The following is a 43,678-nucleotide window of genomic DNA, read 5'->3' on the forward strand; positions in this document are numbered from 1 at the left end:
CCGGGGTCGGGCCCCCCGGCCTCCCCCCCCGGGGGGCAGTCCCCGCCTCCTACCGGGGTTGGGCGGCCCGCTCTTCCTCAGGGCGCCCCATCCTCGTATCGACCGGGGGAGTCAGCTCGTCGCGTCTTCCCGCCGCACCGACAGCAGATCCTCCAACTGCTCCTCCCGGGCCGGCGCGGCCACGAACAGCAGCTCGTCGCCCGCCTCCAGGGAGTCGTCCCGAGTGGGGGTGAGGACCCGGGTGCCGCGGATGATGGTGACCAGGGAGGTGTCCTCCGGCCACTCCACATCGCCGACCTGGGTGCCGGCCAGGGCCGACTCGTCCGGCAGGGTCAGCTCGACGAGGTTGGCGTCGCCGTGGCTGAAGCGCAGCAGGCGGACCAGATCGCCGACGCTCACCGCCTCCTCGACCAGGGCCGACATCAGGCGCGGGGTGGAGACGGCGACGTCCACGCCCCAGGCCTCGTTGAACAGCCACTCGTTCTTGGGGTTGTTGACCCGGGCGACGACGCGCGGAACGCCGTACTCCGTCTTGGCCAGCAGTGAGACGACCAGGTTCACCTTGTCGTCGCCCGTTGCGGCGATGACGACGTTGCAGCGCTGGAGCGCCGCCTCGTCCAGGGACGTGATCTCGCAGGCGTCGGCGAGCAGCCACTCGGCCTGCGGGACGCGCTCGACCGAGATGGCGGTCGGCGCCTTGTCGATGAGCAGGACCTCGTGGCCGTTCTCCAGCAGTTCACCGGCGATCGACCGGCCGACCGCGCCGGCTCCGGCAATGGCGACCCGCATCAGTGACCGCCCTCCTTCTCAGGGCCCTCGGCGAACGCCGCCTCGACCTTCTCGACGTCGTCCGAGCGCATCATCACGTGCACCAGGTCCCCCTCCTGCAACACTGTCTGCGAGGTGGGCAGGATGGCCTCGCCGAGCCGGGTGAGGAACGCCACGCGGACGCCGGTCTCCTCCTGCAGCCTGCTGATCTTGTGGCCGACCCAGGCATTGGAGGCGTGCACCTCGGCGAGCTGGACTCCGCCGGTGGGGTCGCGCCACAGCGGCTCGGCGCCGGACGGCAGCAGCCGGCGCAGCATCTGGTCCGCCGTCCAGCGGACCGTGGCGACCGTCGGGATGCCGAGGCGCTGGTAGACCTCGGCGCGCCGGGGGTCGTAGATACGGGCCGCGACGTTCTCGACGCCGAACATCTCGCGGGCCACGCGGGCGGAGATGATGTTCGAGTTGTCACCGCTGGAGACGGCGGCGAAGGCGCCGGCCTCCTCGATGCCGGCCTCGCGCAGGGTGTCCTGGTCGTAGCCGACCCCGGTCACGCGGCGGCCGCCGAACGAGGATCCCAGGCGTCGGAAGGCGGTGGGGTCCTGGTCGATCACGGCGACCGTGTGCCCCTGTTGCTCCAGGGTCTGGGCGAGAGCGGAACCCACTCTGCCGCAGCCCATGATGACGATGTGCACGACCGTCCTTCCGATATCAAGTTGCTGACTTGCCTTGATTAGGGTCTCAGACCGGCCACCAAGCTACACACGCACAGTCCGTGGAGGGCACCCCCGTGCACGGTTTGCCCAGATCAGCGGCGGCTGATGCTCCACACGCTGAGAACGGTGAGGATTCCGAGGCCGACGAGTGCGGCGGTGGCGCCGATCAACTCCGCGGTGGCAGACATGGGACCTCCGATTGCAGGCGACGGGATGGCTCAGGGGATGGTTTCTGGCATAAGGGTTTTGTCATATAGGCATGGGGGTTGTCGTGTCGCCCGGACCCGTGGCCTGACGGCCCCGGTATTTCACTCGTGGGGCAGATGGCGGGAGGCAGGTGGGCGAAGCCCTGTTCGAAGCCTTACGATCCTCTGTTGTGTCCAAACTGACCGACGTGCCCAAACGGATCCTGATCGGGCGCGCACTGCGCAGCGACCGGCTGGGCGAAACGCTCCTGCCGAAGCGCGTCGCACTCCCCGTGTTCGCCTCCGACCCGCTGTCCTCCGTGGCGTACGCGCCCGGAGAGGTACTGCTGGTCCTCTCCATCGCGGGCGTGTCGGCCTACCACTTCAGCCCCTGGATCGCCGCCGCGGTCGTCGTGCTGATGTTCACGGTCGTCGCCTCCTACCGGCAGAACGTGCACGCCTATCCGAGCGGCGGCGGCGACTACGAGGTGGCGAACACCAATCTCGGCCCCAAGGCCGGCCTCACCGTCGCCAGCGCACTGCTCGTCGACTACGTCCTGACCGTCGCCGTCTCCATCTCCTCCGGCATCGAGAACCTCGGCTCCGCGATCCCCTTCGTCGTCGAGCACAAGGTGCTCTGCGCGGTGGCCGTGATCCTGCTGCTGACGCTGATGAACCTGCGCGGGGTCAGGGAGTCCGGCACGCTCTTCGCGATCCCGACGTACGTCTTCGTCACGGGCGTCTTCGTCATGATCATGTGGGGCGCGTTCCGCGGGCTGGTGCTCGACGACACCATGCGGGCACCGACCGCCGGGTACGAGATCAAGGCCGAACACGAGGGCCTCGCGGGCTTCGCCCTGCTCTTCCTGCTGCTGCGCGCCTTCTCCTCCGGCTGTGCCGCGCTCACCGGCGTGGAGGCGATCTCCAACGGCGTGCCGGCCTTCCGTAAGCCCAAGTCGAGGAACGCGGCCACCACGCTCGCGCTGATGGGCCTGCTCGCCGTCACCATGTTCTGCGGCATCATCGGCCTGGCGATGGCGTCCAACGTCCGGATGGCCGAGAACCCGGCCCACGACCTGCTCGACAAGGGCGTCCCGGTGGGCTCGGACTACGTCCAGAACCCCGTGATCTCGCAGGTCGCCGAGGCCGTCTTCGGCAAGGGCAGCATCCTGTTCATCGTGCTGGCCGCAGCCACCGCGCTGGTGCTCTTCCTCGCCGCGAACACCGCGTACAACGGCTTCCCGGTGCTCGGCTCGATCCTCGCCCAGGACCGCTACCTCCCGCGCCAGCTGCACACCCGCGGCGACCGCCTGGCGTTCTCGAACGGCATCGTGCTCCTGGCCGGCGCGGCCGCACTCCTGGTGTGGGTCTACGGAGCCGACTCCACGCGTCTGATCCAGCTGTACATCGTCGGCGTGTTCGTGTCCTTCACGCTCAGCCAGACCGGCATGGTCCGCCACTGGAACCGCCACCTGGCCACCGAGCAGGACCCCGCCAAGCGCCGCCACATGATCCGCTCCCGCGCGATCAACGCGTTCGGCGCCTTCTTCACCGGCCTCGTCCTGGTCGTCGTCCTGGTCACCAAGTTCTCCCACGGCGCCTGGGTCGCGCTGCTCGGCATGGTGATCTTCTACGTGACGATGACGGCGATCCGCCGCCACTACGACCACGTCTCCCAGGAACTCGCCGCCCCCGAGGGCCCGAGCGACGACAGCCTCCGACCCTCGCGGGTGCACTCCGTGGTGCTGATCTCCAAGATCCACCGCCCCGCCCTGCGCGCCCTCGCCTACGCCAAGCTGCTGCGCTCGGACACCCTGGAGGCGCTCAGCGTCAACGTGGACCCGGCCGAGACCAAGGGTCTGCGTGACGAATGGGAGCGGCGCGGCATCGACGTACCGCTGAAGGTGCTCGATTCGCCGTACCGGGAGGTCACCCGGCCGGTCATCGAGTACGTCAAGAGTCTGCGCAAGGAGTCCCCGCGCGATGTGGTCTCCGTGATCATCCCGGAGTACGTCGTCGGCCACTGGTACGAGCACCTGCTGCACAACCAGAGCGCGCTCCGGCTGAAGGGCCGGCTGCTGTTCACGCCGGGCGTCATGGTGACCTCGGTGCCCTACCAGCTGGCCTCCTCCGAGCTGGCCAAGAAGCGGGCCGGCAAACGGCAGGAGTGGAACGCGCCGGGTTCGGTGCGGCGTGGTCCGGCGCAGGTGCGGCCGAAGGAGCCCAGCGCCAAGGACTGACGTGTGCAGGAGCACGTAGACTGGTGGGCTGTTGTCCAGCCGTAGTCCTTCTCATCTCTGGAGTCACCCCGCCATGCAGGCAGAACCGAAGAAGTCGCAGGCGGGGTCCCTGGTCGGGCGGGAGTACGAGGTCGAGATCGGCCCCGTCGCCCACGGCGGCCACTGCATCGCCCGCACCGAGTCGGGCCAGGTCCTGTTCGTCCGGCACGCGCTGCCCGGCGAGCGGGTCGTGGCCCGGGTGACCGAGGGCGAGGAAGAAGCTCGGTTCCTGCGCGCGGATGCGGTCGAGGTGCTCTCGGCGTCCAAGGACCGCATCGAGGCGCCCTGCCCCTACGCCGGTCCCGGCCGCTGCGGCGGTTGCGACTGGCAGCACGCGAAGCCGGGTGCCCAGCGGCGCCTCAAGGGCGAGGTGATCGCCGAGCAGCTGCAGCGGCTCGCGGGCCTGACGCCCGAGGAGGCCGGCTGGGACGGCACGGTGATGCCGGCCGAGGGCGACAAACTGCCGGCCGGCCAGGTGCCGCAGTGGCGGACGCGGGTGCAGTACGCGGTGGACGCCGACGGCCGTGCGGGCCTGCGGCGGCACCGGTCGCACGAGGTGGAGCCCATCGACCACTGCATGATCGCTGCTGAGGGGGTCAGCGAGCTCGGCATCGAGAAGCGCGACTGGACCGGCATGGCCTCGGTCGAGGCGATCGCGGCGACGGGTTCACAGGACCGCCAGGTGATTCTGACGCCCCGGCCGGGCGCACGTCTGCCCATCGTGGAACTGGACAAGCCCGTGTCCGTGATGCGGGTGGAGGAGAAGGACGGCGGGGTGCACCGCGTCCACGGCCGGCCCTTCGTCCGCGAGCGCGCGGACGGGCGTACCTACCGGGTCGGGAGCGGCGGCTTCTGGCAGGTGCATCCCAAGGCCGCGGACACGCTGGTGACGGCCGTGATGCAGGGCCTTCTCCCCCGCAAGGGCGACATGGCGCTCGACCTCTACTGCGGCGTCGGCCTGTTCGCGGGCGCGCTCGCCGACCGGGTCGGCGACCAGGGTGCGGTCCTCGGCATCGAGTCCGGCAAGCGGGCCGTCGAGGACGCCCGGTACAACCTCGCCGACTTCGACCGGGTCCGCATCGAACAGGGCAAGGTCGACTCGGTCCTGCCGCGCACCGGAATCACCGAGGTCGACCTCATCGTCCTGGACCCGCCCCGAACCGGGGCCGGCCGGAAGACCGTCGAGCACTTGTCGTCGCTGGGCGCCCGTCGCATCGCGTACGTCGCGTGCGATCCGGCGGCACTGGCGCGGGATCTGGGGTACTTCCGGGACGGGGGGTATCGGGTGCGGACGTTGCGGGCGTTCGATCTGTTTCCGATGACGCATCATGTGGAGTGCGTGGCGATTCTGGAGCCTGCGGCAAAGGGCGTCTGACCTGCGGTTTTCTGTTTCAGGGTCGTTTTCTCGACCTGTTTCCCCATAGTGCAACAGGTCGGGCGGTCCGGGGCGCTGTGACCTGCGTTCTTGGAGCGAGGGCGGTAGTCGAAGGGCGTCGGGGTGACCGTCTTGCGAACGTTCTTGACGCTCAAATGACGCCGGCTTCGATGGCCCGCGTCCGAATGTGGGATGGAGATGGGGCAGCGCCGGATCGCGTCCGCTGGAGTGGTGTAACGACGGCCACTCGGTGATCTCGTGCAGCAAGGTGCCACCCATGGCTGGGCCGACTTGGGCACCTGGCTGAGCAGGTTGCGGGCGTAGTGGAGCCGTCAAGGAACAAGCTGTGGCTTTCGATCTTCAGGCTCGTTGCCATGGTATGGCCCCCTCGAACGAGCTGCATGACCAACTCTTGTGTCGTTTCCGTGTGTTGTTGCCACACCTGAACGAGCGACAGCGCCGCCTGGCGGTGGCGGCAGAGGCCCGGTTGCTGGGGCATGGCGGCGTACGGGCCGTAGCGCGGGCCGCCGGGATGAGCGAGACCACGGTGCGACGCGGTGTCGCGGAGCTGGAGGCCGGGGCTGATCCGCTGCCGGCTGGCCGGTCCCGGGTGGCGGGCGGCGGACGCAAGCGGGTCGAGGAGAAGGACCCCGGGCTCGTTGCCGCGCTGTTGGCGCTGGTCGAGCCGGACGAGCGGGGTGATCCGCAGTCGCCACTGCGGTGGACGACAAAGTCGCTGCGGCACCTCGCGGAGGAACTGAACCGTCAGGGGTATGCCGTCTCGGCGCCGACGGTGGGCCGACTGCTCAGACTGCAGGGGTTCAGCCTGCAGGTCAACGCGAAGACCCTGGAAGGCTCCCAGCACCCGGACCGGGATGCCCAGTTCCGCTACATCAACGAGCAGGTCAAGCAGCACCAGGCCAGCGGCGAGCCGGTGATCAGCGTGGACACCAAGAAGCGCGAGCAGATCGGGAACCTGCCGATGACCGGGCGGGAATGGCGGCCCAAGGGGGAACCGGTCGAGGTCGAGGATCACCATTTCTTCTTCAGCGGCCCCGATGTCGAGCACGCCGTGCCCTACGGGATCTACGATCTGGCCCGCAACACCGGCTGGGTGAATGTCGGCGTCGACCACGACACCTCGGTGTTCGCCGTGGAGTCGATCCGCCGCTGGTGGCGCACGCGCGGCAGTCTCGACTACCCGGACGCGACACGGCTGCTGATCACCGCGGATGCGGGCGGCTCCCACAGCTACCGCTACCGGGTATGGAAGAGCGAACTGGTCGCCCTGGCCGCCGAGACCGGCCTGGCCATCACCGTCTGTCACTTCCCTCCGAGCACAAGTAAATGGAACAAGATCGAGCACAGGCTGTTCTCACACATCACCCGCAACTGGCGCGGTCGCCCGCTGACCAGCCACGACGTCGTCATCAAGACGATCGCCGCCACGACCACCCGTGCCGGTTTGCGCGTGGAGGCCGCTTTGGACACTGGCGACTACCCCACCGGCATCGCGATCAGCAAGGAGCGGTTCGCCGCCCTGCCTCTTGAGCGGCACGCCGTCCACGGCAGCTGGAACTACACCCTCCACCCCGCGCCCGCCGCGGCCCCACCGCCAACCGGAGAGCAGCACGGTCCCGCCCAGCGGCGTCAGGCCATGCTCGCAAAGCTGGCCGACGAGCATCTGACCGGCCTGAACACCGGTGCGCTCACGGAGCTGACCACGGCCATCGCCCCTGCTCAGGTCGCCCGCACGCAGCAGCGATACAGCGAACAGCGCGGCGGACGAGCCCGCCGGGCCACCGGCAAGATCCGCCACAAGCCGCTCTTCGACGACCCGGCACGGCTCTTGCTCACCCTGCTCTACCAGCGGCAGGTCTGCTCCATGAACGTCCTGGCCGATCTCCTTGAGGTCACCGCCACCTGCATCGCCGGCCATATCCACGAAACCCGTGAAGTCCTCGAGGACCACGGCCACTACCCCGGCACCGCCGCGGTCCGCTTCAACACCGTCAGGGACCTACTCGCCTTCCTCGAGCACGCCAGCATCCCCGCCCGCACCACGATCATCGACAAGCTGTCGCACCCCGTACTGACCGGGATGAGCCGCACGGAACTGGACACGCTCGTGCGTCGCCTCGCCTCACGGCAGACCGCCCAGGCCGAACGACTCGCCCACCAGCGCCGCGGCGGTGAACGCCAACCCGGCGCCCGCGGTGGCGTCTTCCCACAGAAGATCGGCAACCGCGAACGTATCCTGCTCGCCCTCCTCTATCTCAGGAAGCTGTGCACCCTGGACGTCCTCGCGGACGCGCTCGGCGACGTCAGCCGCTCCCTGATCGGAAACGTCGTCCGTGAGATCCGTCCCCTGCTCGAACAGGACGGCTGGATTCCAGGCCAGGCAACCACCCGATATCGCACCGTAGACGACCTCTTGGCGGCCGCCGAGACACACGACGCGACACACCGACAAGTTGAATCTTGACGGCTCCAGTGGGTGCGGCAGCGCTGCCAGGAGGCACCGGGCAGGACGGCGCCGATCGCGTCCGCCAGGCCGAGGATCTCGCGGTGCCCGTCGGCGCTGACACCGCCCGCGATCAGGGCATGCACGTTGATGATCCGGCCGCCCTTGCGGACCTTCTGGGTCAGCGCGTCCACCCAGACGAACGCATACTGCCCAGTGTCCAGGGGCCGGTTGCGGAACGCGGCGACCTGCTCGTCCGGTCCGAGTCCGGCCATTCGCCCCGTTCTCGGCGAGCAGTTCGGGCGGGGTGCCGACGAGGGCGATGTTCGGCGGGTCATGGGAGACGGTCGTCTGTTCGCACAGGACCATGCCGTCCCAGGTGAAACGGGTTTCCTCAGGACGGTCTCACCGTTGTCCGCGAGACGCTGCTTGGCGATGCGGGCCTACAACCTGACGCCCTCCATGATGCGCGCGGCCGTCGACGACGATGTCCTGGCGCTTCCCCCGTGCCACTGCATCGACTTGCCCCAGATCGCGGTCAAGCCGCCGCAGTGGTTCACGCCTGACCAGCGGCGTGGGCATTATGGACGATGTCTTGACGTTGAAATGACGCTCGTGACGCTCATCGGACCTCAGAATTCGTGCACTACCACCCAGTAGTCGGATTCTTCGACCGAGGCGGCACACAGGTGACGGCCGTCAACCGAAACGGCCACGAACTCGGGTGAACCCGTCACTCCGGAGATACGTGACGGGAGGTTCTTGCCGACCGGGTCTTTTACGCGCACCCAGCCGACCGCGCTCCCGCCGGGTACGGGCGGGAGGATGAGAAACTCTCCGTTCTCCCCGTAGAGCGAAGCTTGTGAAGCATGGTGATGCCACACCTCGTCCAGTTCGTCGGCGGCGTGGGGGGTGGAGGCGGGGATTGCGGCGACCGGCTCCACCTCGAATCCGCTGACCGCATAGATGGCGGCGTTCACGGGTGGGCCGTCAGATGCCGCCTCCCCCGTCACCTCAAGTCCGCAGCGCCCGAGGGTGTCCAGCCACTCCGGTGCCTGCCGGTCCTTCATGATCCCTGACCTTTCATCGGTCCCCACAGCATTCAGCTGCCTTCATAGAACAGGTGATGGTCGCCACCCGGTTTGTTTATCTTGGCATATCTCTCCATGGACTCCGGATAGCCGAGGCTGCCGTCGGGGCGCTGCACTCTTGCATTGTCCCAGCCGAAGTTGACGAAGTTCCGGGTGTCATCGATCTTCGGTTTGCCGGCATGGAAGTGTGGACCTGCTGGATCGTGGGTGTGCTCGACGACCACACGCGAGCCATTATCTGTTTCGAATTGCCGGAAATTTCCCCAGTGTGCCGGGTCGGGTGAATAAATGTAACCCGGCGTGTGCTTCAGTTGCTTGTCCCCGGTGACTACCCACTCGGCAATGGGCTCTTCGCCGTAACGAACACCGGCGAGCTCGAACGCGGCTTTTTCCGCATCTGTGCGGTTCTCGAACGGGTTGCCTTTCTCACCACGCGGATACGGGCTGAGTCCGAGGGGGTCGGACCAGGTGTGAGGGTTGTGGACGTAGGTGGCGGGGTTGGGCGCGGGAGTGAGCCCGAGGGGGTCGGGGGTGAGGTATCGCGCGGTTTCAGGGTCGTAGTGGCGGAACAGGTTGTAGTGCAGGCCGGTTTCCGGGTCGTAGTACTGACCGGGGAAGCGGAGCGGGGTGTAGGCCGTGCTGGATCTGCTCCAGGCGGTGGTGCCCCAGAGGGTGGCGCGGGTGCGCCAGGCGATGTCGCCGTCCTGGCCGATCAACTCGGTAGGGGTTCCGACGAGGTCGGTGGCGATGGCGAAGAAGCGCCGGTCCACCTCGTCCTGACGGGTGTCCGCCGTGAGGATGCGCTCGGTCTGTGAGAGGGGAACGCCGGACCGATGGTCCCAGGTGAGGGCGACTGCGCTCGGGAGGTCCGGGTGGTGAACGGTCTGTTCGCAGAGGGTCATGCCGTCCCAGGCGAACCGGATCTCCTCCACCACGCTCTCGTCGTCTGTCAGACGCTGCTTGGCGACGCGGCGGCCCAGGGGGTCGTAGCGGTAGCGCCAACGGGTCCCGTCCGGGGTGATCACCGAGGTGAGTCGGTTCTCGGCGTCCCATTCATAGCGCCAGGTGTCGGGTTTGCGGGACAGGCGGGTCTTCTGCCGCAGGGTGATGCGGCCGAGGGCGTCGTGTTCGAAGCGGACGGCTCCGGCGCGGGTGATCGCTGTGCCGGCGTAAGTCCGCGGTCCGGTGGCTTCGTTGCCGGGGTGGGAAGCGGGCCAGGACGCCTCGGTCAGGTTGCCGCTCGCGTCGTAGGTGTACCGCTCGGTCCAACCCTGCGCGTGGACGGCGGTGACTTGGCCGACCGCGTCCAGGTCGAAGGTGCGGGTGCCCGACAGGAGATCGCTGACAGAGCTGAGGTGGCCGTCCGGGCGGTAGGAGTAGGTACGGCTGTTGAGAGTACGGCCGTCGGCGGTCAGGTGACTGGCGGAGAGCCGCCCGGCCTCGTCCCAGGCCGAGGTGACGGTGAGGGGTGCGGCGAAGCCTGCGAAGACACGAGCCGTTTCACGGCCCGCGACATCATGGGTGAAGACGACCGGGGACCCTCCGGTGGTCAGGCGCTCGGGACGGCCACTGGCGTCGTACGTGTAGGTGGTCACGTGGCCGGTGGGAGTGATACGGCGGGTGCGGTGGCCCACGGCGTTGTAGGCGTAACTCATGGCGCGGCCGTCGACGAGCTCGGACTTGACCCGTCCCCGGCGGTCGTACATGTAGAGGAGTTCGCTGTCCGGGCCGGACGCCTGCAGAAGACGTCCGGCCCGGTCGTAGCCGTAGGTGGTCACCTGGCCGTCGGCGTCCTTCCGGATCACCTGGCCGAGTTGGTCGCGCTCGAAGGAGATGACGTGTCCGAGTGAGTCGGTTCGGGAGGTGAGTTGCCCGGCGGCGTCGTAGCGGTAGGTGAGGGTGCGGCCGTCGAAGTCGGTCTCCGAGACCATGCGCCCGGCCGCGTCGTACTCGTAAGTCCAGCGTGCGCCCTGCGGATTGGTGACCTGGACGAGCCGCAGGGCGGCGTCGTACCCGAATTCGTACCGGCCTCCGTTCGGCTGGGTGCGGGCCGCCACCAGGTCGAAGTGCGTGTACTCGAAGCGGGACACCCCGCCGATCGGGTCGGTGTGGGTGAGGCGGTTGCCCTCGCCGTCGCAGGTCCACGACTCGGTGGCGCCGTTCGGGGCCTCCCGGCGGATCAGATTGCCGTCTGCGTCCCACTCGAGACAAGTGACGCCGCCTGTGGGGTCGGTGACGCGTCTTGCGTTTCCGAGGGCGTCGCGCTGAATCTGAGTGGTCCCGCCGGCCGGGTCGATGACCTGCACGGGCCGGCCCATGGCGTCGCAGCGGACTGTGGTGACGGCTCCCAGCGCGTCGGTGATCGACGTCAGGCATCCCCGAGCATCGTAGGCGTACCGGGTCGTATAGCCGGCCGGATCGGTGACCGCTACCCGGTTGCCGCGCTCGTCGAAGCTCTGGAGCCAGCGGCTGCCGTCCGGGCCGTGGAGGTCCGTGTACCTCCCGAACGGGCCGGGCTTCATGGCGAGTCGGCTGCTGTCCGGGCGGAGCACGGCGACCAGGCGGTTGTTCTCGTCGTAGGTGTAGGCGGTGGTGCGGCCGAGTGGGTCGGTGCGGGTGAGGAGGTTCCCGCGGGTGTCGTAGGCGAAGCTGTTGATGTGGCCGAGCGGATCCGTGGTGGCCAGGACGCGACAGCCGGGGCCGATGAGGTGGCGGGTGGTGCGGCCGTCGGCGGTGGTGAGGGTGGTGGTGCGGTGGCCGGTCGGGGGATCGGGTTCGGTGTAGGTGAGGGTGATCTGGATGTGGCCGGCTTCGCCGCCCTCGGCGATGACGCGGTCGCGGTCGTCGTAGACGTAGTCGTAGCGGCTTCCGTTGGAGTCGATCCAGGCGATGACGCGGTGGCGGTCGTCGTAGAGGAAGGTGGTGGTGGCGCCGGACGGCTTGGTGACCGTGGTGAGGTCGCGGTTCTGGTAGCCGTAACTCATCAGGAGCAGATCCGCCTCGCCCTCGCCCGCGCCGGCCAGGGACAGGCCGGTGATCAGGCCGTCGGCGACGGACAGGTTCACCTGGTGGCCGGCCGAGTGGACGAGGGCCAGCGGCAGGCCGTCGTCGGCGCGGTCGATGGTGATGGTGTGGCCGTTGCGTTCGGTGACGGATGTCAGCCAGGCGGTTCCGTCGCCGCCGGGTTCGCCGCCGGGCGGGGCGGTGAAGCGGAAGGTCAGCCCGGTGTCGGGGTCGGTGATCGTGTAGTCGCCGTCGGCGCCCCGGGCGAGAAGCGTGCGGGCCTTGCCCGATTCCGGTGTGGTCGGCGCGCCGGGGACCGGATGCGGGTACGGGACCAGAAGTCCCTCGGCCGTGACGTGGACGACGCCGATGGCGTCGATCTCCAGCCGCTCGTCGACCGTGGACGACCAGGACGGCCCCAGGAAGCGGCCGATGGCCAGGCCGGACTCGGTGCGGCGGGTGAACACCAGCGGCAGGATGCCGGGGATCGCCAGGTCGGTCTGGGGCAGGAACATCCGGCCGGTGGCGAGGTCCACCGGGTCCGTGCCGTCGGTGGTGCGCTCCCCGTCCACGCGGTTGTGGGTCCCGTCCGGGGCGTCGTCGATCAGCTTGCGCGCGCGTGCGGCGTCGGCGGCGTCCGCGGCGATGCGCACGCCCTTGACGGCGGCACCGCCTCCGCCGGTGGCCGCGGTCAGCGCGGCATCCGGCAACAGACGGCCGAAGCCCTCGTAGGGGTCCTTCATGAAGTCGCTGATCATCTGCTTGCCGGTGCCGACCGGGTCGTTGGCGGCGACCACCAGTCCGGCGGCGAGGCTGTTGAGGTTGGTGGCGTACTCGGCGGGGTGGGTGAGGTTGTACGGGTCCAAGGGGTTGATCCCGCGCACGAAGTTCACCAGCCCCGCGGTGCCCTTGATGATGCCGCCACCGACGTGGTCGCCCATGATCTGCAGTTCCTGGATCCCGTCGCCCGCCTGCTGCGCGTACGACGGCTTCTCGGGAGCCAGGTCCCGCCCGGCGCGGACCGCGCTGCGGGCGGTCTCCGCGGCCGTGTTCCGCTGCTTGCGGGCGTCGGCGAGGATGTCCTGCGCCTCCTGCATCAGCTTCTTGCCGGGGTCGTCGAACGTCGCGGCGGGGCGGGGCGGGAGCGTGGCGGGGTCGCGCTGGTCGGCGGGCTGGGCGTTGTAGCGGTCGACCGCCTTGTTGTAGTCGGCGACCTTTTTGCGGTGCGCGTCGGCGGCCCCCTCGGACGCCTTCACGCCCTCCTTCCACTTGTCGATCGCCGTCTGCGCCTGCCCCTGCGCCCACGTCACGGTTCCGGCGAACGCCTCCAGCGCGGCGGCTGCCTTCTCGCATGCGTCCGCACCGGTGAACCACTTGGGCGGCTGGGTGCTCACCGCCTTGCGTAGTGCCTCGGCCGCCTCGCCCTTCAACCGTGAGGAGTCCAGTCCCTTCAGACCGCCGCCGGCGTCGTCGAACGCCTTCTGGAAGCCGCGGAGCTTCTGGGCGGTGGAGCGCAGCTTGTCCGGGCTGCCGTAGATCAGTTTGGTCTTGTCCTCGGTCTGCCCGAGGTCCATCTCGTCGACCTCGGCGCCCATCCGGTTGGCGACCGAACGGGACTGCTCGCGCACCCAGTCCGCACCGGATTCCCAGCCGACATCGTCCAGCCGGTCGGCGGTCCACTTCCCGGCGTCCTCGACCCGGTTGCCGACCCACTCGACACCGTCCTCGGCCGCGTTCTCCACCAAGTCGGGCGTGATGTCACTGATGAAGTCGCCGATACCCACGCTCAGTTGCCCCCGTCTTCACCCTGCTGCGCCTGCCGGGCGCGTTCCTCCGGCGACGGGCCGAAGGTGTCGTCCAGCGCCCGGTTCCACTGGTCGTCGGAGATGCCGAGCGCGTCGTTGAGCATCTGCGCCTGCCGACCACCCTGCCCCTCGGTCAGGACCGTGCGGCCGGTGTCCTTCCAGGTCTGTGCCATCTCCTGACCGGCCCGGTCGAACGACTCCGCGCTCCAGTCCGGGTTCAGGTAGTCCGGCGTGAACACATCACCCCAGTCCTGCCGGGTGATCTCCTCCTCCGAGGCGTGCGGGTTGCCGCCCATCACGGAGTTCACGCCCACCTTCAGCGCGCCCTCGACGTACTGGTCGTGCTCCCACTGGGTGCCCGCCGCCAGTCCCAGACGGTTGGCGATCTCGCTGGCGTCGCTCACCAGGGCCCGTACGCCCCACTCCCAGCGCTCGCAGAAGTCCTCGAAGTCCACCGACAGACCGTGGTGCCCGGCCTCCATGCCCGTCATCGACAGCTCGGAGAAGCCCTTGCCCATCACCGAACCGGTCGCGCCGCCCAGGTCGCCCAGCCCGTCGATGGTGGCGCCCACACCTTGCGTGAACTTCGCCACCGACGCCTTGTCGAAATTCAGGTCCATGCCCTCACCGCCCACGGCCATCCCCCTTTTCGGGCACGTCGGTGTCGACGGCGACGCCGTCCGGAACGATCCCGGTGACCGGCGGGAAGAACATCGACCCGTCCTCGCTGGCGATGTCCACGGCGAGACCGGCGGGCTCGCCCAGGGAAGGCACGACCTCGTCCATGATGCGGGCGCCCAAGAGCGCCGCGTAGTCCATCGGCCGGTCACCCGGCCCGTGGCGCAGGGCGAACCGGGCCAGCGCCGTCTCGTCGGTGAAGCCGCAGATCCACCGCACCCCACCCGAACGGGCCGACCACAGGCCCCCATCAGGGGTTGGCACCAGCAGGATCGAGCGCCTCATCTCACCCACCAACGCCCGAGGGTCGCCGACCCCCGCCCTCCGCTCGGCAATCCGCTCGGCCAACGCCGTCCTGGGCTGCTCCACGGTCCCTCCCTCGTCCTCGGTCACTGATGGCACCGCAGAACAGACGCTCGGGAAGGTGTCGGTGGTTCTCCTGGGGGCTCACCAGGGCCCCGCATGTCGCCCTCAGTTTGAGACTGCCGTGGGCAGGGGCCGTCCTCACGGTGCAGGTTCGAGCGGTCGATGCCGCCGGGAGGTGGCGTTCGCGAACTCGTCATCGAGCCGGACCGCGGATCAACTCCTTCTCCAAGCACATGGAGTGCTGCCGAGCGGGTTCACTACGAGGAGGCTCGCCGTACCGATGGGCGGAGGAGAGCTTGGCGCACGTCCCGCCAGTCCGCGACGCGGCAGGTCCGAGCGCGGTGCAGCGCGAGATGCGCCGGAGCGCCAGACGCCGACCGACTTACGCCGTGCCGCCGGACGTCTGTGGCCCGACCGGCCCATAGCAGTCCGACCGGCCGAGTCAGTGGGGATCGCACGTGACGCTCCGGGTGCCCGGCGGCTCGTCCTATGGCTTCAAAAATCCACCTGACCTGCGGGTTCTCCCTCCTTCGTCGACCCTGACACGATTCCGATGACGCATCATGTGGAGTGCGTGGCGATTTTGGAGCCTGCTGCAAAGAGCATCTGACCTGCGGGTCTTCTGGATTGCCCGGGCGTGGCCGGGTGCGCTTGACCTGTTTTCCGAAGTCCACCGCGTGGAGCGTGTCGCAGCCTCCCGCCATGACGCTCGCTCGGTCGGCTGTCGAACTCAACTCGGACATCGCGCCGATGCCGAGGCCGAGCGAAGCTTCGAGGGGGGCCGAGCCGGCTTCCTGCGCACTCACCTGCGGTGTCCGAGCATCGTCACCCACCGTGCTCAGCACGTCCGGGCTGCGCCCTGGGCCGGCAAATTTTCTCACCCGCCGGTCACAGGCTTGACCTTGACACAGTGACAAGGTGTCTCCTGGGTGCAGGAGGTGGTTTCGATCAACCCGACAAAGGGAACCCCGCAGAACGCCCGCGTGGCCGATGCCCTGAGCGCCGAGGACTCATCGGTCCGGCTTCAGGCGGCTCTGGCGGTCGGCTCGAACCCTCACCCTGGTTTCCTGGAGACGCTCGTCGAGCGGTGCGCGGTCGAGCCGGACTTCTTCGTGCGGGACATGCTGTCCTGGGCGCTGACCCGCCTCTCGCCGGAGATCACCCTGCCCCGGATTCGCCAGGAACTCGCCTCTGAGCGCACTCAGGCCCGCAGTCAGGCATTGCACACACTCTCCAAAATCGGCGACAAGAGCGCGTGGGCCTGGATCACGCGCGACATGCTGCGCGATGCCGACGACGAGGTCGCCCGGACCGCGTGGCGCGTCGCGGTCGTCCTCGTGCCCGAGGACGAGAAGAAGGACATGGCCGACGAACTGGTCATGCAACTCGGCCGCGGTGACCGCAATGTGCAGCTGTGCCTGAGCCGGGCCCTCGTCGACCTCGGCGACGTGACCAAGCCCGCCCTGGAGAAGGCCGCGGCGAACCCTGATCCGGTGGTGGCCGCACACGCTCGTGCCACAGAGCTGCTTCGGCGGAACCCGGAGACCGGTTTCGACGCGGCCATCGATGAGGCGAAGCGAGTCGTCGCACTCGGCCCCGAACGAGCCGTTGCCTCCGCCGCGGAGACCGCGGAGTGCTGATCGGTGAAGTAGCCCGCCATTCGGGGGTGAGCCCCCGGATGCTACGGCACTACGACGCCCTTGGGCTGGTGCGACCGACCGGTCGCACCGTGGGCGGCTACCGCGAGTACTCCGCCGAGGACGTCCGCAGGATCTTCCACGTGGAGAGCCTGCGGTCCCTCGGGCTTTCGCTTAAACAGATCGGGCGCGCGCTGGAGGACCCGGCCTTCACGCCGTCCGCCCTGGTCAGCGACCTCATCCGGTGGGCGGAAGTCCGCTTGGAGCGAGAACAGGAACTGCTCGAGCGGCTCCGCGCGATCGATGCGTCGGCGCCCACCGGCTGGCAGGACGTCCTGCGCATCGTCGAGCTCATGCAGGGGCTCAACTCGACCAGCGCCGCGCGCAGGCAGCAGGCTGTCCTGGCCCGGCCGGAGGGCGGCTCGGTTCCCGCCGAGCTGCTGGCCGGGGCGGTCCTGGCCGAATCCGACCCCAACGTCGCGGGCGCCCTGCGCTGGGCGCTCGCCCGATCGGGCGGCGACGGCGTGGCGACTCTGGCCGCCGGCATGTACTCGGAGGACGTCGACATCCGGCGGCGCGCGGTGCTGGCGATCGCCGAGATGTCCGATGCCCCGGGGACGACCGCGGTGCTTGCGGATGCGCTGGGGGACTCGGACACGACGGTGCGCAGGCACGCCGCTCTGGTGTTGGGCAGGCGTGGCGTGACCGCGGCCGTGCCGACACTCGTCGGCATGGTGGTCGAGGGCTCCAACGACGTCGATGCGGCGGAGGTCCTGGGAACGCTGTCCCAGGACCCCGGGCGCGCGGACGGGATCATGACCGCACTGGTCGACGAACTCTCAGCGCCCACCGCGGACTCCGCGACGCGTATACGCCTGATCCAGGCCCTGGTCGAGCTGTCGGGGACCACCGCGCAGGAAGTCCTGTGCCAACTGGCCCACGACGACGACCGCGCTGTCGCCCTCGTTGCCTCGGCCTTCGTCGGAGTTCTCGACAAGCGGTCCCCCGAAGACCGAGGCGACGAGGTGTCCTGAAGGCGCGCGACCGAGGCGCCGCGGCACCCTGTCCCGACGGCATGTTGCCGCCGGGATCGGAAACGGCGACGACTTCCGCGCGGTCATCACCCACCCCGATAAGAGTGCCGGAGCGTCAAGAAGCTCCCCCTCAGCGCGGATGGCCGCATCCTGGCAGGAGAAGGCGACCAGGTGATCAAGTTGTGGGAGATGGACGCGAGCCGGAACGCCGAGCGAGTCGGGACCTCAGTGCCACCGGTTGTGGAGCCATCGGCCGTGGGCCGGCCATACTCGCTCACCGCTTCACACGCCCCCGGATCGCGAGCGCTGCGAGACCGAGCAGGATCGGCTCGGAGAACCGGGACGTCATCTCGATGTATCCACCGGTTGTGGTCAGGTCTTGGCCGCCGGAGCGGAACACCACCGAGTTGAGCGTGACGTTGAGCGACTTTTCGGAACGATTCATCGTGAACCGGTTGCCGGTGGAGTTCTTTGGGTCCTCCTTGTCGATCTCGAAGGAGACCTTGCCCCCGCCCGGCGGGACGACGCCCGTCGCCTCCACCTCGTCCCAGTTGTCGTACCGGTCGCGGGCGACCGGATCGAGGAGGACGTACCGGGCGAAGTTCCGCTCCCGGTACGGCAGCGCGTCGAAGTCGGTGATCAGGGCTCGGGCGAGCCGGTTGGAGCCGATCACGTCCTGGCGGTGGTTGGCGATGAAGGCCGGGGTCACCTCGCCGAGGAGAACGGCGGCCACAGCATGGTGGTGCCGTTCGAGCGCTGGCGGAACAACTTCGTCCAGACCGCCCCGGACGCGGTGCGCGACATGACGTACGGGCTGCTGCGCCCCATGCCGTTCGCCTGCCTGCGCGAGTCGCTGTCGGCCGCCGACGCCGCGACCCCCGGCCTGCCCATCACCTACCTGGTCAGCTCGCAGGACCTGACTCTGCCGCAGGGCGAGGAGTGGTGGGCGGAGAAGTACGCCGCCCGCCTCGGGGTCGAGCCGGTCGCCTTCGAGGCGTGCCACGCGGCGCATCTCACCGACCCGGTACTTGTCGCGGACCAGTTGCCGGCTGCCGCCAAGGCGTGAACGTCGCCCGCAACGGCTTCGTCCTGATCTGCTGTTCTGTCTCTGTTGAGGTGCGGCGATGTGCTCGTGCGCAGGAGGCATGCCAGCTGTGCGGAGCCTATGGCGGAGGCTGAACCGTCGCGCCGTTCGACCTGTTCACGCCCAGCTTGGTCCGGCTGCGCTCGTTGGCTTCGGCGAGGCGGGCGCGGAGCAGTTCGGCGGGGGTGAACGGCTGGATGCGGTGCGGGTCGGCGTCCCATTCCCGGCCGCCGGAGAGGGGGCGGAGCTGGAGGTACGGCCCCTCGTGGCCCATGACGATGCCGATGCGGTCGCGGGTGGGGTCGTAGACGGCGGTGCCGGGCGGGGGATGGGTGGACTCGGACTCGGGCGCTGGGGTGGTCATTCGGCGGCGCCCTTGGCGATGACGGTCGCGAGCGCGAGCGCGAGGGCGAGGGCGACGGGGGCGGCTGGAGGGGGATGAGGCGCCGCCGTTCCGGACCATCCTCTCGGAGGCCGCGTTGCTCACCCCGCTGCGGAACGCAGGCGAGTGGCGAGCGCAGTTGGAGCACCTGTTGGAGATGTCGGACCGCGACAACGTGACAGTTCATCTCCTGCCGAACAGCGCCGGACTGCACGCGTTGCTGGGCTTTGACGTGTGGTGCCTGCTTCTGCCGGACGGCCGGACCGTGGCCTACACCGAGAACGGCTACAGGGGCGAACTCATCGACGAAACCGCGCCGGTTGTGCGCCTCCAGAAGGCGTACGATTCAGTGCGCGACCTGGCACTGACCCCAGCCGAGTCGCGGAAGTACATCTTGCGCAAGTTGGAGGAAGTGCCGTGCGGATCGTCGACCTGAGCGCTGCTTCGTGGCGTAAGAGCAGCTACAGCAATCAGGACGGTGGCGCGTGCATTGAGGTCTCCGACGACTTCGACGCCGTCGTCCCCGTACGTGACAGCAAGCAGATGAACAGCCCTGTGATTGCGTTCGCGTCTGATGGATGGGCCGCGTTCGTGACGGCCCTGAAGAAGGGCGAACTCGGCGCCTGACTCGCCCCTGACCAGCGGGCTCACTGCTGCTCGGCCAGGTCCTTCTCCAGGGCGTGTGCCGTGGTGTCCAGGGCCGTCACCAGGGACTGGAGGGTGTGCGGGTCGTAGCGCACGCTGGGCATCGACACCGACAGGCCGGCCAGCGCGGTGCCGTCCCGGTCGCGCACCGGTACGCCGACGGCGACGAGACCGCGTTCGGAACGCTCCTTGTTGACGGCGAACCCGTTGCGGCGCAGACGCTTCAGCTCCGTCCGCAGCCGGGCGAGATCCGGGCGATCGGCCGGACGGTCGCGGTAACGCTCGGGGGCGTAGACCTCCTCCAGTTCGTCGTCGGTGAGGTCGGCGAGCAGGAGCAGCCCCGCCGTCGTGCGGTGGGCCGGGAACACCATGCCTTCGCGGGAGCCGACCCGCAGTGCCTGCCGGCATTCGACGCTGGCGATGAACCGGGCCGTGTCCCCGGTGCGCACGATCAGGTTCGTGGTCTCGTCCAGAAGATCGACGACCCGGTGCAGATGGGGCAGGGCCGCTGCGCGCAGGCGCGACACGAGGGACTGGGAGTGCGCGGCGAGTTCCAGCACCGGGCCCGCGCGGTAGACGCGGTCCTCGTCCTGCACGGCGAAGTCCCGGTAGACGAGCATCGCCAGGACCCGGTGGGCGGTCGACCTGGCGACGCCCAGCCGCTCGGCGATCTGCGACACGGTCGCGCCGCCCTCCATCTGCAGGATCGTCGCAGCCCGCAGCGCGTGGTCCACGCTGGCGATGGGGTAGGGCGGCGGTGTCTTGAGCGGTTTGTCCATGACGGCGATGCCCTCCTCTCTGGTTCTGCTCTCCAGAATCTATATGTTCTTCTGGCAGACGCGATGCACGCTGAGGTCTGTGACTCAGTCCTCCATCGCCCAAGACATCGCCACGGGTTCCCCGGTCCGGCTCCAGGCCGTCTCCGCGGAGAGGCAGCCCGAGGTCACCCCGGCGCTCGAAGAGCTGTACCGGGGCTTCGAGCAGGAGTTGCTCGTCCCGCTGTGGACCGAGATCGGCGATCTGATGCCGGCCCACCCGCGCTCGCGCGCCGTGCCGCACCTGTGGCGCTGGGAGCGGCTTCGGGAGCTGGCAGCCCAGGCCGGCGACCTGGTCCCCGTCGGCCGCGGCGGTGAGCGCCGGGCCATCGCGCTGGCCAACCCCTCCCTCGGCGGGCGGCCGTTCGCCACCCCGACGCTGTGGGCGGCGATCCAGTACCTCATGCCCGGCGAGGACGCCCCGGAGCACCGGCACACCCAGCACGCCTTCCGTTTCGTCGTCGAGGGCGAGGGTGTGTGGACGGTCGTCGGGCGCGACCGGGTGGCCATGCGGCGCGGCGACTTCCTCCCGCAGGCGGGCTGGAACTGGCACGCCCACCACAACGCCACCGCCGAGCCGATGGCCTGGATCGACGGTCTTGACATTCCCTTCCAGTACGCCACGGAGACGCAGTTCTTCGAGTTCGGGCGGGACGAGATCAGCGACGCTGAGCGGATCACCCCCGAGCGTTCGCGCGCCGAGCGGCTGTGGGGGTACCCCGGCCTGCGCCCGGTGTCCGCCGGCACCACCGGCCCCGGCTCGCCGCTGCTCGCCTACCGCTGGGAGCACACCGACCGCGCCCTGGCCGACCAGCTCGCTCTCGAGGCGGAGGGGTACGGCGGCACCGTGGAACCCGGTCACGCCGCCGTCCGGTTCACCGACCCGGCGACCGGCGCCGACGTGCTGCCGACCATCCGGGCCGAGATGCACCGGATCGTGCGCGGCACCGAGACCGCGCCGGTGCGCGAGACGGGCTCGTCCGTCTACCAGGTCTTCGACGGCTCCGGCACCGTCACCGTCGGCGAGACCACCTGGTCGGTCACCCGCGGCGACCTGTTCGTCGTCCCCTCCTGGCAGCCGTTCTCGATCCGCTCCGAGGCCGGCTCCACCGACTCCGACTCCGGTGCCCTGGACCTGTTCCGGTTCAGCGACTCGCCCGTCTTCGAAGCCCTGCGGCTCGACCGTACCCATGTGGAAGGAACCCCCCGATGAAGCTCGCGACCATCCGCCGCGACGGTGCCACCCGGGCTGTCAGGCTCGACGGTGAGGTCCTGGTCGACCTCGGTGTCCCCGACGTGGGCGCCCTGCTGCGCCAGGACGACTGGGCCGAGCGTGCCGCCGCGGCGTCCGGGCCGACGTACTCGGCGGCCGGCGCCGACTTCGCCCCCGTGGTGCCCGCCCCGTCGAAGGTGGTGTGCGTCGGCCTCAACTACCGCAACCACATCCAGGAGATGGGCCGGGACCTGCCCGAACACCCCACTCTGTTCGCCAAGTTCGCCGACGCCCTCATCGGTGCGGGCGACGACATCGTGCGCCCCGAGGAGACCGACCGCTTCGACTGGGAGGTCGAACTCGCCGTCGTCGTCGGCGCACCGGTGCGCCGGGCCCGGGGCGAGGAGGCCGAGCGGGCCATCGCGGGCTTCACCGTGCTGAACGACATCACCTGCCGGGACTGGCAGTTCCGCACCCGCGAGTGGCTGCAGGGCAAGGTGTGGGACTCCACCACCCCCGTCGGCCCGTACCTCGTCACCCCCGACGAGCTGCCGGGCGGGGTCCGCCCGTCGCTGGACGTGCGCCTGCTCGTCGACGGCGAGGTCATGCAGTCCGACTCCACCGGCGACCTGCTCTTCGACCCGGTCGACCTGGTCGAGTACGTCTCCACGATCGTCCGCCTGAACCCCGGTGACATCATCGCCACCGGCACCCCCGGCGGCGTCGGCCACGCCCGCAAACCCGAGCGCTACCTCCTCGGAGGCGAGACGGTCGTCACCGAGATCCAGGGCATCGGCCGCCTGGAGAACCGGGTCGTCAAGGAGCAGGCGTCCTGATGCGCCGGACCTTCGACGACGCCCGCCGCTGGGTCCGGCTCGGCACCGAGCTGATGCTCGAGGCCGCCGCCGGCCTCGACGACGACGGGTTCGCCGCGCCGAGTGCCCTGCCCGGCTGGAGCCGGGCCCACGTGGCGGCGCATGTCGCCGCCAACTCCGAGGCGCTGTCCAACCTGGTGCACTGGGCCGCCACCGGCGAACCCACACCGATGTACGCCTCGCCCGAGGAACGCGCCGCCGGCATCGAACGGGGCCGTGACCTGCCGGCCGCCGAGCTCACCGCGTGGCTGCGCGGCTCGGCGGACGCGCTGGAGACGGGGATGGCTGCGCTCGGCGAGGAGCAGTGGCGCGCGCAGGTCGTCACCGCGCAGGGCCGGACCGTGCCGGCCACCGAGGTGCCCTGGCTGCGCTCCCGCGAAGTGTGCGTGCACGCCGTCGACCTGGCGAACGGCGTGTCCTTCGCCGATCTGCCGGCCGACTTCCTCACCGCGCTGTGCGACGACGTCGTGGCCAAGCGCGCCGCGGCCCCCGGCCCGGCCATGGCCCTGCGGGCACCGGCCACCGGAGCCGCCTGGGACCTGCCGGGCGACGGCGAAGCCGCCCTGGTCACGGGCGAACTGCACGACATCGCGGCCTACCTGGCCGGACGGGACGCAGGCCCGCTCACCGCCGACGGCACGCCCGCCCCCACGCTGGGCGCCTGGCTCTGACCCCGGACCTGCCCGCGACCGAAAGAACAGATCATGAATCCTGAATCCAGCCCCGCCGGGCGGCCCGACGTCCTCGTGGTCGGCGGCGGCATCGGCGGCCTCAGTTCCGCCTACGCCCTGGCCCGCCAGGGACTGCGCGTGCGCGTCCTCGAACGGGCCAAGGAGTTCGGCGAGGTGGGCGCCGGCCTGCAGATCGCGCCCAACTGCACCCGCATCCTCGCCGAGTACGGCCTGCTCGAGGAGGCCAGGACTCTGGGCGTCGTCCCGGAGAACATGGTGATGCGTGACGCGCTCGACTCCCGGGAACTGACCCGGCTGGACCTGCGCGACCTCGAACGCCGCTACGGCTACCCGTACATGGTCATCCACCGCAGCGATCTGCACGGCATCTTCCTGCGGGCCTGCCGGCGGGCCGGCGTCGAGCTGCTGACCGACCGGACCGTCGTCGACTACGAGCACACGGACGGCGGCGCCCTGATCCGCCTCGAGGACGGCAGCACCGAGGAGGCGCCGCTGGTCGTCGCCGCCGACGGACTGCACTCCGTGGCCCGCCGCAAGCTGGTCGGCGACGACGTGGTCAGCTCCGACTACGTCGCCTACCGCGCGACCGTCCCGATCGAGCAGGTCCGGGACAACGGCATCGCGGAGAAGGACGTCACCGTCTACGTCGGCCCGCGCTGCCACTTCGTCCAGTACGCGTTGCGCGGCGGCGACATGTTCAACCAGGTCGCCGTGTTCGAGTCGCCCAAGGCCCTGGCCGGGCAAGACGACTGGGGCACGCCCGACGAGCTCGACGCGGCCTTCGAGCGGACCTGTGACACCGTCCGCAAGGGCATCCCGCTGATGTGGCGCGACCGCTGGTGGCAGATGCTCGACCGCGACCCGATCGAGACCTGGGTGCACGGCCGGATCGCCCTGCTCGGCGACGCCGCGCACCCACCGCTCCAGTACATGGCGCAGGGCGCGATCATGGCGATCGAGGACGGCTGGGTCCTCGCCCGGCACTACGCCCGGCTCGCCGAGGCCGCCCCGGCGGGCACCCGACCGGACTGGTACGCCGCGCTGACGGCGTACCAGGCGGTCCGGGTGGAGCACTGCCGCCGGGTGCAGACCACGGCCCGCGCCTGGGGCGAGCTGTGGCACCTCGACGGAGAGCCCCGGCACCGGCGCAACGCGATCATGCGGGCGCGGAACACCTACGACTACTCCTTCACCGACTGGGTGTACGGCCCGACCGCGCTGACGCCGGACGAGGAGCCGGAGATGTTCACCCCGATTCCGCTGTCCTCGGCGGTCGTCGAGGCCCCGGTCAGCTCTGCCGCTGGCTGATGTTGACCATCCAGGGGATGCCGAACCGGTCCGTGCACATGCCGAACTCGTCGCCCCACATCTGCTTCTCCATCGGCACGGACACCGAGCCGCCAGCCGACAGCTTCTCCCAGTAGCCGCGCAGCTCGGCGGCGTCGTCGCCACTGAGGGACACCGAGAAGTTGTTCCCCGGGGTGTGCTCGGTCCCGGGCGGGGCATCCGCGCCCATCAGGGTGAAGCCGCTCGGCGTCTCCAGCATCGCGTGCATGATCTTGTCGGAGTCCGGTGTGTCCGGCCGGCCGAAGTCGCCGTAGGTGTTGATGGCCAGGATGCCGCCGAACACCTCCTTGTAGAACTCCATGGCCTGGCGGGCGTCGCCGTCGAAGCTGAGATACGGGTTGAGGCGCGAAGCCATCGAAACCTCCCGGAAGGGCGGACAGTCACTGCTGCGCACCGTAGCGCCGGCCACTGACAACGGCCGTCAAAGCGCCCCCTCGGCGCAGTGCGGTGGCCGGGTACCGCCATGGCAGGCAGCATGTAACCCAGCCAGGCCATAACGGCATGAATCGGTCATATGTGCGGCCGGGAGAGGACTCCATTCCATGAGCGACGCGCAGCAGCGGAACCGACCGCACAAGCGCCCGCGGCACCGGGCCCCGAGGGCTCTCACCGCTTTCGCCGCCGCCGGTGCCTGTGCGGTCGCGCTCGCCGCCTGTGGCGGCGACGGCGACGATGACGGCGGTACCACGTTCACTCCGAGCCCGTCGCCGCCGGCCACCGAGTCGTTCACGGGCAGTCCGCCCGCGCCCCTCGCGTCGGCGGCCCAGTCCGCGATCGAGTCCGCGCGCGCCTCCGCATCGGCCGCGGCGTCGTCCGCCTACGCGCGGGCCTCGGAGTTCGAGGCGTCCGTGTCGGCGGAGATCGCGCGTGCCAACGCTGCGGCCGAGGCCGAGTTGAAGGACGTCAAGGGCCGGGGCAACGCGACGTCCGATGTCTCGCTCACCGGAAAGCCGCGATCCGAGACGGGTGGCCTGCTCGCCCTGGTCGTGAACATCACCAACAGGACCGACAGCACCGCCTCCTACGCGGTCCAGGTCGACTTCCGCGATCCCGACGGGAAAGTCGTCGAGACCCATTTCGTGGGCGCGGAGGACCTGGAACCGGGGGAGCGGACCCAGCCGCTCGTCATCAGCCGCAAGCCCCCCGAGCCGAAGCTGACCGCCGAGATCGCCAAGGCCCAGCGCTACTGAAGGTGCGGTCGGCCCGGTGGCTGATGGCCGCCCGACCGATGCTTGAGCCCCGCCCCGGACGATGAACGGACCCACCGCCGCGTACGGGCAGTACGGACCCCGAACGCGGCCGCCAACAGTCCGGAGACAGGGGTAGGGACAGCAGATGAGAATCGCAGTCACGGGGTCGATCGCCGAGGACCATCTCATGGTCTACCCGGGCAGGTTCACGGAACAGTTCATCGCCGAGAGCCTGGACAAGGTATCGCTCTCGTTCCTGGTCGACGAGTTGGAGATCCGGGCCGGGGGAGTGGCGGCGAACATCGCCTTCGGCCTGGGTTCGCTGGGCCTGCGTCCCCTGCTCGTGGGCGCCGTGGGGCCGGGCTTCGAGCAGTACCGGGCGCGGCTGGAGCGACACGGCGTCGACACCGGACCGGTCCGGGTGAGCGAAACCAGGCACACAGCACGGTTCGTCTGCACCACGGACCGGGACCACAACCAGATCGGGTCCTTCTACGCCGGCGCCATGAGCGAGGCTCGGCTCATCGATCTGCGGACGGTGCAGGAGCGAACGGGTGCCCTCGACCTGGTCGTCGTATCGCCCAATGACCCGGAAGCGATGGTGCGGCACACCCGTGAGTGCACCGAACTGGGCATCCCCTTCGTCGCCGACCCCTCGCAGCAGTTGGCGCGCATGGCGCGCGACGACGTCCGAGCGCTGCTGGCGGGACCCGAGTTCCTGTTCACCAACGAGTACGAGAGCGTGCTCATCCAGGAGCGAAGCGGCTGGACCGAGCAGCAGATCCTCGGCCGGGTAGGCGGCTGGGTGATCACGCGGGGTGCCGAAGGCGCCGTCGTCCAGCGAGCCGGGCACCGCCCGGTCGTCGTCAAGTCGGTGCCGCCGTCGGGCGCGACCGAGCCCACCGGCGCGGGGGACGCCTTCCGGGCCGGCTTCCTCGCGGCCGTCGCCTGGGGGCTCGGCCTGGAGAGCGCCGCGCGGCTGGGGAGTGCCCTGGCCACCACGGTTCTGGAGTCCACCGGTACGCAGCAGTACACGCTGTCCGGTCCGGATCTGCTGGGCCGGATCCGCGACACCTACGGCGTGTCCGCGGTGGACGGGCTCGCCGCTCATCTGGCGGTGCGGCGATGACAGCCGCAGCCCCGCGGAGCGGCTCGGGGTCCGGCTGTCCGAGGAGTTCCGGAGAACGACGATGACGACCTTCTCCTTCGAGTTCTTCCCCCCGAAGACCGAGGCGGGCGAACGCACCCTCTGGGACGCGATCCGCCGTGTGGAAGCCCTGCGTCCCGACTTCGTGTCCGTCACCTATGGAGCGGGCGGCTCGTCCCGGGACCGGACCGTGTCCGTCACCCGGCGTATCGCCGCCGAGACCACCCTGCGGCCGGTCGCCCACCTCACCGCGGTAGGCCACTCGGTCGCTGAACTGCGCCACATCATCGGCCAGTACGCGGACGCGGGCATCCGGGACGTCCTGGTGCTGCGGGGCGATCCACCCGGTGATCCGAACGGCCCGTGGACACCGCACCCGGACGGATTCACCTACGCGCGTGAACTCGTCGAACTCGTACGCTCCCTGGGGGACTTCACCATCGGGGTGGCCGCTTTTCCCGAAGGGCATCCGCGGTCGCCCGACCGGGAGAGCGACCTCCGGCACTTCGTCGCCAAGTGCCGGGCGGGTGCCGACTACGCGATCACGCAGATGTTCTTCGACGTCGAGGACTATCTGCGGTTGCGTGACCGGGTCGCGGCCGCGGGCTGTGAGACCCCGGTCATCCCCGAGATCATGCCCGCCACGGACGTGCGCCAGATTCGCCGCTTCGCCGAACTGTCCGGCGCAGCCTTCCCTGAGGACCTGGCCCACCGGTTGGAACAGGCCCGCCACGAACCGGACACGGCCCACCGCATCGGTGTCGAGTACGCGACGGCCATGGCCGAGCGCCTCCTCGCCGAGGGTGCCCCGGGGCTGCACTACATCACCCTCAACCGGTCCACGGCGGCGCTGGACATCCACCGGAACATCCAGACCGCAGCAGCCTCGGTGCCGGCACCCCGCCCCGCCTCCGGAGCGTGAGCCCGGCGCCGGGCGATATGGGCAGTGAACCCCTGGAACGGACCGGGAACGGGCCGTCGGGGGGTCTCGCTGTGTTTGCAACGTGCGTCCGATGTGGCCTGTTTCAGCAGCTCTTCCGCGATTTCAGGCCACTGCGGGTCCGTGGTCCGCGGGAGTGCCATCATGCGGCTGAGGGGTCCGGATACGGGTGGTCGGGTTGGGCGACCAGAGGGTGACGTGGCAGGACGTCGTTGACACAGTCGTACTCCCATGCCACCATTTAGATAGCTCGCTACGTAATTAAGTTATCGCCTCGACATCTAGGCGCGGCGCTCCCTCTGGCTGACGCGCCGCTTGCTGGAGGAAAGTCGTAGTGCTCCCAGACCAACACCACTTACGCGATCCCGAGCACACACGACCCACATCCGTCGTCGTGCTGGGCGGCAGTCTCTTCAGTCGGATCGAGACCGTGTCGACTCTCGGCAAGGAGGAAGGATTCTCCGCAGCGAGGTATGCCGCCAGTCGGGCCGGACGGCGCCCGTCCAGCGGCGTCCGCCGTGGCGGTTCGACCGGCTCACGGTGCGGGAGACCGAGGTCGTCCAGCTGATGCTGCGCGGCTGGAGCGATGTGGAGATCGCCGAAGCGCCGGACCTGAGCGAAGCCACCGTCAAGAGCCATGTGCACAGCCTCATGGGCAAGCTCGAACTCAAGAGCCGGATCGACGTGATCACCACGGCCTGCCGAACCGGTCTCGTGCGCCCGGGCAGCCCACGGTTCACGCGGATGCCCCGCGCGGCCGCCGGCCGGCTCTGACATCCCCTCAGTACTCACGAAGAGAGATGAGCGAGATCATGGCCACGACCACTCGGCCCCCGGTTTCACCCTTCCTGAAGTTTGGCAACAAGATGATGCAGATGTTCCACTCCATGGGCATGCCCGTGGGGCCCATGCACCTGCTGCGCGTCAAGGGCCGGGTGTCCGGCCGGGAGTTCATCAACCCGGTGGCTCCGGTGAAGATCGACGGCGACATGTACATCCTCCAGGCCTTCCCCAAGTCGGACTGGGTGAAGAACGTCCGCGCCGCCGGCCGCGGCACCATGATCCGCGGCCGCAAGGCCCGGCCCGTGCAGCTGATCGAGGTTCCGGAGGCGGAGCGGGGGCGGATCGCCCGCGAGTTCCCCACGCAGGTTCCGATGGGTGCCGGCATCTTCGTGAAGAACGGTGTGGTCGCCGACAAGAGCCCCGAGAGCTTCGAGCGGGCGGCCCCCGGAATCCCGATCTTCCGGGTCGTTCCCGTCTGACGGTCCGAACGGAAGAACCCGGCACGGTGTCCCTACCGTGCCGGGTTCCTCGTGTGCTCCGGGGAGCCGGGAGTGGGGGCGGCCAGGACGAAGGGCCCTGAAGGCGAGCGTCGTTCAGCGTCACCCTCCGAGGCTTCCGCGCCCTCGGCGGCGGGCACCTTGACCACCGCCCTGGAGCAGCCGGAACAGCACGATCTGCGGGCCGCTGGAGGCGATGCCGCACAGCAGTGACGCGCCGGTGAACGTCGGCAGCTGTAGATGTCGCCGAGTCGTCCGCCGGCCACCAGGCCCGCGGCGAAGGTCAGTTGACAGCCCGCCGGGAGCCACTGCACCTGGGCGTAGCTGGTGTGGAAGGAGCCCTGGATCTCCGACGAAGCCACCGTGACCGCGGTGACGTCCAGCAGTTCCATGAAGGCGGCCAGGAGGATGACGGCGAGGCCGAGCCATGCGCGTCGCGACGGTGGTTCGGTCCCGGCCGGGGCTGAGGGGGCAGCGGCTTCGGTACGTAACTCACTCACGTCGGCTCCCGTTGGTTGCCGGTCCGCAAGATAGTTAGTACCCTAACGAAATAATTGATCTTGGTCAACCTGCTTTTGCTCGCCGGAAGGACGGCGGGGGATACTCACGGTGAGCAAGGGACGAGCGGAGGCGCGGGTGCCGCGGCACGACACGACAGGGGCGGACGCCGGTCCGATGTGGCTGCGTAGCAGCATCGCCCCCAAACTACGACTGGTCGCGAAGGAGTCGCGCGCGTTCTTCGAGGCGGAGCTCGGCAGATCCGGCGTCACCTTCGCCACCTGGACCGTGCTGGCCACCTTGAAGCTCGAGGGGCCGATGATCCAGCGCAGGCTCGCCGAGTATCTGAGCATCGAGGGGCCGACGCTCACACGCCATCTGGAGACGATGGAGCGCCGGGGAATCGTGCTGCGGACGCGGAGCGGTTCCGACCGCAGGGCGGTCACGGTCGAGCTCACCCCGGAGGGCGACGCGATGTACTCGAAGATCGAGTCCATCGCCCTGCGCAGCCATGAGCGGATGCTGGAGGGAATCAGCGACAGCGAGATCGCGCAGCTGAGCCGGCTACTGGAGAAGATCCTCGCCAACGTCACGACGGAATGAGCCGTAGGGGCCGAGTGGGCCGGTGCTGCTGTCATGCGTTCGCCTCACTCCGCCGGCTCTGCTCACCGCTGTCCCAGCTTGGGCCGGGCCAGCGCCCGACCGGGCTGGTACTCCAGGTCGTTGATGGTCCAGCCCTCGGCCGAGCCGCGGAAGTGGAAGTCCCGGGTGACCGAGGCCCGGCCCGGATCCAGCGAGACCACCTCGCTCAGCTTCTCGGGCACCGTCGTGTCGTCCGCGGGCGACCCCGACCCCACGTCGAAGCGCATGACCTCGGCGGTCGTGCCGTCTCCGAAGCGGTTCAGCAGGCGCACCGTTGACCAGCACCACGTCACCCAGCACGCCGTTCATATAGGCATCGGTGACGCCTGGAGCATGGGACTCCGGATCCAGCAGGGGATAACGGAACGATCCGTCCTCCGCAAAGGACCGGTCCGGGATCATCAGTATCCGATGGAAACAGGCGGCTGCCGCCTCGTGTGGTGGAGGCGTTGCGATGCTGACGCACGCAGAAACCCCCAGTGAGCCGCTCGCCCTGGAGGACGCGAGCGGTAGGAGATGGTGGACTTCTTCCTCGACCCCGTCACACCGGTCAACGCCCACCGGCTGTGGGGCGCCGTCAGCCTCGCGGTCTCGCTCCTGGTGGGCCGGCTCGTGCACCGCTTCTACGAGGATCCGATCGAGCGCAGGCTACAGGCCTGGCTCGGGACCCGCGCCGAGAAGCGCAGGTCCGCCGAGGTACCCGCGGAGAAGGGCGAGCCGGTGAGCTGAGCTGTCGACGCAGAACGCCTCCGGCGCGTGGAGCGGTGTCGTCAGTCCGCGCCCGGGGTGATCAGGCCGGACTCGTAGGCCACGATCACCAGTTGGGTCCGGTCACGCGCGCCGAGCTTGCCCATGATGCGACTGACCTGGGTCTTCGTGGTCAGCGGGCTCACGCCCAGGGCATCGGCGATCTCCTTGTTGTTGAGGCCGCGTGCCACCAGGGTCAGCACCTGGCGCTCCCGGGCGGTCAGCATCGTCAGACCGGCGACGGGGGCGGAGCGCGGTGCCGTGTCGGGGGCGCACAGCACCTGGCGATGAGCCGGGCGGTCGGGGCCGGGGAGAGCAGGGCCAGGACGCGTCGGGTTCGGCGGGCCGGCCGGCGCAGCAGGCCGACGGCGGCTCCCACGGCCAGTCCGGTTCCGGCGAGTGCGAGCGCCTTGGCGGTACGGCCCGGAGGCGCGGGGCGTGTGCCGTACCCGCCGTCCGGGGCGCCCGGCAGCGCGGAGGCCAACAGCTCCGCCAGGTGGACCGCCTCGTGGCCGCCGCTGTCGAACTCGTGGATCTGCGTACGGCAGCTGAAGCCGTCGGCCAGGACGGCCGTCTCCGCGTCCGTCTCGCGCAGCCTCGGCAGCAGTACGCGGTCCGCGCACGCCCGGCTGACCTCCAGATGACCCCGCTCGAAGCCGAAGTTCCCGGCCAGCCCGCAGCACCCGGACTCCAGCCGCTCCACATCGATCCCGGCGCGCCGCAGCAGCTCCCGGTCGGCGTCCCAGCCCAGCACCGCGTGCTGGTGACAGTGTACCTGCGCCAGCGCCCGCGAGCCCGGCACCCGAGGGGGCGCGTAGCCGGGGCTGTGCTCGGTGAGCAGTTCGGCCAGGGTCACCGTCTGGCTGCGCAGCCTGCGCACGTTGTGGTCCCCGGGGAAGAGCTCTCCGGCGTCGGCCCGGAAGACGGCCGTGCAGCTCGGTTCCAGGCCGACCACCAGCCCGCCGGCCCGGAGATGCCCGGCGAGGCGCCGCACGGTGCGGGCCAGGATGCGCTCGGCGGTGCCCAGTTGGCCTGTGGAGATCCAGGTCAGCCCGCAGCACAGCGGCTCGTCGGGGACGACGACCTGCCAGCCCGCGTGTTCCAGCAGCCGTACCGCCGCCCGGCCGATGTGCGGGTGGAAGAAGTTGGTGAAGGTGTCCGGCCACAGCACGACGGTGCCGCGGCCGGTGTCGCCGTACGGCTCGTGCCGGGCGAACCACTGCTGGAGCGTCTCGGCCGCGAACAGCGGCACCTCCCGCTGCTCGACGCCCGCGACCGCGACGGCCGCCCGCGACAGGCCGGGCGTGTGGGTGAGCGCGTTGACGACCGGCCCCGTCCGTGCCCGGCCGACCACCTGTGCCAGCGCCGGCAGCCAGCCCATCGACCAGTCCGAGCGCGGCCTGCGCCAGGGCCGCCCCGCGTAGTGGTGGGCGAGGAACTCCGCCTTGTACGTCGCCATGTCGACGTTGGCGGGGCAGTCGGTCCTGCAGCCCTTGCAGGCCAGGCACAGATCGAGGGCGTCCCGCACCGCCTCGGACCGCCAGCCGTCCCGGACGGCGCTGTCGCCGTGGCCGTCGAGCATCTCGAACAGCAGCCGGGCCCGCCCGCGCGTGGAGTGTTCCTCCTCCCGGGTGACCTGGTACGAGGGGCACATGACCGTGCCGCCCTCGGTCGTCAGCTGCCGGCACTTGCCGACGCCGACGCACCGGTTGGCCGCCTGGGCGAAGGAGCCGCCGTCGTCGGGGAAGCGGAAGTGGAGGTCCCGGGGGGCGTACGGCTCCCAGTCGTCGCCGAGCCGCAGGTGTTCGTCGAGTTTGTACGGCGCCACGACCTTGCCGGGGTTCATCCGGTTCTGCGGATCGAACACCGCCTTGAGCCGCCCGAACCCCTCCACCAGGTCGTCGCCGAACATCCGCGGCAACAGCTCACCCCGGCTCTGCCCGTCCCCGTGCTCCCCGGAGAACGAGCCGCCGAACTCCGCGACCAGATCCGCCGCCCGCTCCATGAATCGCCGGTAGGCCGCCACACCTTCGGCCGTGTACAGGTCGAAGGGGATCCGGGTGTGCACGCAGCCCTGCCCGAAGTGGCCGTACAGACTGGGCCCGGTGTCGCTCTGGTAGCCGAACTCCTGGTAGAGGCCGTGCAGTCGGCGCAGATAGTCACCGAGCCGCTCGGGTGGCACCGCCGAGTCCTCCCAGCCCTCGAACGTGTCGGGCCGGCCCGGGATGTGTGCGGTGGCGCCGAGTCCGGCCTCGCGGACCTGCCACAGCTCCTCCTCCCGGGCCGGATCGTCCAGGAACGCGACCTCGGGGTCGTGCTCGGACTCGTGCAGCGCGGCCAGCATGCGGTGCGCCCGCTCGTCGGCGTCCTCGACGGTGTCCCCGCCGAACTGCACCATCAGGAAGGCGCGTCCTTCCGGGAGTTCGGCGATCGCCCTGGGGTTGAGGTGCTTGAGCCGCTCGTCGCGGATCAGATGGGAGTCGACGCCCTCCAGCGCCATCGGCTTATGCGGCAGGATGTCCGGCACCGCGTCGGCAGCCCGGTCGACCCGGTCGAACCCCAGCACCACCAGCGTCCGTTCCTTCATCACCGGCACCAGCTCCAGCTCCGCCCGCAGGACGGTGACCAGCGTCGACTCGCTGCCGACCAGCAGTCCGGCGACGTCGAAGCCGTGCTCGGGCAGGAGTGAGTCGAGGTTGTAGCCGGAGACGCGGCGCGGGATGTCGGGGAAGCGGCGGCGGATCTCGTCGCCGTAGGTGTCGCGCAGGGCGCGCAGGGCGCGGTACACGGCGGCCCGCGGATCGCCGCGACGCTCGATCCCCGCGTACTCCTCGTCGCTCGTCTCCCCGCCCCAGAACCGGGTGCCGTCGTACAACAGCACCTCCAGCCGGGCGATGTTGTCGACGACCTTGCCGGTCGCCTGGGCGGTGGCGCCGCACGAGTTGTTGCCGATCATGCCGCCGATCGTGCAGTTGGCGTGGGTGGCGGGCTCCGGACCGAACCGCAGACCGGTGGGCGCGAGGTGCCGGTTGAGCTCGTCCAGCACGATGCCCGGCTGGACGACGCAGGTGCGCGCCTCCTCGTTCACGGACTCGACCCGGTTGCAGTACTTCGACCAGTCGAGCACCACGGCAGTGTTCGTGCACTGCCCGGCGAGGCTCGTCCCGCCGCCCCGCGACAGCACCGGCGCGCCGAACTCCCGGGCGACGGCCACCGCCTCCGCGGCCGCCTCGGGCGTGCGGGGGACGACCACACCGATCGGCGTCTGCCGGAAGTTGGAGGCGTCCGTCGAGTACGCGGCCCGGCTCCCGGCGTCGAACCGCGCCTCCTCGTCCACCCGCGCCCGCAGCGCGGCCTCGAGCGCCGCGGCGTCGACGGGTGGTGCGCCCGGCCGCAGGGTGACGGGATCGGGCAGGTCCAGCGGGCCCATGAAACCTCCTCCGGGATGACAGCGACCGCGCCCTGAAGCACGGCACGCCGAGTACCCGTCGGCCGCCCGGACAAGCCGCTTACTCGGCGCGCGCCTCGCCGGTGAGCCCCGGCAGCAGGCCGGACAACGCGTCCTGTTCGGCCTGTCCGACGCAGGTGGCGAGGGCCTCGGTGATCGTCTCCGCCAGGGCCCCGGACGCCTCTTCCAGCAGGCGCCGGGCCTGGTCCGTGACGGTGACCTCGATGCCCCGCCGGTCTCCGCAGGCCGACCGGCGGGTGACGAGACCGGCGCGCTGGAGGCAGGCGATCTGGTAGGTGAGCCGGGTCTTGGGACGGCCCAGCAGTTCCGCGATCCGCGTCATGCGCAGGCCGCCCTCGGGCTGCTCGGCGAGCAGGCACAGCACCAGGAACTCGTCGTGGGACACGTCGAGCCGTTCCTTCACCACCGACCGCAGCCGCTGCTCCACGGCCCCCATCGTGGCCCGCATCAGCATCCAGGCGCGCAGCTCCGGCGGCAGCAGGCCGCCGCCCTGCGCGGACGGGCATGCGGGCAGGTCAGCGGGGTGCTTGGCGGGGTCGGCCATGGTTTCGAGTGTACCTGTCGTCCAATTTTGGACGAGGAAGTTGTTCAGATTTGGACATTCGGCTAGCGTGAGTCATCCAAATTTGGAGTACTCATTCGGAGTACCCGGCCGACAGGAGAACGATCATGAGCGTCGCCGTGGAAACCGGCCTGTGGCAGCTCGACACCACCGCCTCCACCGTCGCCGTGCGGCACAAGACGTTCTGGGGCCTGGTCACCGTCAAGGGCGCCTTCGGGACCGTCGGCGGCCGGGGCGAGGTCCGCCCCGACGGCACCGCCACCGGCACCCTCACCCTGGACGTGGCCTCCCTCGACACCGGGAACGCCAAGCGCGACACGCACCTGCGGTCCGCCGACTTCTTCGACGCCGACAACCACCCGGAGATCACCTTCGTCGCCCGCGAGGCCGAACTGCGCGACGGTGACAAGGTGCACGTCAATGGTCAGCTCACCGTGCGCGGCATCAGCAGGCCGCTGACCTTCGTCGCCCGCCTCGTCGGGGCCGACGCCGAACAGGTCACGCTGGATGCGGAGTTCACCGTGGACCGGGACGAGTTCGGCATGACCTGGAACCAGCTGCGCATGATGGGCGGCCTGACCACGGTCGCGACCACGCTCCGCTTCACCCGCGCCGCCGCCTGAAGGAAATAAGCCGCAACTCCGGAGGAAAGGGCCACAGAATCGTCGCAGACCGTGTCGCTGTTCGGCCGAACGGGTGACTTGCCGTAAGAATTGCCTGGTGTAGGCGACGAGTGCGAGTCAGATCGGGGGGAGCCGGTGAACAGCCACGACGTCACCGATGAACAGTGGGAAGGACTCGCCCAGGTCGTTCCGTTGCGCGGCCGCGACGCCTGGCCGTCCGCCGTGGACCACCGGGCGCTGCCGGAGGCGGAGACCGAGACGCGCCGTCGTTTCGTCGTGCTCCGGGTCAATGTGTTCGGGGACGCCCGCGAGGTCGCCGAGACGCTGATGGCGGGCATCCCGGTGCTGCTGGACCTGACCGGCGCCGAGACGGAGGTCGCCAAGCGGGTCCTGGACTTCAGCACGGGCGTCGTCTTCGGCCGGAGCAGCGGAATGCACCGCGTGGACCGCAACGTGTTCCTGCTGACGCCGCCCGGTACCGAGGTGCAGGGCCTGATGGAGGACGCGGGTGTGTCCGGCCCGTGAGGGTCGGCGCACGCCGGGCGGGCACCCCCTGTGGGTGACGTCGCTCCCGTACGGTCGCCCGATCGTAGGAAGGTCCCGGAGGCGGAACGGTTCGTCCGATCATGGAGTCCTACGGTCCGGATATGGCCGTGTCATCCACGACGTCCGCGTCCGGCATCTCCACCCCGCCCCGCCCCGGGTCGCCGGACCGGCCGCACGTCACCGAGCTGCGACTCTCCGCCTTCGCCGGACACCGCGGTGCCGTACTCCCGCTCGGCCCGCTCACCCTGCTCGCGGGGCCCAGCGGCTCCGGCAAGACGAGTGCGCTGCGGGCGTACGACGCGCTGGCCCGGCTCGGTGGTGGCGCCGAACTCGGCGAGGCGTTCCCCGCTCCGGCCGCCTGCGTGCCCGAACGCGCCCGGCCCGACGCCCAGCGCCGCCGCGGCTTCCGCATCGGCTGCACGGCCGACGGCCCCGAGGGCCCGGTCCGGCTCGACGTCGCCGTCCAGGCCGAACCCGACCTGCGTGTCGTGGGGGAGCGGCTGTCGGCCGGCGGCGTGGTCCTGCTGGAGACCGCCCTGCGCGACCCGGGCCGGCGCGCCGTACAGGCCGCCTGGCACACGGCCGGCTCGGCGCCGGTGACCCGCGCCCCGCTGCCCGACGACCGGCTCGGCACCGCGCTGCTGCCGCTGCGGGTGGCCGGCAAGACCGACGGACAGCGGCGCGTCATCGCCGCCGCCGAACAGATGGTCGTCGCCCTGCGCTCCGTCTTTGCCTGCGACCCGCGGCCGGAACGCATGCGCTTCCCCGTGCCGATGGGCTCCGGCCGGCTGCTCGGCGGCTGCGGCAACCTGGCCGACGTCCTGTGGCGCACCCGCGCGGAGTGCGTCCGGCGACATGCGCAGCTCGTCGCCGCGGTGCGCGCGGGATGCGCCGGCACCGTCGCGGAGGTCCTCGCCGAACCGCTCGGCGACGGCACGGTCCGCGCGGTGCTGGACCGGGGCGACGGCATCCGGACCGCCCTCGAACGGCTCGGGGACGGTGAGTTGAGATACCTCGCCCTGACCCTGGTGCTGCTCACCGGGCCGGGCGTCCTGGAGGTCGACCCGGCCGGCGAGGTGCCCGCGGCCATGCAGACGCTCACCGTGCTCGCCGACGGCTTCGACCACGCACTCGACCCACGGCAGCGCGGCGAACTGCTGCGGCTGGCGGCGCGGATGTGCGAGCGCGGGCACATCCGCCTGGTCGGCGCGGTGAGCGATGCGTCGTGGGTGGCGGGGGCGGACGGAGTCACGGTGGTACACCTTGACGCGTGACTGAAGACCTGGACGTGGCGAAGCTCCAGCGCAGGCTGGCCGAGTTCGCCGCCGCGCGCAACTGGCAGCGCTACCACACGCCCAAGAACCTCGTGGCCGCGCTCAGTGTGGAGGCCTCCGAACTGGTCGAGATCTTCCAGTGGCTGACGCCGGAGGAGTCGGCGCGCGTCATGTCCGACCCCGACACCGCGCACCGCGTCACGGACGAGGTGGCCGACGTCCTCGCGTATCTGCTCCAGCTGTGCGAGGTGCTCGGCATCGACCCGCTGGCCGCGCTCGACGCGAAGATCGACCGCAACGAGCGGCGGTTCCCGGCACCGGACGGACCCTGACCCCGCTCCGGTTCCGGGCGGGGAGCCGCAGGCTCCGCTTTCACTCTCCGCAGTTGAAATCTGAACCGAACCTGAATTGTTGTCCACAGATTTCCGTCTTCCTCTGGCTTTTCGTCTCACGCTCCCTCACTCTGGGTAGTGGACAAGGGAGTTCGGGCGACGTGCTGAGAGCGCGGCGGGACAGACGGGGGCAGCGCATGGATGCGGTGCGGCTCATCCTGACGAGCAGGCGTGCCCTGGCGGCAAGCGGCGATATGGCTCAGACCGTGACGGAGGTGTGGCAGGCGCAGGCCCTGGCCCAGGCGATCGGCAGCCGGCTCGCGGTCTCCGGACCGCCCGAACTGCGCGGTGAGGCACTGGGGTTGACCGAGCTGGCGGGCAGAGGCTGCGGCGTGCTCGACACACCGGAGCTCGACACGGGTGAGCTGCGCGCGGCCCAGCTCACCGAGTTGGGCGATGCCCGGCAGGCTCTGCTGCACCTCGGCGGCCTGCTCGGCGAGGTCGGCATCGCCCTCGTCGGCATCGCCTGCTCCGCGCCCGACGAGGGCACGTACTGGCAGTGCATGGAGGCCATCGACGCGGCGGACGAGTCACGGGACCGGGTGCTGGAGATGCTGCGCAAGCTGGCGGACCGGGAGCATGTGGTGCCGGAGCGGGAGGCGGGCTAGGCAGGTCGGACATGACGGCCTCCTCGGCGTGGGGACCAATGACGCCGTGCGGAGGGCGAGGGGGCAGGATGGGAGTATGGATCTTCGAATCTTCACCGAGCCCCAGCAGGGGGCGACCTACGACACCCTGCTCACCGTGGCGAAGGCCACCGAGGACCTTGGCTTCGATGCCTTCTTCCGTTCCGATCATTATCTGAGGATGGGCTCCGGGGACGGCCTCCCCGGCCCCACGGACGCCTGGATCACCCTCGCCGGCCTCGCCCGCGAGACCAGGCGGATCCGGCTCGGCACGCTGATGACCGCCGGCACCTTCCGGCTGCCCGGCGTCCTCGCCATCCAGGTCGCCCAGGTCGACCAGATGTCCGGCGGCCGTGTCGAACTCGGCCTGGGCGCAGGCTGGTTCGCCGAGGAGCACGCCGCGTACGGCATCCCCTTCCCGAAGGAGAAGTTCGGCCGTCTCGAGGAGCAACTGGAGATCGTCACCGGGCTGTGGGCGACGGAGGTGGGCCGGACCTTCGACTTCCACGGGAAGTACTACGAGCTCAAGGACTCGCCGGCGCTGCCCAAGCCCGCCCAGCCGAAGATCCCCGTACTCATCGGCGGCCACGGTGCCACCCGCACCCCGCGGCTGGCCGCGCAGTACGCCGACGAGTTCAATATGCCGTTCGCCTCCGTCGAGGACAGCGAGCGTCAGTTCGCCCGGGTCCGCGCCGCCGCGGAGGAAGCCGGCCGCAAGGGCGACGACCTCGTGTACTCCAACGCCCTCGTGGTCTGCGTAGGCAAGGACGACCAGGAGGTGGCCCGGCGCGCCGCCGCGATCGGCCGCGAGGTCGAGGAGCTGAAGGCCAACGGCCTGGCGGGCACCCCGGCCGAGGTGGTCGAGAAGATCGGCCGCTACAACGAGATCGGGACCCAGCGGATCTACCTCCAGGTCCTCGACCTGCACGACCTGGACCACCTGGAGCTGATCTCGACCCAGGTCCAGTCGCAGCTGTCCTGAGGACCTTCCCGGCGAAAATCACAGGTGTCCGTGTGAAGGTTGTCTGTACGTTGGCATGGCCCACGCGGGTGCATGCCCGCACTTCAGACCCCTTCGAGGCAACCCCGTGTTCCTGACGATCAGTACCACCGGCACCCCAGAACGCCCGGCGACCGACCTCGGTTTCCTGCTGCACAAGCATCCCGACCGGGCGCAGGCGTTCTCCACCTCCTACGGCACGGCGCACGTCCTCTACCCCGAGGCCGACGCCGAACGCTGCACGGCGGCCCTGCTGCTGGAGGTGGACGCGGTGGCACTGGTCCGGCGCGGCAAGGGCAAGGGCCGGGGCGGCGCCCCCGACGCGGCCCTCGCGCAGTACGTCAACGACCGCCCGTACGCGGCCTCCTCGCTGCTCGCCGTGGCGCTGAGCAGCGTCTTCTCCAGCGCGATGCGCGGGGTGTGCACCGCCCGCCCCGAGCGTGCCGGGGAGCCGCTGCCGCTGCGCATCGAGATACCGGCGCTGCCCGCCCGCGGCGGCCCGGACCTCGTACGACGCCTCTTCGAACCGCTGGGATGGGCGGTGACCGCCGACCCGGTGGCGCTGGACAGCGAGTTCCCGGAGTGGGGCGACTCCCGGTATGTGCGCCTCGTACTGGAGTCGGAGGTGCTGACCCTCGCCGCGGCCCTGCGTCATCTGTACGTCCTGCTCCCGGTTCTCGACGACGCCAAGCACTACTGGGTCTCCTCCGACGAGGTGGACAAGCTGCTGCGGGCCGGTGAGGGCTGGCTGCCCGGCCACCCGGAGCAGAAGCTGATCACCAGCCGCTATCTGTCCCGCCGCTGGTCGCTGACCCGGCAGGCCATGGAACGGCTCGAACTGGTCCGGCTGGCCGAGGCCGACGACAGCGAGGTCGAGGACATCGACAACGCCGTCGAGGCCGAGAGCGAGGCCGAGGAGAAGCCGACCCCGCTCGCCGTGCAGCGCCGGGACGCGATCACCGCCGCGCTCAAGGCGTCCGGTGCCACCCGAGTGCTCGATCTCGGGTGCGGGCAGGGCCAGTTGGTGCAGGCCCTCCTCAAGGACCCGGCGTTCACCGAGATCGTCGGCGTGGACGTGTCGATGCGGGCACTGACGATCGCCTCCCGGCGACTGAAGCTGGACCGCATGGGGGAGCGGCAGGCCTCGCGCGTCACGCTCTTCCAGAGCTCCCTCGCCTACACCGACAACCGGCTCAAGGGGTACGACGCCGCCGTGCTCAGCGAGGTGATCGAGCACCTCGACCTGCCCCGGCTGCCCGCGCTGGAGTACGCGGTGTTCGGCGCCGCCCGACCCCGGACGGTCCTCGTGACCACCCCGAACGTCGAGTACAACGTCCGCTGGGAGTCCCTCCCGGCCGGTCACGTCCGGCACGGCGACCACCGCTTCGAGTGGACGCGGGACGAGTTCCGGCAGTGGGCCGGAAAGGTCGCCGAACGGCACGGCTACGAGGTGGAGTTCGCGCCCGTCGGACCCGACGACCCCGAGGTGGGCCCGCCCACCCAGATGGCCGTTTTTTCCATGAGCACAGCCACCCTCAGGACCACGAAGGAGGAGAAGGCCGCATGACCGTCGACACCAAGGGGCGCACCCTGCCCGTCACCGACCTCTCCCTCGTGGTGCTGATCGGCGCCTCCGGCTCGGGCAAGTCCACCTTCGCCCGTCGGCACTTCAAGCCGACCGAGGTGATCTCGTCCGACTTCTGCCGCGGGCTCGTCTCCGACGACGAGAACGACCAGGGCGCCACCCGGGATGCCTTCGACGTCCTGCACTACATCGCGGGCAAGCGCCTGGCCGCCGGCCGCCGCACGGTCGTCGACGCCACCAGCGTGCAGCCGGACGCCCGAAAGAAGCTGATCGAGCTGGCCAAGCAGTACGACGTGCTGCCCATCGCCATCGTGCTCGATGTGCCGGAGCAGGTGTGCGCCGAGCGCAACGCGGCCCGCGTCGACCGGGCCGGCATGCCGCGTCGGGTCATCCAGCGGCACACCCGCGAACTCCGCCGCTCCCTGCGCCACCTGGAGCGCGAGGGCTTCCGCAAGGTGCACATCCTGCGCGGAGTGGAGGACGTCGAGAACGCCACGATCGTCACCGAGAAGCGCTTCAACGACCTCACCCACCTCACCGGCCCCTTCGACATCATCGGCGACATCCACGGCTGCTCCGCCGAACTGGAGTCGCTGCTGGGCAAGTTGGGGTACGCCGACGGAGTGCACCCCGAGGGCCGTACCGCCGTCTTCGTCGGTGACCTCGTCGACCGCGGGCCGGACAGCCCCGGCGTGCTGCGCCGTGTGATGTCGATGGTGACGTCGGGCAACGCCCTGTGCGTGCCCGGAAACCATGAAAACAAGTACGGGCGGTACCTCAAGGGCCGCAAGGTCCAGCACACGCACGGGCTCGCCGAGACCATCGAGCAGATGGAGGGGGAGAGCGAGGAGTTCCGGCAGCAGGTACGGGAGTTCATCGACGGGCTCGTCAGCCACTACGTCCTCGACGGCGGCAGGCTGGTGGTCTGCCACGCCGGTCTGCCGGAGAAGTACCACGGCCGGACGTCCGGCCGGGTCCGCTCGCACGCGCTGTACGGCGACACCACGGGGGAGACCGACGAGTTCGGGCTGCCGGTGCGCTACCCGTGGGCGGAGGACTACCGGGGCCGGGCGGCTGTGGTGTACGGCCACACTCCGGTCCCGGAGGCCACATGGTTGAACAACACCATCTGCCTGGACACGGGCGCCGTCTTCGGCGGCAAGCTCACCGCGCTGCGCTGGCCGGAGCGGGAACTGCTCGACGTACCGGCGGAGCGCGTCTGGTACGAGCCGACGAAGCCGCTGAGGTCCGAGGCGCCTGGCGGGCATGACGGGCGGCCGCTGGACCTGGCGGACGTGCACGGCCGCAGGGTGGTGGAGACCCGGCACGCCGGCCGGATCTCGGTCCGCGAGGAGAACGCGGCGGCCGCGCTGGAGGTCATGAGCCGCTTCGCGGTCGACCCGCGCCTGCTGCCGTACCTGCCGCCGACCATGGCACCGACCGCGACCTCGCACGTCGACGGCTACCTGGAGCACCCGGCCGAGGCGTTCGCGCAGTACGCGGCGGACGGGGTCGCGCGGGTCGTGTGCGAGGAGAAGCACATGGGCTCGCGGGCGGTGGCGCTGGTGTGCCGGGACGCGGATACGGCGCGGAAGCGGTTCGGAGTGGACGGTCCCACCGGGTCCCTCTACACCCGAACCGGGCGCCCGTTCTTCGACGACGACTCCGTCACCGAGGAGATCCTCGGCCGGCTGCGGTCGGCGATCGACGCGGCCGGTATGTGGGCGGAGCTCGCCACTGACTGGCTGCTGCTCGACGCCGAGCTGATGCCCTGGTCGCTGAAGGCGTCCGGGCTGCTGCGCAGTCAGTACGCGGCGGTCGGCGCCGCCTCCGGGGCGGTGTTCCCGGGCGCGCTGACCGCGCTGGAGGGCGCCGCGGCCCGCGGCGTCGACGTGGCCGGCCTGCTGTCCCGCCAGCGTGAACGGGCAGCGGACGCCGCCGCGTTCACCGAGGCGTACCGCCGCTACTGCTGGACCACGGACGGCCTGGACGGCGTCCGCCTGGCCCCGTTCCAGATCCTCGCGGTCCAGGGCCGCAGCCTCGCCGGACTGCCGCACGACGAGCAACTCGCCCTGCTCGACCGGCTCGTCGAGCACGACGGCAGCGGACTGCTCCAGACCACCCGGCGTCTGTATGTCGACACCGGCGATCCGGAGTCGGTCCAGGCCGGCATCGACTGGTGGCTGGAGATGACCGGCCGGGGCGGCGAGGGCATGGTCGTCAAGCCGCGCGGGGCGCTCGTGCGATGGGGGTGCCCCCGCTCGAGCGAAGCCGAGAGTGGGGGAGGAGAGGGACGTCTGGTGCAGCCCGGCATCAAGTGCCGGGGCCGCGAGTACCTGCGGATCATCTACGGTCCCGAGTACACGCGTCCGGACAACCTGGCCCGGCTGCGGCAGCGGTTCCTGAACCACAAGCGGTCGCTGGCGATCCGCGAGTACGCGCTCGGTCTGGAGGCCCTGGACCGGCTGGCCGAGGGTGAGCCGCTGTGGCGGGTGCACGAGGCGGTGTTCGGGGTGCTCGCCCTGGAGTCCGAGCCGGTGGACCCGCGGCTGTAGTCCTGCTCCGGTCGCTCGGTCGGCCCGCGGCCGGGACGCGGGCCGGCGCCGCGGGCGCGGAGCACGGGGGCCCGGAAAAAGGGGGGGGTACAGGAGCGCGAAAGGTGAGGCTGGAGGCAAGGGATTCCAAGTCGACACCGAGGGCGGGCGG

Annotated in this window: 41 protein-coding genes and 2 pseudogenes; 27 read left to right on the forward strand and 16 right to left on the reverse strand. The window is 70.2% G+C overall.

Annotated features, from left to right (window positions below; genetic code table 11):
* Positions 1-111 precede the first annotated feature (111 nt).
* Positions 112-789, reverse strand: coding sequence for a TrkA family potassium uptake protein (locus ACFVJQ_RS40680; protein WP_224733555.1), 678 nt, complete (start codon positions 787-789; stop codon positions 112-114).
* A complete protein-coding gene (locus ACFVJQ_RS40685) occupies positions 789-1,460 on the reverse strand; it encodes a TrkA family potassium uptake protein (RefSeq protein WP_129801021.1) in 672 nt (223 codons plus the stop codon). Before ACFVJQ_RS40685 ends, ACFVJQ_RS40680 begins: the two co-directional genes overlap by 1 nt.
* A 397-nt stretch (positions 1,461-1,857) precedes the next feature.
* Between ACFVJQ_RS40685 and ACFVJQ_RS40690 the strand changes: the two genes are divergently transcribed.
* The 3 genes from ACFVJQ_RS40690 (at position 1,858) to ACFVJQ_RS40700 (ending at position 7,805) form a co-directional block, all read left to right on the forward strand.
* Complete coding sequence (locus ACFVJQ_RS40690) at positions 1,858-3,906, forward strand: APC family permease (protein WP_385790876.1); 2,049 nt, start codon at positions 1,858-1,860, stop codon at positions 3,904-3,906.
* A gap of 73 nt (positions 3,907-3,979) precedes the next feature.
* Entirely contained in the window at positions 3,980-5,320 is a 1,341-nt protein-coding gene (locus tag ACFVJQ_RS40695; RefSeq protein ID WP_385509461.1) for a class I SAM-dependent RNA methyltransferase, read from the forward strand.
* Between the two features lie 379 nt (positions 5,321-5,699).
* Complete coding sequence (locus ACFVJQ_RS40700; protein WP_385790877.1) at positions 5,700-7,805, forward strand: ISAzo13 family transposase; 2,106 nt, start codon at positions 5,700-5,702, stop codon at positions 7,803-7,805.
* A 2-nt stretch (positions 7,806-7,807) separates the two neighbouring features.
* Here the strand turns inward: ACFVJQ_RS40700 and ACFVJQ_RS40705 are convergent.
* From ACFVJQ_RS40705 to ACFVJQ_RS40725, 5 genes and pseudogenes are all read right to left on the reverse strand, one after another.
* Positions 7,808-8,041 (reverse strand): annotated as a pseudogene (locus ACFVJQ_RS40705) (transposase); the annotation flags it as partial.
* A 375-nt stretch (positions 8,042-8,416) separates the two neighbouring features.
* Positions 8,417-8,854 (reverse strand): hypothetical protein, encoded by a 438-nt coding sequence (locus ACFVJQ_RS40710; RefSeq protein WP_385509462.1) that lies wholly within the window; start codon positions 8,852-8,854, stop codon positions 8,417-8,419.
* Between the two features lie 32 nt (positions 8,855-8,886).
* The gene (locus ACFVJQ_RS40715) at positions 8,887-13,662 is read right to left on the reverse strand and encodes a putative T7SS-secreted protein (RefSeq protein WP_385790878.1); all 4,776 of its coding nucleotides are present in this window, start codon (positions 13,660-13,662) and stop codon (positions 8,887-8,889) included.
* Between the two features lie 2 nt (positions 13,663-13,664).
* Entirely contained in the window at positions 13,665-14,318 is a 654-nt protein-coding gene (locus ACFVJQ_RS40720) for a hypothetical protein (protein ID WP_385509464.1), read from the reverse strand.
* Entirely contained in the window at positions 14,308-14,730 is a 423-nt protein-coding gene (locus ACFVJQ_RS40725; RefSeq protein ID WP_385509465.1) for a hypothetical protein, read from the reverse strand. The genes ACFVJQ_RS40720 and ACFVJQ_RS40725 overlap by 11 nt, the downstream gene beginning before the upstream one ends.
* A 926-nt stretch (positions 14,731-15,656) precedes the next feature.
* On the opposite strand from ACFVJQ_RS40725, the gene ACFVJQ_RS40730 reads away from it, so the two are divergent.
* Both ACFVJQ_RS40730 and ACFVJQ_RS40735 read left to right on the forward strand, forming a co-directional pair.
* Positions 15,657-16,367, forward strand: a complete 711-nt coding sequence (locus ACFVJQ_RS40730) for a HEAT repeat domain-containing protein (protein WP_385509466.1) — start codon at positions 15,657-15,659, stop codon at positions 16,365-16,367.
* Positions 16,361-17,398: a MerR family transcriptional regulator gene (locus ACFVJQ_RS40735; protein ID WP_385509467.1), complete on the forward strand. Its 1,038-nt coding sequence runs from the start codon at positions 16,361-16,363 to the stop codon at positions 17,396-17,398. The genes ACFVJQ_RS40730 and ACFVJQ_RS40735 overlap by 7 nt, the downstream gene beginning before the upstream one ends.
* A 274-nt stretch (positions 17,399-17,672) precedes the next feature.
* Here the strand turns inward: ACFVJQ_RS40735 and ACFVJQ_RS40740 are convergent, their stop codons facing one another.
* A complete protein-coding gene (locus tag ACFVJQ_RS40740) occupies positions 17,673-18,131 on the reverse strand; it encodes a hypothetical protein (RefSeq protein WP_385790879.1) in 459 nt (152 codons plus the stop codon).
* 3 nt (positions 18,132-18,134) lie between these two features.
* Here ACFVJQ_RS40740 and ACFVJQ_RS40745 point away from each other — a divergent pair, with 3 nt between their 5' ends.
* The gene (locus ACFVJQ_RS40745; protein WP_385509469.1) at positions 18,135-18,464 is read left to right on the forward strand and encodes a hypothetical protein; all 330 of its coding nucleotides are present in this window, start codon (positions 18,135-18,137) and stop codon (positions 18,462-18,464) included.
* Between the two features lie 97 nt (positions 18,465-18,561).
* Here the strand turns inward: ACFVJQ_RS40745 and ACFVJQ_RS40750 are convergent, their stop codons facing one another.
* Entirely contained in the window at positions 18,562-18,846 is a 285-nt protein-coding gene (locus ACFVJQ_RS40750; RefSeq protein ID WP_385509470.1) for a hypothetical protein, read from the reverse strand.
* A gap of 43 nt (positions 18,847-18,889) precedes the next feature.
* Here ACFVJQ_RS40750 and ACFVJQ_RS40755 point away from each other — a divergent pair.
* Positions 18,890-19,300: pseudogene (locus ACFVJQ_RS40755) on the forward strand (DUF5753 domain-containing protein); the annotation flags it as partial.
* Positions 19,282-19,491 carry a DUF397 domain-containing protein gene (locus tag ACFVJQ_RS40760; RefSeq protein ID WP_385790880.1) on the forward strand — a complete coding sequence of 70 codons (210 nt, stop codon included), beginning with the start codon at positions 19,282-19,284 and terminating at the stop codon, positions 19,489-19,491. The pseudogene ACFVJQ_RS40755 and the gene ACFVJQ_RS40760, both read left to right, overlap by 19 nt.
* Before the next feature lie 20 nt (positions 19,492-19,511).
* Here the strand turns inward: ACFVJQ_RS40760 and ACFVJQ_RS40765 are convergent, their stop codons facing one another.
* Positions 19,512-20,288: an IclR family transcriptional regulator gene (locus tag ACFVJQ_RS40765; RefSeq protein WP_385790881.1), complete on the reverse strand. Its 777-nt coding sequence runs from the start codon at positions 20,286-20,288 to the stop codon at positions 19,512-19,514.
* 79 nt (positions 20,289-20,367) lie between these two features.
* On the opposite strand from ACFVJQ_RS40765, the gene ACFVJQ_RS40770 reads away from it, so the two are divergent.
* Genes ACFVJQ_RS40770 through ACFVJQ_RS40785 form a run of 4 tightly spaced genes read left to right on the forward strand, consistent with a single transcriptional unit; the run spans position 20,368 to position 24,412 of the window.
* Positions 20,368-21,537, forward strand: a complete 1,170-nt coding sequence (locus tag ACFVJQ_RS40770; RefSeq protein WP_385790882.1) for a cupin domain-containing protein — start codon at positions 20,368-20,370, stop codon at positions 21,535-21,537.
* Positions 21,534-22,373 carry a fumarylacetoacetate hydrolase family protein gene (locus tag ACFVJQ_RS40775; protein ID WP_385790883.1) on the forward strand — a complete coding sequence of 280 codons (840 nt, stop codon included), beginning with the start codon at positions 21,534-21,536 and terminating at the stop codon, positions 22,371-22,373. Before ACFVJQ_RS40770 ends, ACFVJQ_RS40775 begins: the two co-directional genes overlap by 4 nt.
* The gene (locus tag ACFVJQ_RS40780) at positions 22,373-23,083 is read left to right on the forward strand and encodes a maleylpyruvate isomerase family mycothiol-dependent enzyme (protein WP_385509475.1); all 711 of its coding nucleotides are present in this window, start codon (positions 22,373-22,375) and stop codon (positions 23,081-23,083) included. The genes ACFVJQ_RS40775 and ACFVJQ_RS40780 overlap by 1 nt, the downstream gene beginning before the upstream one ends.
* Positions 23,084-23,116: 33 nt before the next feature.
* Positions 23,117-24,412, forward strand: a complete 1,296-nt coding sequence (locus tag ACFVJQ_RS40785; protein ID WP_385509476.1) for an FAD-dependent oxidoreductase — start codon at positions 23,117-23,119, stop codon at positions 24,410-24,412.
* Here ACFVJQ_RS40785 and ACFVJQ_RS40790 read toward each other — a convergent pair.
* Positions 24,393-24,806, reverse strand: coding sequence for a VOC family protein (locus ACFVJQ_RS40790; RefSeq protein ID WP_385509477.1), 414 nt, complete (start codon positions 24,804-24,806; stop codon positions 24,393-24,395). The two genes, ACFVJQ_RS40785 and ACFVJQ_RS40790, sit on opposite strands and share 20 nt — an antisense overlap.
* Before the next feature lie 187 nt (positions 24,807-24,993).
* Here ACFVJQ_RS40790 and ACFVJQ_RS40795 point away from each other — a divergent pair, with 187 nt between their 5' ends.
* From ACFVJQ_RS40795 to ACFVJQ_RS40815, 5 genes are all read left to right on the forward strand, one after another.
* Positions 24,994-25,641 carry a hypothetical protein gene (locus ACFVJQ_RS40795; protein WP_385509478.1) on the forward strand — a complete coding sequence of 216 codons (648 nt, stop codon included), beginning with the start codon at positions 24,994-24,996 and terminating at the stop codon, positions 25,639-25,641.
* Positions 25,642-25,786: 145 nt separating this feature from the next.
* Positions 25,787-26,770: a carbohydrate kinase family protein gene (locus tag ACFVJQ_RS40800; protein ID WP_385790884.1), complete on the forward strand. Its 984-nt coding sequence runs from the start codon at positions 25,787-25,789 to the stop codon at positions 26,768-26,770.
* A gap of 61 nt (positions 26,771-26,831) precedes the next feature.
* Positions 26,832-27,710 (forward strand): methylenetetrahydrofolate reductase [NAD(P)H], encoded by an 879-nt coding sequence (metF, locus tag ACFVJQ_RS40805; RefSeq protein WP_385790885.1) that lies wholly within the window; start codon positions 26,832-26,834, stop codon positions 27,708-27,710.
* Between the two features lie 558 nt (positions 27,711-28,268).
* Positions 28,269-28,502, forward strand: a complete 234-nt coding sequence (locus ACFVJQ_RS40810) for a response regulator transcription factor (protein WP_385509482.1) — start codon at positions 28,269-28,271, stop codon at positions 28,500-28,502.
* 38 nt (positions 28,503-28,540) lie between these two features.
* Positions 28,541-28,990, forward strand: coding sequence for a nitroreductase family deazaflavin-dependent oxidoreductase (locus tag ACFVJQ_RS40815; RefSeq protein ID WP_385790886.1), 450 nt, complete (start codon positions 28,541-28,543; stop codon positions 28,988-28,990).
* 32 nt (positions 28,991-29,022) lie between these two features.
* On the opposite strand, the gene ACFVJQ_RS40820 is transcribed toward ACFVJQ_RS40815, so the two are convergent.
* Positions 29,023-29,508, reverse strand: a complete 486-nt coding sequence (locus tag ACFVJQ_RS40820) for an MFS transporter (RefSeq protein WP_385790887.1) — start codon at positions 29,506-29,508, stop codon at positions 29,023-29,025.
* Positions 29,509-29,617: 109 nt separating this feature from the next.
* Between ACFVJQ_RS40820 and ACFVJQ_RS40825 the strand changes: the two genes are divergently transcribed.
* Positions 29,618-30,109, forward strand: coding sequence for a MarR family winged helix-turn-helix transcriptional regulator (locus ACFVJQ_RS40825; protein WP_385509484.1), 492 nt, complete (start codon positions 29,618-29,620; stop codon positions 30,107-30,109).
* A gap of 62 nt (positions 30,110-30,171) precedes the next feature.
* On the opposite strand, the gene ACFVJQ_RS40830 is transcribed toward ACFVJQ_RS40825, so the two are convergent.
* Positions 30,172-30,420: a hypothetical protein gene (locus ACFVJQ_RS40830; RefSeq protein WP_385509485.1), complete on the reverse strand. Its 249-nt coding sequence runs from the start codon at positions 30,418-30,420 to the stop codon at positions 30,172-30,174.
* Positions 30,421-30,664: 244 nt separating this feature from the next.
* Between ACFVJQ_RS40830 and ACFVJQ_RS40835 the strand changes: the two genes are divergently transcribed.
* Complete coding sequence (locus ACFVJQ_RS40835; protein WP_385509486.1) at positions 30,665-30,877, forward strand: hypothetical protein; 213 nt, start codon at positions 30,665-30,667, stop codon at positions 30,875-30,877.
* Positions 30,878-30,918: 41 nt separating this feature from the next.
* Here ACFVJQ_RS40835 and ACFVJQ_RS40840 read toward each other — a convergent pair whose 3' ends face one another.
* The 3 genes from ACFVJQ_RS40840 to ACFVJQ_RS40850 all read right to left on the reverse strand — a co-directional run bounded on the left by ACFVJQ_RS40840 (position 30,919) and on the right by ACFVJQ_RS40850 (position 34,908).
* Positions 30,919-31,122: a response regulator transcription factor gene (locus ACFVJQ_RS40840; RefSeq protein ID WP_385509488.1), complete on the reverse strand. Its 204-nt coding sequence runs from the start codon at positions 31,120-31,122 to the stop codon at positions 30,919-30,921.
* Between the two features lie 2 nt (positions 31,123-31,124).
* Positions 31,125-34,325, reverse strand: a complete 3,201-nt coding sequence (locus tag ACFVJQ_RS40845; RefSeq protein WP_385790888.1) for an FAD-binding and (Fe-S)-binding domain-containing protein — start codon at positions 34,323-34,325, stop codon at positions 31,125-31,127.
* A 79-nt stretch (positions 34,326-34,404) separates the two neighbouring features.
* Positions 34,405-34,908 carry a MarR family winged helix-turn-helix transcriptional regulator gene (locus ACFVJQ_RS40850; protein WP_385509490.1) on the reverse strand — a complete coding sequence of 168 codons (504 nt, stop codon included), beginning with the start codon at positions 34,906-34,908 and terminating at the stop codon, positions 34,405-34,407.
* Positions 34,909-35,033: 125 nt separating this feature from the next.
* Here ACFVJQ_RS40850 and ACFVJQ_RS40855 point away from each other — a divergent pair, with 125 nt between their 5' ends.
* The 8 genes from ACFVJQ_RS40855 to ACFVJQ_RS40890 all read left to right on the forward strand — a co-directional run bounded on the left by ACFVJQ_RS40855 (position 35,034) and on the right by ACFVJQ_RS40890 (position 43,527).
* A complete protein-coding gene (locus tag ACFVJQ_RS40855; RefSeq protein ID WP_385509491.1) occupies positions 35,034-35,549 on the forward strand; it encodes a YceI family protein in 516 nt (171 codons plus the stop codon).
* Positions 35,550-35,684: 135 nt separating this feature from the next.
* Positions 35,685-36,074, forward strand: a complete 390-nt coding sequence (locus tag ACFVJQ_RS40860) for a cell division protein SepF (RefSeq protein WP_385509492.1) — start codon at positions 35,685-35,687, stop codon at positions 36,072-36,074.
* A gap of 122 nt (positions 36,075-36,196) precedes the next feature.
* On the forward strand, positions 36,197-37,369 hold the full coding sequence (locus tag ACFVJQ_RS40865; protein WP_385509493.1) for an AAA family ATPase: 1,173 nt from the start codon (positions 36,197-36,199) through the stop codon (positions 37,367-37,369).
* Entirely contained in the window at positions 37,366-37,701 is a 336-nt protein-coding gene (locus tag ACFVJQ_RS40870; RefSeq protein WP_385266268.1) for a nucleotide pyrophosphohydrolase, read from the forward strand. The genes ACFVJQ_RS40865 and ACFVJQ_RS40870 overlap by 4 nt, the downstream gene beginning before the upstream one ends.
* A 197-nt stretch (positions 37,702-37,898) precedes the next feature.
* Complete coding sequence (locus ACFVJQ_RS40875) at positions 37,899-38,369, forward strand: DUF6099 family protein (RefSeq protein ID WP_385790889.1); 471 nt, start codon at positions 37,899-37,901, stop codon at positions 38,367-38,369.
* 76 nt (positions 38,370-38,445) lie between these two features.
* On the forward strand, positions 38,446-39,369 hold the full coding sequence (locus tag ACFVJQ_RS40880; protein WP_385790890.1) for an LLM class F420-dependent oxidoreductase: 924 nt from the start codon (positions 38,446-38,448) through the stop codon (positions 39,367-39,369).
* A 106-nt stretch (positions 39,370-39,475) separates the two neighbouring features.
* Positions 39,476-40,954: a 3' terminal RNA ribose 2'-O-methyltransferase Hen1 gene (locus tag ACFVJQ_RS40885; protein WP_385790891.1), complete on the forward strand. Its 1,479-nt coding sequence runs from the start codon at positions 39,476-39,478 to the stop codon at positions 40,952-40,954.
* The gene (locus tag ACFVJQ_RS40890) at positions 40,951-43,527 is read left to right on the forward strand and encodes a polynucleotide kinase-phosphatase (RefSeq protein WP_385790892.1); all 2,577 of its coding nucleotides are present in this window, start codon (positions 40,951-40,953) and stop codon (positions 43,525-43,527) included. Before ACFVJQ_RS40885 ends, ACFVJQ_RS40890 begins: the two co-directional genes overlap by 4 nt.
* The last annotated feature ends 151 nt before the right edge of the window (positions 43,528-43,678 follow it).

Source organism: Streptomyces sp. NPDC127197, from assembly GCF_042672405.1.
Lineage (GTDB): Bacteria > Actinomycetota > Actinomycetes > Streptomycetales > Streptomycetaceae > Streptomyces > Streptomyces flavusporus.

Excerpts from the sequence above, each read along its gene's own strand:
- ACFVJQ_RS40680 (WP_224733555.1), bottom strand. The coding sequence starts at position 789 with ATGCGGGTCGCCATTGCCGGAGCCGGCGCGGTCGGCCGGTCGATCGCC.
- ACFVJQ_RS40695 (WP_385509461.1), top strand. The coding sequence starts at position 3,980 with ATGCAGGCAGAACCGAAGAAGTCGCAGGCGGGGTCCCTGGTCGGGCGG.
- ACFVJQ_RS40700 (WP_385790877.1), top strand. The coding sequence starts at position 5,700 with ATGGCCCCCTCGAACGAGCTGCATGACCAACTCTTGTGTCGTTTCCGT.
- ACFVJQ_RS40710 (WP_385509462.1), bottom strand. The coding sequence starts at position 8,854 with ATGAAGGACCGGCAGGCACCGGAGTGGCTGGACACCCTCGGGCGCTGC.
- ACFVJQ_RS40745 (WP_385509469.1), top strand. The coding sequence starts at position 18,135 with ATGGTGGTGCCGTTCGAGCGCTGGCGGAACAACTTCGTCCAGACCGCC.
- ACFVJQ_RS40750 (WP_385509470.1), bottom strand. The coding sequence starts at position 18,846 with ATGACCACCCCAGCGCCCGAGTCCGAGTCCACCCATCCCCCGCCCGGC.
- ACFVJQ_RS40765 (WP_385790881.1), bottom strand. The coding sequence starts at position 20,288 with ATGGACAAACCGCTCAAGACACCGCCGCCCTACCCCATCGCCAGCGTG.
- ACFVJQ_RS40775 (WP_385790883.1), top strand. The coding sequence starts at position 21,534 with ATGAAGCTCGCGACCATCCGCCGCGACGGTGCCACCCGGGCTGTCAGG.
- ACFVJQ_RS40780 (WP_385509475.1), top strand. The coding sequence starts at position 22,373 with ATGCGCCGGACCTTCGACGACGCCCGCCGCTGGGTCCGGCTCGGCACC.
- ACFVJQ_RS40785 (WP_385509476.1), top strand. The coding sequence starts at position 23,117 with ATGAATCCTGAATCCAGCCCCGCCGGGCGGCCCGACGTCCTCGTGGTC.
- ACFVJQ_RS40790 (WP_385509477.1), bottom strand. The coding sequence starts at position 24,806 with ATGGCTTCGCGCCTCAACCCGTATCTCAGCTTCGACGGCGACGCCCGC.
- ACFVJQ_RS40795 (WP_385509478.1), top strand. The coding sequence starts at position 24,994 with ATGAGCGACGCGCAGCAGCGGAACCGACCGCACAAGCGCCCGCGGCAC.
- ACFVJQ_RS40800 (WP_385790884.1), top strand. The coding sequence starts at position 25,787 with ATGAGAATCGCAGTCACGGGGTCGATCGCCGAGGACCATCTCATGGTC.
- metF (WP_385790885.1), top strand. The coding sequence starts at position 26,832 with ATGACGACCTTCTCCTTCGAGTTCTTCCCCCCGAAGACCGAGGCGGGC.
- ACFVJQ_RS40815 (WP_385790886.1), top strand. The coding sequence starts at position 28,541 with ATGGCCACGACCACTCGGCCCCCGGTTTCACCCTTCCTGAAGTTTGGC.
- ACFVJQ_RS40835 (WP_385509486.1), top strand. The coding sequence starts at position 30,665 with ATGGTGGACTTCTTCCTCGACCCCGTCACACCGGTCAACGCCCACCGG.
- ACFVJQ_RS40840 (WP_385509488.1), bottom strand. The coding sequence starts at position 31,122 with ATGCTGACCGCCCGGGAGCGCCAGGTGCTGACCCTGGTGGCACGCGGC.
- ACFVJQ_RS40845 (WP_385790888.1), bottom strand. The coding sequence starts at position 34,325 with ATGGGCCCGCTGGACCTGCCCGATCCCGTCACCCTGCGGCCGGGCGCA.
- ACFVJQ_RS40850 (WP_385509490.1), bottom strand. The coding sequence starts at position 34,908 with ATGGCCGACCCCGCCAAGCACCCCGCTGACCTGCCCGCATGCCCGTCC.
- ACFVJQ_RS40855 (WP_385509491.1), top strand. The coding sequence starts at position 35,034 with ATGAGCGTCGCCGTGGAAACCGGCCTGTGGCAGCTCGACACCACCGCC.
- ACFVJQ_RS40865 (WP_385509493.1), top strand. The coding sequence starts at position 36,197 with ATGGCCGTGTCATCCACGACGTCCGCGTCCGGCATCTCCACCCCGCCC.
- ACFVJQ_RS40875 (WP_385790889.1), top strand. The coding sequence starts at position 37,899 with ATGGATGCGGTGCGGCTCATCCTGACGAGCAGGCGTGCCCTGGCGGCA.
- ACFVJQ_RS40880 (WP_385790890.1), top strand. The coding sequence starts at position 38,446 with ATGGATCTTCGAATCTTCACCGAGCCCCAGCAGGGGGCGACCTACGAC.
- ACFVJQ_RS40890 (WP_385790892.1), top strand. The coding sequence starts at position 40,951 with ATGACCGTCGACACCAAGGGGCGCACCCTGCCCGTCACCGACCTCTCC.